This is a genomic window from Lacisediminihabitans sp., assembly GCF_036404185.1.
Taxonomy (GTDB): domain Bacteria; phylum Actinomycetota; class Actinomycetes; order Actinomycetales; family Microbacteriaceae; genus Lacisediminihabitans.
Genome location: NZ_DASWPB010000189.1, coordinates 1 through 40,796, shown reverse-complemented (window position 1 = coordinate 40,796; position 40,796 = coordinate 1). Strand labels below are relative to the sequence as shown.

At 67.6% G+C, this 40,796-nt stretch carries 37 protein-coding genes and 1 tRNA gene; 15 read left to right on the top strand and 23 right to left on the bottom strand.

Annotated elements, in window-relative coordinates; genetic code table 11:
* Positions 1-406 precede the first annotated feature (406 nt).
* Genes VGC18_RS13600 through VGC18_RS13590 form a run of 3 tightly spaced genes read right to left on the bottom strand, consistent with a single transcriptional unit; the run spans position 407 to position 3,526 of the window.
* On the bottom strand, positions 407-1,252 hold the full coding sequence (locus VGC18_RS13600) for an NAD(P)-dependent oxidoreductase (RefSeq protein ID WP_331098285.1): 846 nt from the start codon (positions 1,250-1,252) through the stop codon (positions 407-409).
* A 58-nt stretch (positions 1,253-1,310) separates the two neighbouring features.
* Complete coding sequence (locus tag VGC18_RS13595; RefSeq protein ID WP_331098283.1) at positions 1,311-2,771, bottom strand: sensor histidine kinase; 1,461 nt, start codon at positions 2,769-2,771, stop codon at positions 1,311-1,313.
* Positions 2,768-3,526 carry a response regulator transcription factor gene (locus VGC18_RS13590; protein WP_331098281.1) on the bottom strand — a complete coding sequence of 253 codons (759 nt, stop codon included), beginning with the start codon at positions 3,524-3,526 and terminating at the stop codon, positions 2,768-2,770. Before VGC18_RS13590 ends, VGC18_RS13595 begins: the two co-directional genes overlap by 4 nt.
* Before the next feature lie 169 nt (positions 3,527-3,695).
* On the opposite strand from VGC18_RS13590, the gene VGC18_RS13585 reads away from it, so the two are divergent.
* The 7 genes from VGC18_RS13585 (at position 3,696) to VGC18_RS13555 (ending at position 10,213) form a co-directional block, all read left to right on the top strand.
* The gene (locus tag VGC18_RS13585; RefSeq protein ID WP_331098279.1) at positions 3,696-4,130 is read left to right on the top strand and encodes a DUF2975 domain-containing protein; all 435 of its coding nucleotides are present in this window, start codon (positions 3,696-3,698) and stop codon (positions 4,128-4,130) included.
* 102 nt (positions 4,131-4,232) lie between these two features.
* Positions 4,233-5,543, top strand: coding sequence for an efflux RND transporter periplasmic adaptor subunit (locus tag VGC18_RS13580; RefSeq protein WP_331098277.1), 1,311 nt, complete (start codon positions 4,233-4,235; stop codon positions 5,541-5,543).
* Positions 5,543-6,286: an ABC transporter ATP-binding protein gene (locus tag VGC18_RS13575; protein WP_331098275.1), complete on the top strand. Its 744-nt coding sequence runs from the start codon at positions 5,543-5,545 to the stop codon at positions 6,284-6,286. The genes VGC18_RS13580 and VGC18_RS13575 overlap by 1 nt, the downstream gene beginning before the upstream one ends.
* Complete coding sequence (locus tag VGC18_RS13570; RefSeq protein WP_331098273.1) at positions 6,283-7,509, top strand: ABC transporter permease; 1,227 nt, start codon at positions 6,283-6,285, stop codon at positions 7,507-7,509. The genes VGC18_RS13575 and VGC18_RS13570 overlap by 4 nt, the downstream gene beginning before the upstream one ends.
* 23 nt (positions 7,510-7,532) lie before the next feature.
* Complete coding sequence (locus VGC18_RS13565) at positions 7,533-8,063, top strand: DUF5666 domain-containing protein (protein ID WP_331098271.1); 531 nt, start codon at positions 7,533-7,535, stop codon at positions 8,061-8,063.
* Positions 8,064-8,160: 97 nt separating this feature from the next.
* Positions 8,161-9,564 carry an efflux RND transporter periplasmic adaptor subunit gene (locus tag VGC18_RS13560; protein ID WP_331098268.1) on the top strand — a complete coding sequence of 468 codons (1,404 nt, stop codon included), beginning with the start codon at positions 8,161-8,163 and terminating at the stop codon, positions 9,562-9,564.
* Positions 9,565-9,625: 61 nt separating this feature from the next.
* Positions 9,626-10,213 (top strand): DUF5666 domain-containing protein, encoded by a 588-nt coding sequence (locus VGC18_RS13555; RefSeq protein WP_331098266.1) that lies wholly within the window; start codon positions 9,626-9,628, stop codon positions 10,211-10,213.
* Between the two features lie 7 nt (positions 10,214-10,220).
* Here VGC18_RS13555 and VGC18_RS13550 read toward each other — a convergent pair whose 3' ends face one another.
* Positions 10,221-11,237 carry a sugar phosphate isomerase/epimerase family protein gene (locus VGC18_RS13550; RefSeq protein WP_331098264.1) on the bottom strand — a complete coding sequence of 339 codons (1,017 nt, stop codon included), beginning with the start codon at positions 11,235-11,237 and terminating at the stop codon, positions 10,221-10,223.
* Entirely contained in the window at positions 11,234-12,346 is a 1,113-nt protein-coding gene (locus tag VGC18_RS13545; protein ID WP_331098262.1) for a Gfo/Idh/MocA family oxidoreductase, read from the bottom strand. Before VGC18_RS13545 ends, VGC18_RS13550 begins: the two co-directional genes overlap by 4 nt.
* A gap of 90 nt (positions 12,347-12,436) precedes the next feature.
* Here VGC18_RS13545 and VGC18_RS13540 point away from each other — a divergent pair, with 90 nt between their 5' ends.
* Positions 12,437-13,621, top strand: coding sequence for an ROK family transcriptional regulator (locus tag VGC18_RS13540; protein ID WP_331098259.1), 1,185 nt, complete (start codon positions 12,437-12,439; stop codon positions 13,619-13,621).
* A 143-nt stretch (positions 13,622-13,764) separates the two neighbouring features.
* Here VGC18_RS13540 and VGC18_RS13535 read toward each other — a convergent pair whose 3' ends face one another.
* Positions 13,765-15,162: a GH1 family beta-glucosidase gene (locus VGC18_RS13535; protein ID WP_331098257.1), complete on the bottom strand. Its 1,398-nt coding sequence runs from the start codon at positions 15,160-15,162 to the stop codon at positions 13,765-13,767.
* Between the two features lie 194 nt (positions 15,163-15,356).
* Between VGC18_RS13535 and VGC18_RS13530 the strand changes: the two genes are divergently transcribed.
* Positions 15,357-17,372, top strand: a complete 2,016-nt coding sequence (locus VGC18_RS13530; protein WP_331098255.1) for a beta-galactosidase — start codon at positions 15,357-15,359, stop codon at positions 17,370-17,372.
* A gap of 6 nt (positions 17,373-17,378) precedes the next feature.
* On the opposite strand, the gene VGC18_RS13525 is transcribed toward VGC18_RS13530, so the two are convergent.
* The 6 genes from VGC18_RS13525 to VGC18_RS13500 are packed head-to-tail and all read right to left on the bottom strand — an operon-like array spanning position 17,379 to position 23,997.
* The gene (locus VGC18_RS13525) at positions 17,379-18,518 is read right to left on the bottom strand and encodes an ROK family transcriptional regulator (RefSeq protein WP_331098252.1); all 1,140 of its coding nucleotides are present in this window, start codon (positions 18,516-18,518) and stop codon (positions 17,379-17,381) included.
* 37 nt (positions 18,519-18,555) lie between these two features.
* Entirely contained in the window at positions 18,556-19,437 is an 882-nt protein-coding gene (locus VGC18_RS13520; RefSeq protein ID WP_331098250.1) for an ABC transporter ATP-binding protein, read from the bottom strand.
* Complete coding sequence (locus VGC18_RS13515; RefSeq protein WP_331098248.1) at positions 19,434-20,300, bottom strand: ABC transporter ATP-binding protein; 867 nt, start codon at positions 20,298-20,300, stop codon at positions 19,434-19,436. Before VGC18_RS13515 ends, VGC18_RS13520 begins: the two co-directional genes overlap by 4 nt.
* Positions 20,297-21,271 carry an ABC transporter permease gene (locus tag VGC18_RS13510; protein ID WP_331098246.1) on the bottom strand — a complete coding sequence of 325 codons (975 nt, stop codon included), beginning with the start codon at positions 21,269-21,271 and terminating at the stop codon, positions 20,297-20,299. Before VGC18_RS13510 ends, VGC18_RS13515 begins: the two co-directional genes overlap by 4 nt.
* A 44-nt stretch (positions 21,272-21,315) precedes the next feature.
* Positions 21,316-22,305 carry an ABC transporter permease gene (locus VGC18_RS13505; protein WP_331098290.1) on the bottom strand — a complete coding sequence of 330 codons (990 nt, stop codon included), beginning with the start codon at positions 22,303-22,305 and terminating at the stop codon, positions 21,316-21,318.
* A 45-nt stretch (positions 22,306-22,350) separates the two neighbouring features.
* Complete coding sequence (locus tag VGC18_RS13500; RefSeq protein WP_331098244.1) at positions 22,351-23,997, bottom strand: ABC transporter substrate-binding protein; 1,647 nt, start codon at positions 23,995-23,997, stop codon at positions 22,351-22,353.
* 380 nt (positions 23,998-24,377) lie between these two features.
* On the opposite strand from VGC18_RS13500, the gene VGC18_RS13495 reads away from it, so the two are divergent.
* The gene (locus VGC18_RS13495) at positions 24,378-26,552 is read left to right on the top strand and encodes an alpha-galactosidase (RefSeq protein ID WP_331098242.1); all 2,175 of its coding nucleotides are present in this window, start codon (positions 24,378-24,380) and stop codon (positions 26,550-26,552) included.
* Positions 26,553-26,569: 17 nt separating this feature from the next.
* Here the strand turns inward: VGC18_RS13495 and VGC18_RS13490 are convergent, their stop codons facing one another.
* Positions 26,570-27,409: a LacI family DNA-binding transcriptional regulator gene (locus VGC18_RS13490; protein WP_331098240.1), complete on the bottom strand. Its 840-nt coding sequence runs from the start codon at positions 27,407-27,409 to the stop codon at positions 26,570-26,572.
* A 66-nt stretch (positions 27,410-27,475) separates the two neighbouring features.
* Between VGC18_RS13490 and VGC18_RS13485 the strand changes: the two genes are divergently transcribed.
* Entirely contained in the window at positions 27,476-28,690 is a 1,215-nt protein-coding gene (locus VGC18_RS13485; protein ID WP_331098238.1) for an ROK family transcriptional regulator, read from the top strand.
* 183 nt (positions 28,691-28,873) lie between these two features.
* On the opposite strand, the gene VGC18_RS13480 is transcribed toward VGC18_RS13485, so the two are convergent.
* The gene (locus VGC18_RS13480; protein ID WP_331098236.1) at positions 28,874-29,977 is read right to left on the bottom strand and encodes a Gfo/Idh/MocA family oxidoreductase; all 1,104 of its coding nucleotides are present in this window, start codon (positions 29,975-29,977) and stop codon (positions 28,874-28,876) included.
* Entirely contained in the window at positions 29,974-30,720 is a 747-nt protein-coding gene (locus VGC18_RS13475; RefSeq protein WP_331098234.1) for a sugar phosphate isomerase/epimerase, read from the bottom strand. Before VGC18_RS13475 ends, VGC18_RS13480 begins: the two co-directional genes overlap by 4 nt.
* A gap of 179 nt (positions 30,721-30,899) precedes the next feature.
* Between VGC18_RS13475 and VGC18_RS13470 the strand changes: the two genes are divergently transcribed.
* On the top strand, positions 30,900-31,502 hold the full coding sequence (locus VGC18_RS13470; RefSeq protein ID WP_414672890.1) for a YqaJ viral recombinase family protein: 603 nt from the start codon (positions 30,900-30,902) through the stop codon (positions 31,500-31,502).
* On the opposite strand, the gene VGC18_RS13465 is transcribed toward VGC18_RS13470, so the two are convergent.
* A complete protein-coding gene (locus VGC18_RS13465; protein ID WP_331098230.1) occupies positions 31,499-32,158 on the bottom strand; it encodes a DUF998 domain-containing protein in 660 nt (219 codons plus the stop codon). The genes VGC18_RS13470 and VGC18_RS13465 overlap by 4 nt on opposite strands.
* Before the next feature lie 86 nt (positions 32,159-32,244).
* Here VGC18_RS13465 and VGC18_RS13460 point away from each other — a divergent pair, with 86 nt between their 5' ends.
* Positions 32,245-33,210, top strand: coding sequence for an NADP-dependent oxidoreductase (locus tag VGC18_RS13460; RefSeq protein WP_414672889.1), 966 nt, complete (start codon positions 32,245-32,247; stop codon positions 33,208-33,210).
* 64 nt (positions 33,211-33,274) lie between these two features.
* Here VGC18_RS13460 and rplA read toward each other — a convergent pair whose 3' ends face one another.
* From rplA to VGC18_RS13435, 5 genes are all read right to left on the bottom strand, one after another.
* A complete protein-coding gene (gene rplA, locus VGC18_RS13455; RefSeq protein ID WP_331098227.1) occupies positions 33,275-33,964 on the bottom strand; it encodes a 50S ribosomal protein L1 in 690 nt (229 codons plus the stop codon).
* The gene (gene rplK / locus VGC18_RS13450) at positions 33,964-34,395 is read right to left on the bottom strand and encodes a 50S ribosomal protein L11 (protein ID WP_331098225.1); all 432 of its coding nucleotides are present in this window, start codon (positions 34,393-34,395) and stop codon (positions 33,964-33,966) included. Before rplK ends, rplA begins: the two co-directional genes overlap by 1 nt.
* Before the next feature lie 82 nt (positions 34,396-34,477).
* On the bottom strand, positions 34,478-35,533 hold the full coding sequence (gene nusG / locus VGC18_RS13445; protein WP_331098223.1) for a transcription termination/antitermination protein NusG: 1,056 nt from the start codon (positions 35,531-35,533) through the stop codon (positions 34,478-34,480).
* An 86-nt stretch (positions 35,534-35,619) separates the two neighbouring features.
* Entirely contained in the window at positions 35,620-35,898 is a 279-nt protein-coding gene (gene secE / locus VGC18_RS13440; protein ID WP_331098221.1) for a preprotein translocase subunit SecE, read from the bottom strand.
* Positions 35,899-35,994: 96 nt separating this feature from the next.
* Positions 35,995-36,067, bottom strand: a tRNA-Trp gene (locus VGC18_RS13435).
* Positions 36,068-36,266: 199 nt separating this feature from the next.
* Here VGC18_RS13435 and VGC18_RS13430 point away from each other — a divergent pair.
* Positions 36,267-37,469: a pyridoxal phosphate-dependent aminotransferase gene (locus VGC18_RS13430; RefSeq protein WP_331098219.1), complete on the top strand. Its 1,203-nt coding sequence runs from the start codon at positions 36,267-36,269 to the stop codon at positions 37,467-37,469.
* A 282-nt stretch (positions 37,470-37,751) separates the two neighbouring features.
* Here VGC18_RS13430 and VGC18_RS13425 read toward each other — a convergent pair whose 3' ends face one another.
* Together VGC18_RS13425 and VGC18_RS13420 are read right to left on the bottom strand one after the other, a co-directional pair.
* Positions 37,752-38,408, bottom strand: a complete 657-nt coding sequence (locus VGC18_RS13425; RefSeq protein ID WP_331098217.1) for a response regulator transcription factor — start codon at positions 38,406-38,408, stop codon at positions 37,752-37,754.
* Positions 38,401-39,567: a PspC domain-containing protein gene (locus VGC18_RS13420; RefSeq protein ID WP_331098215.1), complete on the bottom strand. Its 1,167-nt coding sequence runs from the start codon at positions 39,565-39,567 to the stop codon at positions 38,401-38,403. Before VGC18_RS13420 ends, VGC18_RS13425 begins: the two co-directional genes overlap by 8 nt.
* 77 nt (positions 39,568-39,644) lie before the next feature.
* Between VGC18_RS13420 and VGC18_RS13415 the strand changes: the two genes are divergently transcribed.
* A partial coding sequence (locus VGC18_RS13415) for a PspC domain-containing protein (RefSeq protein WP_331098213.1) occupies positions 39,645-40,796 on the top strand: 1,152 nt, incomplete at its 3' end.

The following is a 40,796-nucleotide window of genomic DNA, read 5'->3' as shown; positions in this document are numbered from 1 at the left end:
ATCCTGTCAACGGCTTCGCAAACGAAAAAAGCTCCGGCGCAAGCGCACGGAGCACAACCCAAGGGCGGTTTCTCTGGTACACCTGCGCAGGTCTTCGCACTATGCGAACCTTCGATCGACGGCAACGACTGGTAAAAGTCGCGGCACGCCGATGACCGGCGGTCTTTGGCTCCGCTCAGCCTACGCGATGCCCGGCTCCCGGCGCAACCGGCCCCGGCCATCCCGTCCCGCCTGCCTCGCCCGTCCCGCCCTCAGCCATCCCGTCCCTACCTCCCCACTCAACTGTCACGAACTGCTTGCTTGAGCGGGCCAGGGAGCAGTTCGTGACAGTTGAGTGGATGTGGAAGGGCGCTGGGCGGGATGGGCCGGGCAAGGCGGGCGGGGCTGGGCGGGCCGACCTCAGGCCTCAGACGTGATCGCGCCAGGAGTGCTGCGGCGCGTAACCGAGGTCCCTTCTCGCCTTGTCGATCGAGAGCAGAGTCTCGTTCTCGGCGAGCGGCTTCGTCACGGTGACGGAGGGAAACACCTCGGCGGCGAGCTCGGCGCTCGAGCGGCTCATGACCGTGTCGGCCGCAGCGATGATGTAGGCCTCGAAGCCCGGCTTGCCGAGGGCCAGTGCCTTCTCGACCGCCTGGGCGCCGTCGCGGCCGTCGATGTATCCCCACAGGTTCCACTTGCGCAAGCCCGGATCGGCATCGAAGGCGGGGAAGGCTGCATAGTCGTCCGGGTCCATCACATTGGAGAACCGCAGCGCGGTGATGCTCAACTCCGGATCCCAGCGGACGAGTTTGATCGCGAGCTGCTCCTCGAGGTGCTTGGTCAGCGAATAGACGCTCTCCGGCCGCGTGTCGTATTCCTCGTCGACCGGGATGTACGGCGGCGGGGTCAGGAAGGGCAACCCGAGCACGGTCTCGCTCGAGGCGTAGACGATGCGCTTGATCCCTGCCCTGCGCGCGCCCTGGAAGACGTTGAAGGTCGCCATCATGTTGTTGTGGAAGGTCCGCGAATCGGGCAGGATCCCGCCGGCGGGAGCCGCCGCGAGGTGGACGACGGCATCGAGTCCGTCGTGCCTGTCATTGATGCTGAACAGCGCGTCGGCGGTCTGCCCGTAATCGGTGAAGTCGACCTGGGTGAAGCCTGGCCCACGCTCGCCGACGATGTCGAGAGCGATGACGGAGTTGCCCACGTCCCTGAGGTGGCTCACAACGGAACGCCCCAGTTTTCCCGAGGCTCCTGTGACGGCGATACGCATGTTGTTCTCCTTTGGACACGAGGATTCCAGTCTCCCACCCGGACGGGAACGCGGATGCCTAGTCCACCTGCGTCGACAGGGGAAGGCGGACGCGAAACACCGTGGTGCCGGGCTCGCTCTCCACGTCGACGGTTCCGTGATGTCCCTCGATGACGGCGCTGACGATCGCGAGTCCGAGCCCCGTGCTGCCCGCCGCGCGCGACCGGGAGCTGTCGCCACGGGCGAAGCGCTCGAAGAGCACCGGCAGGAGGTCGGCGGGAATGCCCGGCCCGTCATCCGTCACCGTGACGACGGCGAAACCCTCTTCGACGGCGAGGGCGACGACGACATGCGTCTCGGGCGGCGTGTGCACGCGGGCGTTGGCCAGCAGGTTGGCGATGACCTGATGCAGCCGTGCATCGTCTCCGTCGACGATCACCGGCTCCTCCGGCAGGTCGAGCGACCATTCGTGGTCCGGCCCCGCCGCGTGGGCATCGCTCATCGCGTCGATGAGCAGTCTCGAGAGGTCGAGCGGCGCGCTCCGCAGATCACGCCCCTCGTCGAGACGCGCGAGCAGCAGCAGGTCCTCCACGAGCGACGTCATGCGCGTGGCCTCCGATTCGACCCGGCCGATCGAATGCACCACGTCCGCCGGAAGCTCGTAGTCGCCGCGCCGGGTCAGCTCCGCATAGCCGCGGATGGAGGCGAGCGGGGTCCGCAGCTCGTGACTGGCGTCCGCGACGAACTGGCGAACCTTGTTCTCACTGGCCTGCCGTGCGGTGAGGGCGGATGCCACGTGCCCGAGCATCCGGTTGATGGCGGCTCCCACCTTGCCGACCTCGGTGCGCGGATCCGCGTCGGACTCCGGTACACGGACCGCGAGCGCCACCTCTCCCCGATCGAGGGGGAGCTCGGCGACCCGGGTCGCCGTGGACACCACGCGCTCGAGCGGCCGGAGAGCGACCCGCACGATGAGCGCTCCGACGAAGGCGGCGGCGATGAGGCCGACGCCCGTGATGATCGCGATCACGACGATGAGCTGCACGATGGTCGCCTGCACGTCGCCGAGCGGCAGCCCCGTGACGACCCGGTCGCCGCCCGCCAGGGTGATGGAGATCGCCCGGTAATCGCCGAGGCCGCCGGGGAGGCCGATGCTCACCGCCTGCTTGGAGGAGACGGATGCCAGGATCTTGCTCTGCGCCGCGGTGAGGTATTGCCCGAGGCCGGCCTCCGTCTTGACCACTCCGAGGACCGCACCGTCGGAGACGAGCGCGATGACGGTCCCCGGCGCCTGTCGCTGAACCGTTCCGAGGAAGCGATCCACCGAGTTCTCCGTTCCGCCGCCCTGGGGAGGACCGAGTCCGGTCTGAGATCGCCCGGTCGCCGCATCCAGCTGGCCGTCGAGCCGGTTCATCAGATTGCTCTGGATGGCGAGAACGCTGACCGCGCCGATGACGATCGAGACGATCGCGAGGAGGCCGACGATGGCCAGCACGAGCCGTCGGCGCAGCGACCACGGGCCCCGCGCGGGACGTGTCATCCGGCGGCCTTGATCATGTATCCGACACCGCGCACGGTGTGGATCATGGGTGCGGCCCCGGCATCGATCTTCTTGCGCAGATAGGAGATGTAGATCTCGACGATGCTCGACCGTCCGCCGAAGTCGTAGCTCCAGACCCGGTCGAGGATCTGCGCCTTGCTCATGACCCGACGAGGGTTGCGCATGAGGAAACGCAGCAGTTCGAACTCCGTGGCGGTCAGCTCGATGAGCCGGCCGTCGCGGCGCACCTCGTAGCTCTCCTCGTCGAGCACCAGGTCGCCCACGCGGAGGAGCGGGTCGGCGGAGTCGGCGACGACGATGGAGGAACGACGGATGAGCCCGCGCAGCCTGGCCACGAGTTCCTCGAGGCTGAACGGCTTGGTGACGTAGTCGTCGCCACCCGCGGTGAGGCCGGCGATGCGATCGTCGAGCGCATCCTTCGCGGTAAGGAACAGCACGGGTGTGTCCTGGCCATCCGCCCGCAGCCGCTTGAGCACCTGGAGCCCGTCGATGTCGGGCAGCATGACGTCGAGCACAACGACGTCCGGCTGGAACTCCCTGATGAGGCCGATCGCCGCGCGGCCCTCGGCGGCCGTGCGCACCTCCCAGCCCTCGTAGCGGAGCGCCATGCTGAGCAGATCGCTCAACGTGGCCTCGTCATCGACGACGACGACCCGCACCGCGGAGCCGTCGGCCCTGCGCAGCTTGGGGCCGGTCTGCTGGGTGGGGAAACTCTTGGAATCGTCTATGCTCACCGTTCCCACTATGGCCCGTTTCCTATGAGAACCCTATGTTCAACCCAGGTCTTGCCTGGGAGCACGGGAAGGAGGAAGCCGCGCGGGATCGGCGACGACGACGCGGATGTGGCTAACATGTGGATTACCCAGTATTTGCCGCACCGCCCCACCCCGCCAGGAGCCAGAGATGCGTCGCGGAACCTCGACCACACTGATCGTCGTGCTCGTCCTCGCGCTGCTCGGGTGCGTGGCCGTGGAGGCCTGGGTGTTTCCGCACGAGGTGTATCGCGCGGTGGACATCTACCCGCAGATGGAACCGATCGCGATCCCGTCGATCGTCTGGGGTATCGTCGCGACCGCCTGCTGGCAGGCCATCGCCGTCATCGGACTGCGCCTCGTTGTGCTCTCCCGCGATCGCCGGATCGTCGCGACGGACTACGGATGGCTGTGGGCGATCGTCGCCTGCCTCGGCGCCTTCCTCGTGCTGGTGACTGCGGCTTTCGTCGCGCTGATCGTCATGGGATATGCCACCCCGGGGGTGATGCTCGGTCTTCTCGCCGGAGGTCTCGTGGCTTTTGTCGCCGCGTTCTGGCTCGGCCTCTTCCTCGGGACCAGAAGGTAGGCGCGGCCCGCCACCTCACCGCTCGCCTCGGAGCCGGCAACTCAGGGTCCGCCTATAGCCGCTCCTTACCCTTTACATAGCTTCGGCCGCCACGGTCGGACCATGAAGATTTCCCGACCCGTCCTGGTCAACAGCGTGCTGGGCGCCCTCGCGCTCATCGCGCTGGTTGGCGGCTATCTGTTGATCGCCAATCCCTTCGCCTCGGCCAGCACCTCCTCCGCCAGCCAGCTCACCTCCACCGTGCAACAGGGCACGGTCTCGAGCAGCATCACGGCGAGCGGATCGATCGCCCCGGCGAGCGAGGTGAACGTCTCCTTCGCCGTCTCCGGCACGATCGCCACGGTCAACACCTCGCTCGGGGCCACCGTGAACGCCGGCGACGTGCTCGGCACCCTCGACACGACGGACCTCAGCAAGGCGCTGACCAAGGCCAACACCACCCTGGCCACCGCGAAGTCGGCGCTCGCCGACGCGAAGGCCAATCTGGTCACGGCCCAGGCGGCGGATGCGGCGGGAACGACAGGCGGGACCAGCCAGACCAGTTCGGCCAAGCAGCAGGTCACCTCGGCCCAGTCCACCGTGAACGACGCCGCCGACGCCGTGACGACGGCCCAGTCGAACCTCGCCGCGGCGACCCTCACGGCCCCCATCACCGGCCTCGTCGTCGCCGTGAACGGCTCGGTCGGCAGCAGCACCTCCGGCGGCTCGTCCACCTCGACGAGCGGCGCAGAAACGAGCACCAGCGGAACCGCAAGCAGCACGGGCACGAGCAGCAGCACCACCTCCAGCAGCTCCGGCTTCGTCACGATCGCGGATGTCTCGCACATGACGATGACCGCGAGCATCGCCGAGGCGGACATCGCCTCCGTGACGGTCGGCCAGGCGGCATCCGTCACCTTCCCGGCGCTCACCGACGTGACGGCCACCGCGAAGGTGACCGCCGTCTCCCCCGTCGCCACCGCGAGCAACTCGGTCGTCACCTACGCGACGACGATCACGCTGGACTCGATCCCGACCGGCCTGCGTCTCGGCCAGACAGCCAACGTCACCATCACGACGGCCAGCTCGGACGCCGACTCCCTCTACGTGCCCACGGCGGCCATCACGACCGCCAGTGACGGCACCTCGACGGTCAAGGTCGTCTCGTCGTCCGGCACAACCACGACGAAGACGGTCAAGCTCGGCGTCGTCGGCGACACCGGAACGGAGATCACCTCCGGCTTGAAGCTCGGCCAGACCGTGGTCATCGGAACGGTCGCGGCCTCGACGGGAACCTCCTCCACCGGCACGGGAACCTCGGGGACCGGAACCTCAGGCACCGGTCGCGGCGGGTTCGGCGGCACGGGGACCGGCGGCACAGGGACAGGCGGCGGCGGGAACTTCCCGAGCGGCGGATTCGGCGGCGGCAACTGATGACCATCTCGACGGAGACGACGGCGCCCGTCGACCGGACCGCGCCGCTCGTCCTGCGGCTGGCGGGCATCCACCAGGTCTACGGCACCGGTGAGGCCGCGGTGCATGCCCTCCGGGGGATCGACCTCGACGTCGCCGCCGGGGACTACCTGGCGATCATGGGGCCATCCGGCTCCGGCAAGTCGACGCTCATGAACCTGCTCGGCTGCCTGGACATCGCCTCGGCGGGCGTCTACGAGCTGGCCGGCAACAACGTCAACACCCTGACGGAGCGCGAGCTCGCCACGGTGCGCAACCAGGAGATCGGCTTCGTGTTCCAGTCATTCAACCTCGTGCCGCGGATGAGCGCCCTCGCGAACGTCGAGCTCCCGCTCGTCTACGGCGGGGTCAAGCGGGCGGAGCGCAGGCGGCTTGCGCTCGAGGCGCTCGATTCGGTGGGACTGGCCAATCGTGCGGATCACCAGCCGCAACAGCTCTCCGGCGGTCAGCAGCAACGCGTGGCGATCGCGAGAGCGCTTGTCACCTCGCCGACACTCGTGCTCGCCGACGAGCCGACCGGGAACCTGGACAGCGAGTCGACGGAGGAGATCCTGTCGATCCTCGACTCGCTCGCCTCCGTCGGCCGCACGATCGTCATCATCACCCACGAGGAGAACGTGGCCGATCGTGCCCACCGGGTGCTGACCATCAGCGACGGTCTTATCGTCTCGGATCGCACCACCACGGCCGGAGGCATCCGATGAGCTTTCTCGAGATCCTCCGTTCGGCCATGCGGGGCGTCACCGCCAACAAGCTCCGGTCCGTCCTGACCCTGCTCGGCGTCATGATCGGCGTCGGCTCGGTCATCCTCCTGCTCGCGGTCGGCAACGGATCCGCCCAGACCGTGCAGAACGCCATCGCGGGCCTCGGCACCAACACCCTCACGGTCCGCGCCAGCGGTGGCGGAGGAGGCGGAGGCCAGACCGCCACGGCGGCGACCTCGACCAGCGTGAAGACGATCACCACGGCAGTGAGCGACCAGCTCGCCTCCGCCGGCCTCGGGCACGTGAAGGAGGTCGTCCCGCAGGTGAGCACGAGCCTCACCGTCTCCTCGGCGACCGCGTCGGCCGACAGCACCTCCGTGGTCGGGAGCACGGCGGGGTACTTCGATGTGTCGACGGCGAAGATCGCCTCCGGCAGCTCCTTCACCAAGGCCGATGTGACCACCTCGGCCAAGGTCGCGGTGATCGGCTCGGAGCTGGCCACGACCCTCTTTCCGACCGGTTCGGCGCTCAGCCAGCAGATCTCGATCGACGGCAGTCCATTCACCGTCGTCGGGGTGCTCGCGAGTCAGAGCACCACCGGCTTCGACGATCCCAACACGGTCGTGATCGCGCCGATCACCCGCGTCCAGAAGTCCTACACCGGCTACGGGGCGGTCAGCTCGCTCACCGTCCAGGCGACCAGCTCGGATGCCGTTACGGCGGCCCAGGGCGAGGTCACCGTCATGCTCAACCAGCTGCTCGGTGTCACCGACACGACCGACGAGCCGTTCACGGTGACGAACCAGAGCACGCTGCTCGAGACCGCGGCGGCGAGCGCGACGAGCTTCACCGTCCTGCTCGGCGCGGTCGCGGCGATCAGCCTGCTCGTCGGCGGCATCGGCGTCACCAACGTGATGCTCGTCACCGTCACCGAGCGCACGAGGGAGATCGGCATCCGAAAGGCCCTCGGTGCGACCAGGGGAGCCATCCTGGGGCAGTTCCTCGCGGAGGCGGCCACCCTCACCCTGCTCGGCGGCATCCTCGGGATCGTCGCGGCCCTGATCGGCTCGCGATACGAGATCAACGGCACCCAGCCGGTCATCCTCGGCTACTCCATTCCGCTCGCCCTCGGCGTCTCGGTCGCCATCGGGGTCTTCTTCGGTGTCTACCCCGCCGCTCGTGCGGCCGCCATGCGACCCATCCAGGCCCTCAGGGCCATCTGAACCTCCACAAGAAAGCGAAGACAATGCCCACCACGAACCCGGCTCCGGCCGCTCAGACCCCCGAGACCACCGAACCGACGAAGAAGAGAGGGGCGAGGCGCTGGATCACGCCCGTGCTCGGCCTGGTCGCGGCCATCGCCATCGGACTGTTCGGCGGCATCCTCATCGGCCACAATGGCTCGAGCACGAGTCAGACCGCTGCCGGGCGCGGTTTCTCCGGAGGCGCGGAGGGCGGATTCCCCGGCGGTGCGGAGGGCGGCGGGACGGGAGCCGGCGGCGGACTCACCGCGGGAACCGTCCAGTCGGTCGACGGCGACACCATAACGCTCAAGCTCACCGACGGCTCGACGGTCAAGGTCACCACGACCTCCGACACCGCGGTGACCAAGACGGAGGACGGCACGGTCTCCGATCTCGCCAAGGGAGACACCGTCGCCGTGCGGGGCACAACGGGCTCCGACGGCACCGTCGCGGCGACCACCGTGACCGAGGGCGCCCTCACCGGCGGCTTCGGAGGGGGCACCCCGCCGACCGGTTCCGGCTCGAACGAGTAGCCTCGCCTGGCCCCGGGAGACCGGGGCCAGCGCTCTATAGGCCGGTTACCCAGTCCGTCCTTATGGTTTACATAGGTTCGACGGGCACGGTCTCCTCATGAGAATCGCACGGCCCGTTCTGGTGAACACCGTCCTGGCCGTCATCGTCCTCGCGGCGATCGTCGGCGGAGTCCTCGTTCTGACGCATCCGTTCTCCCCGAGCTCTCCCGGAACCACCCAGCTGACGAGCACCGTGCAGAAGGGCGTCGTCAGCGCCACCATCAGCACCACGGGGTCGATCGCCCCCGTTCACGAGGTGTCGTCCTCGTTCGCGGTGGCCGGCACGATCGCGACCGTCGCCGTCGCTCCCGGCACGACCGTGGCCGCCGGAGCGACGCTCGGCACCCTCGATACCACGGCGCTGTCCGCGGCCCTGGCCTCGGCCACCACGAACCTGAGCAGCGCGGAGGATCAGCTCACCGACGCCAAGGCGGCCCTCGTCATCGCGACGGCGGCAGCAGCCACGGCGGCAGCGCAGACCACGACGACGACCGCCCAGACGGCCGGAGACGGCCAGGGAGCTCAGCAGTCACAGGGCGACCAGCAGTCCCCGGACTCCCAACAGTCCCGGAGCGCCTCCGCCGCCTCGACGGTCGCCTCGGCGAGGTCGCAGGTCACCCAGGCGCAGAGCCAGCTGGCGACGGCCCAGGATGCGGTGGACACCGCGAAGACGAACCTCGCGGCGGCCACCCTCGCCGCCCCGATCGCCGGGCTCGTCGTCGCCGTCTCCGGGACGCCGGGCTCCGGCGTCCAGGCCGGCAGCACCGCCGAGACCGTCACCCCGACGGGAACCGTCTCCTCGTCGGCCGGATCGTCTTCGGCCGGATCGTCTTCGGGCGGTTCCGGTTCCTCCGGCTTCGTGACGATCGCCGACGTCTCTCGGCTGGTCGTGACCGCGAACATCGCCGAGACCGACATCGCCTCCGTGAAGGTCGGCCAGGCGGCATCCATGGGTTTCCCTGCGCTGACCGACGAGAAGGCCACCGCCACGGTCACCGCGATCGCGCCCACCGCCACGACGACCAACTCGACGGTCAGCTACGCGACGACCATCACCCTCGACGCCGTACCGAAGGACCTGCGCCTCGGGCAGACGACCACGGTGACGATCACCACCACCACCTCCGGCAAGCAGTCCCTCTACGTTCCCACCGCCGCGATCACCACCACGAACGGCATCTCCACCGTCAAGGTCGTGGCCGCGGACGGCACGACGAACGCCGTGACCGTGACGACCGGCGTGGTCGGCGACGTGGGAACCGAGATCACCTCCGGACTGAAGAAGGGCGAGACCGTCGTCATCGGCACCGTGTCGGATGTCCAGACGTCGACGACGAACACCAACCGCCTGGGCGGAACCAGAGGCGGCTTCGGCGGAACCGGCGCGGGAGCGGGCGGCTTCGGCGGCGGAACGGGCGGAGGCGGTCTCGGCGGCGGCACCCGTTTCGGCGGCAATCGCTGATCGACGCCCGTCCAGCGGGCACCACACACCTCATCGACAGAAGAAGAACGAAGGAGACATCATGACCTCACCGGACGGCTTCCAGCAGGCTCCAACCACCCCCACGCCGGCGGCGGGGGGACCGGCCCCGGTCAAACGGCCATGGACCCGGTGGCTCACCCCGGTCCTCGCGCTCGTGGCCGCGCTGGTCATCGGGCTCTTCGGCGGCATCCTCATCGGCCAGAACACCGCGACGTCCGCCCAGGCGTCCGGGTTCAGCCGCCAGGGCGGTTTCGGCGGCCAGGAGGGCGGCTTCGCCGGACGCGGAGGCACCGGCAACGGGGGCACGGGCGGCCAGAGCGGCGCGCCCGGTCAGGGCGGCGGCGCCGGCGGCTTCGCCGGGCTGACGGCGGGCACCATCGTTTCGATCGACGGCGACACGATCGTGGTCAAGGAGCAGAGCGGCACCCAGGTCACCGTGACGACCACCGACTCGACCACCGTGACGAAGACAGAGAAGGCCGCCGTCAAGGACCTCAAGGCCGGCGAGACGGTGACGGTGCGCGGCCAGGCCGACGGCAGCGGGAAGGTCACGGCCACCTCGGTGTCCGAGGGCGCAGGCCTCTTCGGCGGCGGGCAGCGCCAGGGTCAGCAGGGCTCCGGCAACTGAAGCGCCGTCAGTCCTGGTTGCTGAAGGCGGCGTCGAAGGATGCGGTCGGCAGCTTCCAGAGCAGCGAGCGGATGAAGCCCACCGCCTCCTTCGCGCCGTGCAGGCGATCCATCCCCGCATCCTCCCACTCCACGGAGATGGGACCGGCGTAACCGATCGCCTCGAGTGCGCGGAACGCATCCTCCCACGGCACGTCACCGTGCCCGGTGGAGACAAAGTCCCAGCCCCGGCGGGGGTCGCCCCAGGGCAGGTGCGAGCCGAGAACGCCCGCCCGGCCGTTCTTGGGGCGCAGGCGGGTGTCCTTGCAGTCGACGTGGTAGATCCGGTCCTTGAAGTCGACGATGAAACCGACCGGGTCGATGTCCTGCCACATCATGTGGCTCGGATCCCAGTTGAGCCCGAAGGCCTCGCGGTGCCCGATCGCCTCGAGCGAGCGCACCGTGCTCCAGTAGTCGTAGGCGATCTCGCTCGGGTGCACCTCGTGGGCGAAACGCACCCCCTCGTCGTCGAAGACGTCGAGGATCGGGTTCCAGCGATCCGCGAAGTCCTGGTACCCCTCGTCGATCACCGCGGCGGGAACCGGCGGGAACTGCGCGACGTACGGCCAGATCTTCGACCCGGTGAAGCCGACCACCGTGTCGACCCCGAGCCTGCGGGCCACCTTCGCGGTCAGTTTCAGCTCCTCGGCCGCCCGGCGGCGCACCCCCTCCGCCTCGCCGTCTCCCCAGACCCTGGAGCCGACGATCGCCTGGTGGCGGAAGTCGATCGGGTCGTCGCACACCGCCTGTCCCTTGAGGTGGTTGGAGATCGCGTAGACCTTCAGCCCGTGTCGGTCCAGGATGTCCAGCCGTCCCTGGAGGTAGGCCGGATCCTCCGCGGCGCGCCAGATGTCGAGGTGCTCGCCGGATGCCGCGATCTCGAGCCCGTCGTAGCCCCAGCCGCTCGCGAGCTCGGCCACCTCCTCGAGGGTCAGGTCGGCCCATTGCCCCGTGAACAGGGTCACCGGATGCGTGGATTCGGTCATCGTGCACTCTCCTCTTCTAGGTCGATCCAGCGGCCCTCGTCGGCCGATCGCAGAACCGCCTCGGTGATCCGCGCCGCTCTGGCGCCGTCCTCGAACCGGGGCAGACCATCCGGGACCCCACCGGCGATCGCCGCATAGCTGTCCGCGACGAAGGCGGTGAAGGCGTCCTGGTAGCCGAGCGGATGCCCGGCCGGCAGCACCGACAGGCGCGCCGCATCCGGACTCAGTGTCGCGCCATCCCGCATGACGAGCTGCGAGCCCACGCGGTGTCCGAGCCACAGGCTCTCCGGCTGTTCCTGGTCGAACCCGATGGACTCGTTCGTTCCCGCGATCTCGATGGCGAGCCGGTTCTTGCGGCCGGGGGCGACCTGCGAGACGAGGAGGGTGCCGAGCGCTCCTCCTCGGGTCTCGACGACGACGGCCACGGCGTCCTCCGTCGTGATGGCCGTGCTGGTCGAGCGCGCGGGGAAGAAGGTCCTGGTCGTCGCGGTGAGCCGCCGGATGCGGTCGCCCGTGACGAACTCGACGAGATCGCACAGATGCGACCCGATGTCGGCGAAGGCCCTGGACGGGCCACCGGACTCCGCCCTGACCCGCCAGTTGTCATCGTCCTCGAGCAGCAGCCAGTCCTGGAGGTAGGAGCCGTCGATCGTGAGCAGCCTGCCCAGCTCGCCCGCCGCGACCCTCGCCCTGGCCTCGCGGACCATCGGGTGGAAACGATAGACGAACGGGACGGTCGCGGTGACGCCGGCGACGCTCGCCTCGGCCACGAGCCGCTCCGCGTCGGGCACGGAGGTCGCCAGCGGCTTCTCGCAGACGACGTTTTTGCCCGCCGCGATCGCCGCGCTGGCGTAGCCGGCATGGGAGGTGTTGGGGGTGCATACGTGGATCACGTCGATGTCCGGATCGGCGATGAGCTGCTCCGCCGTCTCGTACGACCGAACGATGCCGAGCCGGTCGGCCGCCCGGGCCGCACCCTCGGCGGTGGAGCTGGCGATCCCGTATGGCAGACCCCGCGCGGCACGCACCGCGCGACTGTGCACCTCCGCCATGAATCCGGCACCGATGAATCCGGCACGGATGGGTGCCCCTGCGGCCTCGCTGCTCATGTCGCCGATTCTGACATAGATCAGTCACCTTATGCCAGTTGTCAGGCAAAAGTGCCGGGCGCGAGGACCGCCCTGTGGTTGAATGTGCCCATGGTCGATGTCAGCCGTGGTTCCGCGCTCGGCGCCAGCGGGGCCAGCGAGCTCTTTCAGCTGCTCCGGGATGGCAGGCCGCGCACCCGTGCCGAGCTGGCCGAGACGACGGGGCTGGCCCGCTCGACCATCGCCCTCCGCGTCGACGCCCTCATGGATCTCGGACTCATCGCCCCCGTCGGCGACGCCGTCTCGACGGGAGGACGGCCATCCTCCCGGTTCGCCCTCAATCCCGGCGCGCGGGTGGTGCTCGCCGCCGACCTCGGCGCATCCCACGCCGTCATCGCGGTGACCGATCTGACCGGCACGGTCCTCGCCGACCACCGCGGGGCGATCGACATCGCCGACGGGCCGGAGGTCGTCCTCGGCTGGATGGTCGAGCAGGGCAGCGCGCTGCTCGCAGGCCTGGGCAGACAGCACGGCGAGCTCATCGCGATCGGGATCGGACTTCCGGGACCCGTGCAGCACAGCACCGGCCGGCCGGTGCATCCGCCGATCATGCCGGGGTGGGACGGCTTCGACGTGCCCGGCTGGGTGCAGCAGCACCTTCAGGTGCCCGTGCTCGTCGACAACGACGTCAACATCTCCGCGCTCGGCGAGCGCGCCGCCGCGTGGCCGGATGCCGAGCATCTGCTCTTCGTGAAGGTCGCGACGGGCATCGGGGCCGGCGTCATCTCCGGCGGCCTGCTGCAGCGCGGAGCCCAGGGCATCGCGGGGGACATCGGCCACGTGCAGATCGCCCGCGGAGCCGGCGTGCCCTGCCACTGCGGCAACAACGGATGCCTCGAGGCGATGGCGTCCGGTCCCGCCATCGCGGCCGCGCTCCGGTCGGCCGGCCTGGAGACGCGCTCCGGCCAGGACGTCATCGATCTCGTCAAGCGAGGCGACGTCCAGGCCATCCAGGCGGTGCGTCAGGCGGGACGGGACCTCGGCGAGGTGCTCACCGCCTGTGTGAGCCTGATGAACCCGTCCGTCATCGTGATCGGCGGGTCCATGGCCCAGGCCGGCGAGCACCTGCTCGCGGGGGTCAGGGAACTCGTCTACTCGCGCTCGATGCCGCTCGCCACCGAACACCTGACGATCGTGCAGTCGACCGTCGGGGCGGATGCCGCGGTGATCGGGGCGGGCATGCTGGCCATCCACCACGCCCTCTCCCCCGAGTCGATCGCCGCGATGACGGCCTAGAGCGTCGCCACCCTCGGCGCCACCGACGTGAAGGAGCTCGGCGGGAGAAACTGCCTCACGGCGGGAGGCGCGTCTCCCGCCGCGAGACGATTTCTCCGCCACGAGGTGCGGTATCCCGCGCCGTGGCGGGACCGCACGGTCCGTCAGGGGATCCGTCGCCCCGCGATGAGGTCCTTGTACCAGAGCGCGCTGTCCTTCGGGGTGCGTTCCAGCGTTTCATAGTCGACCCGCACGATTCCGAACCTCTTCGAGTAGCCGTAGGCCCACTCGAAGTTGTCCATCAACGACCAGACGAAGAAACCGATGAGGTTGACTCCGCTCTCGAGGGCGCGATGGGCGGCCGTGAAGTGGCGGCGCAGGAAGTCGATGCGGTCGTAATCGTGCACGGAAGACCCGTTGTCGCTGACAACATCGGTGTACGCGGCTCCGTTCTCGGTGACCATCAGCGCGAGGCCGGGAAACTCGTCCCGCAGCGATTCGAGCAGTTCCACGAGCCCCGAAGGATCGACGTTCCACCCCATCTCCGTGCGCGGGCCCGCCTGTTCCAGCCATTCGATGTCCCCCGTGCCCGGCCAGGCCGACGCACCGTCGCCGGCCGGCTGCGCCTCCGAGGCGGCGCTCTCGCGGACCAGGCTCGTCGAGTAGTAGTTGACGCCAAGCACGTCGAGCGGCTGGTTGACGATCTCAAGGTCACCGGGACAAACGAATGACCAGTCGGTGACGGTGCGCGTGTCGGCGAGAAGATCGGCCGGGTAGACCCCCTTCAGCAACGGCCAGGTGAATGCACGGTTTCCCATCGCGTCGAGGCGCCGCGCGGCTTCTGCCTCCCCACGGACGACGTGCAGGTTCAGAGTGATCGACATCCGGGCGGAGGCGGGCACCACCTCGCGAAGGGCGAGCACCCCCAGTCCATGCGCCAGGTTGAGGTGGTGCACGGCGGTGAACGCCTCGAGAGCACTCTGCCTGCCCGGTGCATGCTCGCCGGAGCCGTAGCCGAGGTACGCCGAACACCACGGCTCGTTGAGTGTCGTCCAGGTGTGCACTCGGTCTCCGAGCGCCCGGCCGACGATCCGCGCGTAATCGGCAAAGGCGTAGGCGGTTCTCCGATTCCTCCAACCGCCCTCGTCTTCGAGGGCCTGCGGAAGGTCCCAGTGGTAGAGCGTCGCAATCGGTTTGATACCCCGTGCCACGAGCCCGTCGACGAGCCGGCCGTAGAACTCGAGGCCCGCCTCGTTCGCCGGGCCCCGACCCGATGGCTGGATGCGCGGCCACGCGATCGAGAAGCGGTAGGCATCGAGCCCGAGGGACGCGATGAGATCGAGGTCCTCTTCCAGACGATGGAAATGATCGTCGGCCACGTCACCCGTGTCACCGCCCAGGACGTTGCCCGGAGAGTGAGAAAACGTATCCCAGATGGACGGACCGCGACCCGCCTCGTGGACCGCCCCTTCGATCTGATAGGCGGCGGTGGCCGCGCCGAAAATGAAGGTGTCGGGAAAGCGGAGTCCGCTATCGCGAAAATCGGGCGTGCCGGTAGTCATGGGGTGTCATTTCCGTTTCTGGTCGAGAGATGGTCGAGAGATGGTCGAGACGCCAGCAGGGCCGGCCTTCTCGATCAATCGTTTGGTCCGGCGGGGATCGGGTGCATAAACTTTATCAAGTAAACAAAATAAGTCGCAAAGCGAGGAGCTCCACCCGGTGTGGGGCGCCCGACCACCGCCCTCAGGAGAATGCCATGTCACCGAATTCCCGCCCCGTCGCATCCCCCTGGCCGACGACGGGGCTGTCCTTCGGAGGCGACTACAACCCCGAGCAGTGGACGCGCGAGACCGTGCTCGAAGACATGGCGCTGATGCGCGAAGCCGGAGTGAACCTGGTGACGCTCGGCGTATTCTCCTGGGTGAAATACGAGCCGCGCGACGGCGAGTTCACCTTCGACTGGATCGACGAGCTGCTCGACCTGCTCCATGAGAACGGCATCCGGGTCGACCTTGCCACGCCGACGGCTGCGGTTCCGATGTGGCTGCACCGGCTCCACCCCGAGATCCTGCCGCAGGACGAGTTCGGACATCCCCTCGCTCCGGGTGGCCGAAACGGCTGGTGCCCCTCGTCTCCCGTGTTCCGTGAATACTCGCTGAGACTTGTCGAGAAGCTCGCGTCGCACGTCGCGGGCCACCCGGCGATCGCCATGTGGCACGTCGGCAACGAGCTCGGTGGCGGAAACGCCCGGTGTCACTGCCCGGTGTCGAACGATCACTTCCGCCGCTGGGTGAAGGGCCGCTACGGTTCGATCGGGGCGGTGAATGCGGCCTGGGGAATGGCCGTCTGGGGAAACAGCTATTCGTCGTTCGAGGAGATCACCACGCCGAGCGGGAAGACCGCCCACAACCCGGGGCAGCTTCTCGACTACGAGAGGTTCTCCTCCGATGCGCTGCTCGATCAGTATCTCGCCGAGAAGACCGTTCTGAAGCGGTACACCCCTGACCTGCCCGTCACCACCAATTTCATGGTCGGTCTCGGTCCCGATGTGGTCGACTATCCCCGATGGGCGCCCGAGATGGACATCGTCGCGAACGACCACTACACCTTCGGTCCCGACCCGCTGCGTCACCAGGAACTGTCGTTCAGCGGCGATCGGATGCGCGGCATCTCCCACGGCGGCCCCTGGATGCTCATGGAACACGCCACCGGCGCGGCGAGCTGGTACGCCATCAACCAGGCGAAAAGGCCGGGGGAACGCCTCCGCCAGGCGATGAGCTATCTCGCGCACGGATCCGACAGTGTGATGTATTTTCAGTGGCGCGCGTCGAGGTCGGGAACGGAGCAGTTCCATTCCGCCATGCTCCCGCATGCCGGTCGTGACACGCGGATCTTCTCGGACACCGTCCAGTTGGGAGCCCAGCTCTCGAACCTCAGCCGCGTCAAGGGCAGCAGGGTCTCCGGTGTCGAGGTGGCGTTGCTGCACGACAACGAGGCAGGTTGGGCTCTGAAAAGCGGCCTGAAACCGACCAACGATCCCCGGTACGCCGACACGGTCCGCGCCATGCACCGCGCCTTCTTCGAGCGCGCGATCACCGTCGACGTAGTACCTCCTTGGCACAGCCTCGACCACTACAAACTCATCGTCGTTCCCGGCCTCTTTCTCGTGTCGGACGAGAACGCGCGCGCCGTTGCCGACTTCGCCGAAAGGGGCGGCACGGTCGTGGTGACCTGGTTCTCCGGCATCGTCGACGAGCACAACACCGTTCTCACCGGCGGCTATCCCGGCGCGTTCCGCGCCGTCCTCGGCGCGTGGAGTGAGGAGTTCCACCCGCTCACGCCGGAGGAGACGGTCGAGCTCGACAACGGCTGGGTGGGCACGAGATCGAGCGAACTCGTGCATACCGACGACGCCGAGGTCTTCGCCAGCTACCGCACGGGCGACCTGACCGGCTGGCCGGCAGTCACCAGACGCCGCGTCGGTGCCGAGGGATCAGCGTGGTATGTCTCCACAGATCTCAGCACGCCGGACCTCGCCGAATTCATCGATCGTCTGGTCGAGGACAGCGGTGTGGTGCCGACCGCATCGGTGTCCAGAGGTGTGGAAGCGGTGCGACGATCCTCGGCGTCCTCGTCGTTCCTTTTTCTCATCAACCATGGTGCGGAGGAGGGATGGGCACAAGCGGCGGGAGAGGATCTCCTGACGGGCATGCATCACGCGGGCACGGTGCCCCTGCCCGCCGGAGCGGTAGCCGTCATCGAGGAAAGCTGAGCCTGGTCAGCGAAGCATTCCGCGAATCGCACACACGGCAGCGGCCCGCGCCCATTCCGAGAAATCGAAGGGCTGCACGTCGAGATCGATCGGCGCGGCATCCGGGTCCGTTGAAGCGGCCACTGCGGAGTGCACGGCCTCCGACGCAACGTCGTAGAGTCCGAGCCCGTCGCCGGTCAGAACGACCTTACGGGGATCGGTCAGGTTTGCGATGACGGCGATCAGGACGCCGAGGGCATTCGCCGCTCGTTCGAACACCGCCACCGCCGCCGGATCGCCCGCCCGGGCCAGCGCAAGCGCCCCGGAATAGGTCAGTCCCGGCACCTCGAGCGCCGCAACGATCGAGTCGTTGGGCAGGAAGCTCGAGACGCATCCGCGATGCGATCCGCAGACGGGACCCGCTGGATCGATGATCATGTGGCTCAGCATCCCCGGTCGCCCATGGGCGCCCTCGACGAGCTGCCCGTTGATCACCAAACCGATTCCGAGGCCGACCCCGATGGTGACGAGCGCCATCGAATCCAGCCCGGCGCCCGCGCCGAACCAGTGTTCTGATGCGGTGAGAGCCTGCACGTCGTTCTCGATCGTGGTCGGCAGGCCGGTCGCGGCGGCCACGAGCGTGGCCAGGGGCACCCCGTCCCAGCCGAGATATGCCGAGTCGTCGACGACTTCGCCGTCGCGTTCGTGCCTGATGTGCCCGGCCAGCGAGACCCCGACGGCGGTCAGCGTCGGCATCTCCTCCATGAACCGCCTGGCGACGCCGGCGATCTCGCCGACGACGTCGGTCACGCTTCGAGAGCTCAGAGTCACCTCGGTCGACGCGACGATCTTGGCGCCGAGGTCCGTGACCACGGCGTAGAGGACGTCGCCCGTGAGCTTGACCCCCAGGAAATGGTGGGATGCCGGCTGGAGTACCAAGAGCTCAGAAGGGCGGCCCATCGCCGATCGAGCCTCGGTCGCCCCTTCGGCAAGCAGCTTCTTCTCGATGAGGTCGCGGGTGATCCGGGTGAGTCTCCCCCGCGACAACCCGAGGCGCCCGGCAAGATCGGCCCGTGACAGCGCGCCGTGAATGAGGATCTGCAGCAGCGCGGCGCGCTCCGCGGCCCCCATCTTCGGCCAGGAACTGGCGCCTGCACCCGGGATCACATGTCGATCGTAGTCGGCTCGCATTCTCGGACCGGCGTCATCGCCCCGCACCGACCCACGCGTTTAGGTAGTGATCGTACGAAACCGAGTTGTCGATCTGCGTGCGATCGACGGGGGCTTCCGCGGAGAGGTTCTTTCCGCGCCGCTCGGGATCCGGAGCCGCTTGCGCGAGCATCCGAGTGTAGGGGTGTTGCGGGTTCAGGATGACCTCGTCCGCCGGTCCCCGTTCCACGACACGTCCCCGGTACAGGACGAGGATCTCGTCGGAGAAGTGCCGTGCCGTCGCCAGATCGTGAGTGATGTAGAGCACCGCCAGGTTGTCTTCCCGCTGCAGACGGGCCATCAGATTGAGCACGTCCAATCGAATCGACACGTCGAGCATCGAGACCGGCTCATCGGCGATCAGCACCTGGGCGCCGGGCGCCAGGGCGCGGGCGATCGCAACCCGCTGACGCTGGCCACCCGAGAGCTCGTGCGGGCGGCGAACGGCGATCTCCTCCGCCGGTGTGAGCCCGACCCGCTCGAGCATCTGCACGACCCTTTCATGGGTCTCTCTGCCGCCGGAGGTCCGATGGTGGAGGAGAAGCGGGCGAGCGATGTGATGCTCGATCGAGTGAAAGGGGTTCAGCGAGGCGAACGGATCCTGGAAGACCATCTGCACATTCCGACGGTAGAGCGAGCCGACGACGGGTGTTCCATCGTCGAGCTGAACCTCGATGGCGCCGCCGGTCGGCTTCTCCAGACGGGCGAGCATCCTGGCTATGGTCGATTTGCCGGAGCCCGATTCCCCGACAAGAGCGACGGTTCGCCCCGGCACGAGGTCGAAGGACACGCCGTCCACCGCGTGCAGCTTGATCCGTGACATGCCCTTGCGGATCGAGAAGTCCTTCACCAGATTGCTCACTGCGACGTGAGTCATTTCGTCTCCTCCCGCCCGCTGTCCGCTCCCGTGCGGATGAAGTCGCCTCGTTCGCCGGTCAGGCTCGGAAACGACCTGAGCAGCTTCTTCGTATAGGGGTGGTTCGGCGCGTTGTAGATCTGGTCGGCGGCCCCCATCTCGACGATCTCGCCGGCGCGCATGATGGCGATCCGATCGCTGATCTCAAGCAGCAGAGGCAGATCATGAGTGATGAAGATCACCGCGAAATTCAGCTGTTGGCGCAGCCTCAGAATCTCGCGCAGGATGTCGCGCTGCACCAGAACATCGAGTGCGGTCGTCGGTTCGTCCATGATCATCACCTGCGGTTCGAGGATCATGGCCATGGCGATCATCACCCTCTGCCGCATTCCGCCGGACAGCTCATGGGGAAACGAGCTCAGCCTGGAGGGATCCACCCCAACCCGCCTGAGCACATCCGCGCATCGTTCCCGTCGCTCCTTCTTCTGCATATCGGGACGATGGTCGATGAGCACGTCCTCGAGTTGGGCACGAATGTCGATGACCGGATTGAGTGCGTTCATCGCGCCCTGGAACACCATGGACAATTTCGACCAGCGGAACTGTCGCAGTTCCTCCGTACCGAGAGCGAGGAGGTCGATGTCATCACCGGAGCGATCGTGGAAGGTCACCGCCCCGGAGACGATCTCGGCCGGCGGTCGGTGCAACCGGTTGATCGCATAAGCGAGCGTCGTCTTGCCACAGCCCGACTCACCCGCCAGACCGAAGATCTCACCCTCGGAGATGGTGAGGTCCACGTTCTTGACGGCCAGAACCGGCGTCTCCACCTGATAGGAGACCGTCAGATCCTCCACGGTCAGCACCGCACGCCTCGCCTCGGTCATTTGCTGCTCCTTGAGACTGTTCTCTGGCGCGCGGCCTTCTGTCCGAGCTTCAGCTGTTTCTTGTATCGGCGGACGTTCTTCAGCTTGGGGTTGATGACCTCATCGATCGAGAAGTTGATCAGCGAGAGCCCGCACCCGAGGAAGGCGATGATCAGGCCGGGGGGCATGAACCACCACCATGCGCCGAGCTGGAGCGCGAACCCGTTCTGCGCGTAATACAGCATCGTGCCGAGGGTCGACGAATTCGAAGCACCGAGTCCGAGGAACGACAGTCCGGCCTCGGCGAGAATCGCGGCGATGACCCCGAAGACGAACTGCGATGCGATGACCGGGAGCAGGTTGGGGAAGATCTCCACAGCGATGACGCGAAGCGTCCGTTCGCCGGCGACCCGGGAAGCGGCCACGTAGTCGCGATTGCGCAGGGAGAGCGTCTGCGCCCTGAGTACCCGCGAGCCGCCCGCCCAGCCGGTGACCGCCAGAACCACGGCGATCGTCCAGAGCCCCCGCTGTTCCTGCGGCACGAAGGCGGAGATCACGATCACCAACGGGAGACCAGGAATCACCAGGAACACGTTCGAGAACAGCGAGAAGCCCTCGTCGACCAGCCCGCCTGAATACGCCCCGAAGATGCCGATCAACGCAGCGATCAGGGTGGAGAGAACGCCCACGATCAAGCCGATCTCGAGCGATCCTCGCGTGGCGTTGGCCAGTTGGGCCAGTACGTCCTGTCCGGTCTGGGTGGTGCCGAGCAGATGGGCGCCGGAGGGCGGGACCATGCCGATATCGCGAATGGTCGCCGGATCCTGGACGAGGAAGGGACCGATCAGGCCGAACAGCACGATCGCACCGCTCATGATGAGACCGGTCGCGAGCGCGGGAGTCATCGTCGGCAGCAATTGCCGCCATGCGGCGGGTCGGGATTTTTTGTCCTGCGGCGGGGTCGGCTTGGTGGGCTCAAGGGCTTCGGTCACCGACGGTTCCGTACTCGGACCAATGTTCGTCATTCGCGCACTTCCTAGTTTCCCGCTCTGGTGCGCGGGTCGATCACGCCGTAGAACAGATCGACGATGAGGTTCGCGCCGAGGACGGCAAGGGTGATGAAGAGGAAGATCCCCTGCATGAGGGCGTAGTCGTTGTTCTGCACGGCGGCGAGCAGCTTCGAGCCGATCCCCGGATAGGAGAACACCTGTTCGGTCACGATGGAGCCGGAGACGACGAACCCCAGCGAGATGGCGAATCCTGCGATCGACGGCAGCACGGCGTTTCGTGCGGCATACGACGTGAGAATCCGTTTGTCCCGCAGTCCTTTCGCGTATGCGGTGACGATGAAATCCTCGGACAGCGTCGAAACCATCATGTTGCGCATTCCGAGCAGCCAGCCTCCGATGGACGCGATGATGATCGTCAGGGCCGGCAGGATGGCATATCGCATGGCCGAGAGGATGAACCCCCAACTCCAGCCGGGATCGAAAACGACGTCATACCCTCCCTGTGAGGGGAACCATCCGAGCAGGGTCGAGAACAGATAGACCAGGAGCAGCGCAAGCCAGAAGTACGGAACGGCCGCGAGGATCGTGGTGGCCGGAATCAGCGAATCCAGCCAGGTTCCCGGCTTCCACCCGACGACGGCGCCGAGCACGACTCCGAGTATCGTGGCGAGGATCGTGGAGACGCCCACCAGCACGATCGTCCATGGGAGCGCTTGCGCGATGACGGTCGACACCGGGGTGGGGAACACACTGACCGAGATTCCGAGCTTTCCGGTGAACACGTTGCCCAGATAAGCGACGTACTGGTTCCAGATCGGCTCGCCCGAGTTGCCGCCGAGCAGCAATTCGTACGACCGGCGAACCGTCGCGTTGACGGTACCGCCTTGCTGTGCCAGTTTCGCAAGCAAGATGTCCACCGGATTGCCCGGCATCAATCGAGGAATGATGAAGTTCAGGGTCAGCGCCGCCCAGAACGCGATGGCGTAAAACCCGATCTTCCTGAGGAAATACATTATGTGAGGAGAACCAATCGTGGATGACGCACGGCCCGTAGCTGTCTGCTACTTCGCCTTCAGCCGCATGTAGATCTCGGAGACGTCCGGCGACTGATACACCACGGGGGACGCGTAGAGGTTGGACGCGGTCGGCCAGCCGGTGAAGTCCTTCGTGTTGAAGATAGCCACGGTGCCCGCTGTCAGGACGGGGATGTACGGCATGTCCTTCACGATATTCGCCTGGATGATGTCGAACTGCGTCTGGCGCGACGACGTGTCCGTCGGGTTGAGGACGCTCAGCGCCTTGATCGCCGCATCCACCTTCGGATTGCTGTACCTGGCCACGTTGATTCCGGGGGCGACCGTGCCGACGGGCGCGGTGTTGACGCTCGCGAACGCGTTGTCGTACAGGTAGTACGGGTCACCGGAAGGCCCCTGGGCCAGCGAGTCGATCGCCAGCTGATAGTTGCCCTTGCCCTTCTTGTCCGTCCATTCGTTCCACGACGACTGCTGCGTCTGAAGTTCGATGCCGACCTTCTTGAGTTCCTGGGTCATCGCGGACAGTGCGGTGATGTAGTCGCTCCAACCGGTCACCACCTGAACCGTCAACGACAGGCGCTGACCGTCCTTCGCGTAGATGCCATCGGAGCCCTTCGTCCAGCCGTCGGCCTCCAGCAGCTTCTCCGCGGAGGAAGGCTTGGACTTCATGCTCGCGATGGGGTCGGAGATCGACGAGGAGATGATGCTCTTCTGGGTGGTCGTGAGGGCGAACGTGGGCGAGATCCCGCTCGAGGTCCCCTGCCAGGCGAGCTGGTTGATCTGGTTGCGGTCGAGTGCTTCATAGATTGCGTGCCGCACGGCCGGATCCACCTGCGGACCGGCGCATCCGAGGGCCGTGTTCGAGCAGGCCTCCAGCACGGTCTGTGCGGAGGTCACCGTGACGGAGCCATATCCCGGGTAGCTCTTCGCCACCGAGTTCATATTGGGAACCGGACCACCCGCCCAGTCGATCGATCCGCCCTTGAGCCCGTCGACAGTGGCGTTCGCCCCCGAGAGGGAGAGGAATCGGATGTGCTTCAGATCCGGCTCACCGCCCCAATAAGTGGGGTTGGCGTCGAGGGTGAAGGCCTCCGACTTGAAGTTTCCCGCGAGGTAGGGGCCGGTGCCCACCGGGTGCGCCATGACATTGGTAGTGGGGTTGATGCTCTTCCAGATGTGCTCAGGAACGATCCACACGCGGCCGAGGACGTTGGCCTCGTTCGTGAACGAGGGATGCGGGAAGGTCAGCACGACGTGGGTGCTGTCCGTGGCCGAGGCCGTCCCGTCGAATCCGACGCTGTTGATGGCGGGGGTCTTCGCCAGGGTGGTGAAGGTGTAGACGACGTCTTGAGCGGTGAACGCCTTGCCGTCCGACCATTTCACCCCGCTGCGCAAGGTGATCGACAGTTTGGTGCCGTCGGAGTTCCACGTGTACTTGGTGCCCAGGCGCGGCTGCGGCCCCTTGGTGTTCACGTTGGTGACGAAGAAGAGCGGCTCGTAAATCGAGCCCTGGCCCGCGATCTGAGAGGGCGAATAGGGGTTGAAGTTGACCTGGTAGCCGCCCGTCTGACCCGTGTAGGCGACCAGGGTGGTGCCGGACGAGCTGCTGGAACTCGACGCTCCCGCCCCGCATCCGGTGAGGAGCATGGCTGCGGTCGCCACAGTTGCGGCCACGAGAAGACGCCGCGGAGTTCGTTCAGATTGACGGAACATCATTGATCCTTTCTCAACACCGATGCCTCTGATGAACCGGTGCGGTTACGGGGATGCGGAAAAGAGCACCCGATAAAAGACATTGTTACCGTAGTAAATTTAGTTCGTCAAGTATGGTTTCATGGTGGATGGGGATCGGCCTTTTCCGAAACCCTCCGACAGGGAAGGAAACATCCGATGAGCATGGTCGCTCCTGGCCTGTTTCGCCGGCTCGGGTCCCGCGACGGTCTCGAACTCTCTCCGGCAGGAGCAGACGACGGATGGACTCGGTCGTGACCGCACATGAGTCCTCGATCGCGGGTGATGTCATGCCCGTGTCCACCATTGAGAAAAGACAACCCATGACTGCAACCTCGGCGATGCCCGGCTACACGGTGCTTCGAGGGGACGGAATCAGCATCGTTCTCAGTCAGCCAGAAGTCGGTCTTCCGACGATCCTGCACTGGGGTCGCGACCTGGGCCCGTTGACCGATGGCGATCTCGCCGATCTTGCGGCGGCGGTCAGCCGTCAGACTCCTCCGCAGACCCTGGATGCCGCGTGGCAGGTCTCGATCCTTCCCCAGGAGTCGGACGGCTGGGTCGGCAGACCGGGTGGGTTGCTCGTTCGGGACGGCATTCCCGTCTTTCCGCGATTCGTCGTGACCTCCGTCGAATCGACGGAACGGTCGATCACCCTGGTTGCCGCCGACGGTGCCGCCGGTCTGCGATTCACCTTCGCCGCAGCGATCGGCGCGGGTGGAATCGTGACGGTCAAGCACACGATCGAGAACATCGCCCGCTTCGACGGGGACGACAGCGACCTCGAAGTCGGATGGCTGGAAGCGACGATGCCCGCCCCGAAGGCCATCGATCACCTCACGTCGTTCAGCGGTCGATGGACCCGCGAGAAGGTGCCACACACCACCCCCATCCCGCGCGGATCGAATGTGCGGCAGACCCGGCGCGGACGCTCCGGGCACGACTCGCCGACGCTGCTCATCGGCTCCATCGGCTCCCCGACCGACAGGACCGGGGAGTTGTGGGGCGTGCACTTGGGCTGGAGTGCCGACGCGACCTACCGCACCGATCGTCAGCACGACTCCGTCACGATTCTCGGCGCAGGTGAGCTGCTTCGGCCCGGGGAGATCACCATTCCGCCTGGGGGAAGCTACGAGACCCCCGTGGCCTACTTCGCCTGGACGGATGGCGGGTTCGACGGCCTCTCTGCGCGGTTTCATGCCTTCCTCCGAGCCCGTCCGCAGCATCCGGTCACGCCTCGGCCTCTCGTCCTCAACACCTGGGAGGCGGTCTACTTCGATCACGATCCCGATTTTCTTCTGGAACTGGCAGCCCTCGCGGCGCAGGTCGGCGTCGAACGATTTGTGCTCGACGACGGCTGGTTCCCGTCCCGCCGCGACGACACAAAGGGCCTTGGCGACTGGGTCGTCGACACAACGGTATGGCCACAGGGACTCCGGCCGCTCGCCGACCGGGTGCACGGTCTCGGCATGGAGTTCGGGCTGTGGTTCGAGCCCGAGATGGTGAACCTCGATTCGAGGGTCGCGCAGGACCATCCGGAGTGGCTGCTCCACAATCCCGCCCATGTGCCCGCCCCGGCGGAGCTTTCGTGGCGGTCGCAGTACGTGCTCGACATCGCAAACCCCGCCGCATACGCACACGTGTTCGGCCAGATCAGTGCCCTCGTCACCGAACTCGGCATCGACTTCATCAAATGGGACAACAACCGCGATCTGGTCGAATCGATGCACGCGGGCAGACCCGGTACCCACGCCCAGATCACCGCGCTCTACCGGCTTATCGGCGAGCTGAAGGCTGCGCATCCCGGCTTGGAGATCGAATCGTGCTCGAGCGGCGGCGCGCGCACCGATTTCGGAATCCTCGAGGTGACCGACAGGGTCTGGGCGAGCGACTCGAACGACCCCATCGAGCGCCAGGACATTCAGCGATGGACCCAGCTGATGCTCGCGCCGGAGTTGGTCGGCGGTCATGTCGGCCCGACCCGGTCGCACAGCTCGGGGAGAGTAACCGATCTCAGCTTCCGGCTGGCGACCAGCCTGATGGGCTCCGCGGGGTTCGAGTGGAACATCTCGGAGTGCACCCCGGACGAACTCGAGACGATCACACGGTGGGCAGCGCTGTACAAGGAGCTCCGGCCGATCATCCACGGTGGAGTCGCGGTCCATGCCGACCTGAGGGATGCGGCGTTGCGGCTCACCGGCGCGGTCTCCCCCGATCACACGCAGGCTGTGTACACCGTAGCGAGCCTCGCGACCCTCGAGGACTCCCAGCCTGAGCACGTGCGCCTCCACGGATTGGATCCCGACCGCCGGTACCTGGTGCGGCTCCGCGACGAGATCGGGCCCACCCGTCACGGATTCACCACTCCCGAATGGATGTCCCGAAAGACGATCGTGCTGCCCGGCCGGGTGCTGTCGACGGTTGGACTCCAGACCCCGGCGCTCTGGCCGGCCCAGGCGTTCGTACTGCATGTGACGGCGGTCGACGAGGAGGGCTGATCCTCCGGCGAGCCGATTCAGCGCCGCGGGGGCGACCCGGTGGTTCCCCGGACGATGAGGCGGGGAAGGGGTGCGAGTCTGGCGACGGGTGACCGTCCCGCCAGCAACTCGCCGACGATGTCCACGGCCGTCGCGCCGAGGGCATGGATGTCGCGGCGCATCGCCGAGAGCGCAGGCTCGGAAAGCCGGCAGAGGATGGAATCGTCCCAGGCCAGCATGGAGAGCTCATCGGGAACCCGGACACCGTTGCGGATGGCAAAGCCCAGGCCTCCGACCGCCATCGCGTCGTTGTCGAAGATGATCATCGTCGGTCGGTGGGGATCCCGCCACAGCTTCTCGACGGCGAGGGAGCCGCTGACCTCGGAGTAGTCCCCCACCGCGGTCAGGCCGATCACGTCATGCGCGGCGACGGCCTCCTGGAAGGATCGTGAACGCACGCCGGTGTGCAGCAGATGCGCAGGACCGGCGACCCTTCCGATGACCCGATGGCCGAGACCGACGGCGAACTCGACCGCCTGGGTCATCGCTCCGAAGTTGTCGACCTGCAGGGTCGCGATTCCCTCGCCCTCGGTGTAGCCGGGATCGCCGAGCACCAGCACGGGCAGGCCGAGACCGCGGAGAACCTCCGCGCGCACGTCGCCGGCGACGATGTCGCGCACCACGACAGCCGAGACATGTCCCGAAGCGGCCCAACGGCGGTAGCTCTCGAGCTCCTCCTCGAGTCCGGGAACGATGTGCAGCACGACGGAGTCGCCGGAATCCCGCAGCGCATCCTCCATTCCGGCGATGAACTCGGAATAGAACGGCTCGACTCCCGGCAGGTGCGGCGATCGCCGCAGGACCATCCCAATCGACACGGTCCTCCCCCGCAGTTTTTTAGCCCACTTTATTAAGAACCTTACAATTATTCAGAGGAGGATGACATGAGCCATTCCGGCGCGAGCGTGACCCTGAGAACGAGCAAGGGGCTCGTTCTCGATCTCGTGCGGTCGTCGGGACCGATCAGCCGGGTCGAGCTGGCCGAGCGAACCGGCCTGACACCGGCCACGATGACCAACGTCGTGCGCCAGCTGCTCGCCGAGGGTCTTGTGCTCGAGACCGGCCGCGAGCGGTCGACCGGAGGCAAGCCCCGGGTTCTCATCGACGTCAATCCGACGGCGCGGTACGCGATCGGCGTGCAACTGGGAGCCGACTCCCTCACCTATGTCGTCACGAACCTCAGCGGGGCGATCGTCGCTCGATTGCGTACGGTTGGCGCGAGCGACGCACCACCGGCAGAGCAGATCGCGCGGATGGCTCACGACATCGACACGCTCATCGGCGACCTCGCTCTCAGGAGCGACTCGATCATCGGCATCGGGCTCGTGGCCCCCGGTCCCCAGGACCTCGAACGCGGAGTGCTGTTGGCTCCCCCCAGCCTGCCGAGGTGGTCCGATTTTCCGCTTCGCGATGCGCTGGGCGATGCCACAGGGCGGTCCGTCCTGCTCGACAACGACGCCACCGCGGCGGCCGTCGGAGAGTTCTGGGGCGGAGCCGCACCGGATGCCTCGACCATGTGCGTCGTGTACATGGGCGCCGGCATCGGAGCGGGCATCCTCATCGATGGGACGGTCTATCGCGGTGCGAGCTCCAATACCGGCGAGCTGGGGCAGCTGTGGATCGCCTCGCCGAGCAGCGGGGCGCGAGCGGACACACTCGAGCGCATCTCGGGCCCGGCAGGGGTCGTCGCGGCCACCGCGGCCGCGATCGCGAACGGGTCGACAACTTCGCTGACTCTCCGAGGCAAGGACCCGTTCTCCGACTTCACCACGATCTCGACGGCGGCGACCCTCGGGGACGAGCTGGCCGTCGAGTCGATCACGCATTCCGCCGAGGACCTCGCCGAGTCCATCGGCATCGCTGCCACCCTCCTCGACCTCGACTGGGTCATCCTGGCCGGGCCGGCATTCGCCGTGGCAGGATCGCTGTATGTCGGGGTGGTCAAGGAACGACTCGCGAGGACGCTGTTCGCCCGGCCCAGGCACGCCATCGAGGTGAGGCTCTCGACGCATCCGACCGATGCCGCGGCCGTCGGTGCCGCCGCCCTGGTGCTCCAGGATCGGCTCGCCCCGCGAACGTTCGGGGTCGAGCCCCGCTAGAGCGTCCCGGGTCGGGAGGCCATCGACGTGACGGAACTGGGGCCGGCGGCGGGAGAAGCTGTCTCGCGGCGGGAGGCCCGTCTCCCGCCGCGAGACGATTTCGCCGCCGCAGGGTGCGGTACCTCCCGCCGCCACGGCACGTTGGGTGAGGACGAGACGGGCTCTACCGGCGGTGCGGTCCCGCTAGAGCGTCGCCACCCTCGGGTCCCAGTCCGCGGGCAGGGCGGGTGGCAGCACGACCGTGCTGGCCACCGCGACCGGTTCGTCGCGTTCGGCGGATTCGGCGATCGAGACCATGGTGTCGAGGACGTGGTACCCGAGCTCTCCCGAGGCGCGTTCCGGACGTCCCGCCCTGATGGCCTGGGCGAGTTCCACCACCCCGGTCCCCCGCCCCAGACTCGCGCCCTCCGGCGCGAAGGTCTCCGAGGAATCCCTGTCCCGCCAGACGACGGTGTCGCCGTCGAAGACGTTCGGGTCGGGGAGCACCGCCGTGCCGTCCACCCCGGCGATCTCGACGACGCCCCCGCGGGTCAGGCCGGACTGGAAGCTGAACACGCTGACCGCCGACTGGCCGCCCTCGAACTGGATCAACACACTGAAATGGGTGGGCACCTCCACCGGGAACACCGTCCCGGCCCGCGGTCCCGAACCGATGACCCTGGTCGGCCTGGCCGTCGAGGAGGTCGCCGTCACCTTCGCCACCGGGCCGAAGATCTGCACGAGCGTCGTCAGATAGTAGGGCCCGATGTCGAAGAGCGGGCCGCCGCCGACGGCGAAGAGGAACTCCGGGGACGGATGCCACGACTCCGGTCCCGCACTCTGGAACAGGGTCAGGCCGGTCAGCGGCGCCCCGATCTCCCCCGACTCGATGAGGCGGCGGGCCGACTGCAGCCCGGCCCCGAGGATCGTGTCTGGAGCGCAGGCCACCCGCAGACCCGCAGCCTTGGCCGCATCCAGCAACGCCAGCCCGGACGGACGGTCGAGGGAGAACGGCTTCTCCGTCCACACACTCTTACCCGCCGCAACAGCCCTCGTCGCGACCTCGGTGTGGGCGGCCGGGATCGTCAGATTCACCACGATCTCGATCTCCGGATGAGCGAGCAACTCCTCCACCGAGCCCGACCCCGGAATGCCGTACTTCGCCGCCTGAGCCGCGGCACGCCCCAGATCGATATCCGCCACGAACAGCGGCTTCAGATCCGGGAAGGTGACGATGTTACTCAGATACTGATCGCTGATCACCCCGGCACCGATGATCCCGACGCCGACCGGTCCCGTGCCGGTCATTCGAGCCCCCGAGCGGTGAGCCATGCATAGCTGTCGGCCACCGCGGTAAAGACGTCGCCGGCGAAGTCGTCGAGCTCGACGACGAGCAGCGCGTCGTCCGGGGCCGCGGCGATGATGTCCGCGACGGGAACGGCGCCGGATCCGACGGCGACCTGCTCCCTGTCGTCCTTGGTGATCGGCCCGTCCTTGACGTGCAGGAAGCCGACCCGGTCGCCGAGTCGCTGCAGCAGGGCCACCGGGTCCTGGCCGCCGACCGCCGCCCAGTAGGTGTCCACCTCGAGGTGCACGGATGCGTCGAGGTGGTCGGCGAGGATCTCCAGCCCGGGAACGCCGTCGATGACGTTCTCCAGCTCGAAGGCGTGATTGTGGTAGCCGATGGACAGGCCGCGGTCGGCGGCGATGGCGGCGAAGCGGTTGAGATCCGCGGCGACGCCGGCGATCAGCTCGCGGCTGGTCCAGCGTTCCTCGTCGATGTGGGGATCGATCACCGTCGTGATGCCGAGCTTCTCGGCCGCCGCGAAGATCGGCTCCAGCTCCTGGCCGACGAGTCTCGCGTGAGCGGAGGGCGCGACGATGCCGGTCGCCTCGAAGGCGGCTCGGTACTCGTCGGCACGATCGACGAAATTGTAGGGTTCCACCCGGGTGAATCCGATGGACGACAGGCGCGTCACCGCGCCGCCCAGGTCGGCCGCGATCGCATCGCGGACCGTATACAGCTGCACCGAGAGGCGCGATTGGGACACAGTGTCTCCTCGTTGAGTGGGGGTGAGGTGGGCTCCTCGGCGGACGGACGAGCCGGTTCTCACTCTAGGGAGACTTCTGTCGACCTGCAAGAGAAAGTCGCCAGATTTTCGATATATACCCTCGGCTGCCGGGTGTGGTCGTACGGACGGGTGACAATGGACAGGTGTTCGTCCAACCGATGCTCTCGCTGTGGGACGAGCCCACGCCCGACCATCGGGACCGCATCCTCGCGCACTCCGCCGACCGGGTGGCCTGGCTGCGGGCACGCAGCCGTGGGATCACCGCGACGGACGTCGCGCGACTGTCCGGCGCATCCTCCGTCCAGGCGGTCGCCCTCGAGAAGATCCGCGGCAGCGGCTTCGGCGGGAACGTCTACACCGATCACGGCCGCGCCAGGGAGCCGGAGATCGCGCGCTGGGTGCAGGCCAGGTACGGCATCGAGCCGAGCGACGCCCTGTTCCATGCGGCGGGGCGGCCCGCGCACCTGGCGACGCCCGACGGCCTCGCCGTGTCCGCATCCGGTGTCCTCGAGCTGGCGGAGATCAAGACGACCAAGTCGCGCTGGCGCTCGATCCCCCGCTCGTACCTGCGACAGGTGTGGTGGCAGCAGTACGTTCTCGGTGCCGAGCGCACCCTGCTCGTCTGGGAGCAGCACGACGACTTCGTCCCCACCAACCCGGAGCCGGAATGCCGGTGGATCGACAGGGACGAGAACCAGATCTTCCTGCTCGTGCAGCTGGCCGATCGTGTGCTCGACCTCCTCGGGAGCACGCGGGTCTAGTCGCTCCTGACCGGCCGCACCGCGATCGCGAGCCCCAGGACGAGCACCCAGCCGAGGGCGATGGTGGTCGCCACGAGCTCGAGCCTGCTGCCGAAGTCCATGTGGAACCGGAACAGCGAGAGCAGGCCGCCCGCCCCGGCGATGATCGCCACCGAGCCCCCGGCCGCCAGCGACATGACGGCGATGGCGCGGTGTCCCCTGGCGAACGAGACCTGGAGCATGCCCCAGCAGGCGGCGGCGAAGGCGAGCACGGCGACGAGCGTGTGGATCAGATCCTCCCAGGTGAAGCTCGAGCCGACCGGCAGCGGGCATCCCTCCGTGCACGGCACCTGCGAGGCGACCAGGAAGAACCCGCAGCCGATCCAGAGCGAGACGGCGGGCGTCCAGAGGCGAAGCCAGGGAAGGCGGGAGCGGATGTCCCTGCCGGCGTAGGCGATGAGGCTTCCGCCCGCGACGATGAGCAGCAGCGCCGCCTCGAACCATCCGGCGGTCGGCTCGGTGCGCGCCCCGAGCTCGCTGACGTAGAGATCGCGATGGGCGCTCGCGCGGGCGATCCAGATGATGACGAGCGCCGCCAGCACGAACACGGCCCCCAGAAGGGTGCCCGCCAGCTCCAGCCGCGCGCGACCACGACGGGATGCGGCGTCAACGGTCATTCCTGAATGTTAGGACGTCTCACAGTTTGCCTCCAATTGACACCGCCGTAACACCGGCGAATCATTGGCCAGCTTTACTTGAGACCATGACCACGATGCGAGCGATGGTGATCGCGGCCACCGGCGGCCCGGACGTTCTCACCCTGTCCGATGTGCCGAAACCGACCAGGATCAACGCCGAGGTCCTCGTCAAGGTGATGGCCGCCGGCGTCAATCCGATCGACGCGAAGACCAGGTCAGGCGGCGGCGTATCCGGCCAGATCGTCCGCTTCCCCGCCATCCTCGGCAACGACTTCAGCGGGGTCGTCGTCGAGAGCCCGTACGAGGCGTATCCGCTCAAGCCGGGCGACGAGGTCTTCGGCATGGTCCCCGTCCCCCGGATGAACGGCACCTACGCGGAATACGTGACCGTCTCCACCCTCAGCCTGTGCCGCAAGCCCACCAGGCTCACCCACGTCGAGGCGGCGGGTGTGCCGCTGGCCGCGCTCACGGCGTGGGGGATGGTCGTCGACCTCGCCAAGGCGCACGAGGGCCAGCGGATGCTCATCCACGCGGCAAGCGGCGGTGTCGGTCACTTCGCTGTGCAGTTCGCCGCCTATTTCGGTGCGCACGTCATCGCGACGGCCTCGACCGGGAACACCGGCTGGCTGCGCGAGCTCGGCGCGGCCGAGGTCATCGACTACAGCACGACCCGGTTCGAGGACGTGCTGGCCGATGTCGATGTGGTGATCGACCTCGTCGGGAACGTGCACGACAACACCGGGACCAGATCGATCTCGGTCCTGCGTCCTGGCGGCCTGCTGATCAACGCCCCCAGCGGCAGCTGGCCGACCGTCATGGAGGAGGCCGGGGAGGCGGGCATCCGCGCCACCACCTACAAGGTCGCCCCCGACGCCACAACCCTCGCGATCATCTGCCGGCTGCTCGAATCCGGGGACGTGCGGGTGCACGTCGACCGCGTCTTCGACCTGGGGCAGGCACCGGAGGCGCATGCCGCGATCGAGACGGGTCATACCCGCGGCAAGATCGTGCTCGCCGTCGCCGCCGGCTGAGCGCACCCGCACCGAGACGACGAAGGGCCCGCGTCATGACGACGCGGGCCCTTCGTGCTGGTGCCTAGATGGCGTTGATGTCCAGCGGGATGCCAGGACCGAAGGTGGTCGTGACGGTGCCCTTCTGGATATACCGGCCCTTTGCGGAGCTCGGCTTGGAACGGTTGATCTCGTCGAGAGCGGCCTTGATGTTCTCCTCGAGCTGCTCGGCGCTGAATGCCGCCTTGCCCACGATGAAGTGCACGTTGGAGTGCTTGTCGACGCGGAACTCGATCTTTCCGCCCTTGATCTCGTTGACCGCCTTGGCGACGTCCGGGGTCACGGTCCCGGTCTTCGGGTTCGGCATGAGGCCACGCGGGCCGAGCACCTTACCGAGACGACCGACCTTGCCCATGAGCTCCGGGGTGGAGACGGCGGCGTCGAACGAGGTGTATCCGGCGGCGACCTTCTCGATGAGGTCGTCACCGCCGACCTCGTCGGCACCCGCGGCGATGGCGGCATCGGCTGCCGGACCGGTCGCGAACACGATGACCCGGGCGGTCTTGCCGGTGCCGTGGGGCAGGATGACCGTGCCGCGGACCATCTGGTCGGCCTTACGCGGGTCGACACCCAGCTTCAGCGCGACCTCGACGGTCGAGTTGAAGTTCTTGGAGCCGGTCTCGCGGGCCAGGCCGACGGCCTCGTTCGCGGTGTAGAACTTGCCTTCCTCGAGCTTCTCGAGGGCGGCGCGGTAGTTTTTCGATTTCTTGGCCATTATGCGTCCACCGTAATTCCCATCGAACGGGCGGTGCCCGCGATGATCTTCTCCGCGGCCTCGACGTCGTTCGCGTTGAGGTCGACCATCTTCTGCTCGGCGATCGAGCGGAGCTGGTCCTTCGAGAGCTTGCCGACCTTGGTCGTGTGCGGCGTGCCGGAACCCTTGGCGACGCCGGCGGCCTTCTTGATGAGCTCGGCGGCCGGAGGGGTCTTCAGGATGAAGGTGAACGAGCGGTCCTCGTACACGGTGATCTCCACCGGGATGACATTGCCGCGCTGCGACTCGGTCGCCGCGTTGTACGCCTTGCAGAATTCCATGATGTTCACGCCGTGCTGGCCCAGCGCGGGGCCGATTGGCGGCGCGGGGTTCGCGGCGCCGGCCTGGATCTGAAGCTTGATCAGACCCGTGACCTTCTTTTTCGCTGCCATTGTTTTTCCTTTTCTTGGTCGAACATCCGATTCGGATGCTCTCCCGCTGTCCGGGCGGTTCCCGGATGCGGTGGTCTTTGTGTTAGAGCTTGGTCACCTGGTCGAAGCTGAGCTCGACGGGCGTCTCGCGCTCGAAGAGCGAGACGAGCACGATGAGCTTGCCGCTCTCCGGCTTGATCTCGCTGATCGACCCGGGAAGACCCGCGAACGAGCCTTCCTTGATCGTGATGGTCTCGCCGATCTCGAAATCGACCTCTTGCGGGATCGAACGACCGACGACCTTGCCGCCCTTCGCGCCGGCCTTGACCGGGACCTCGACGATCTGCACGAGGCTCTTCAGCATGTTGAAGGCCTCCTCGAAACGCAGCGGCGTCGGGTTGTGCGAGTTGCCCACGAAGCCGGTCACCCCTGGGGTGTGCCGGACGACGGACCAGCTGTCCTCGTTGAGGTCCATGCGCACGAGCACGTATCCGGGGATGCGCACGCGGTTGACGAGCTTGCGCTGACCGTTCTTGATCTCGACGACGTCCTCCATCGGGACCTCGACCTGGTAGACGTAGTCCTCCATGGCCATGGAGACCTTGCGGTTCTCGATGTTCTGCTTGACGCGCTTCTCGAAACCGGCGTAGGAGTGGATGACGTACCACTTGCCCGGCTTCGCCTTGAGCTCCCGGCGGAACTCCTCGTACGGGTCGACCTCGACGGGTTCGCCGTCTCCCGCCTCGTCGAGGGCGCTCTGCTCGGCCAGCTCGGACGCGACCTCCGCCTCGAGGGCGTCATCGAACGGAACGACCTCCGGCTCTTCTCCCTCGACGAAACCGACCTCGTCGTCGGTCGCCTCCACGGCGGCCTCCGCCTCGTCGACCGAATCGACATCGAGGGCGTCGTCGACCAGGGCGTCCGCCTCGGGATCGGCCGCGACCTCCGTCGCGCTCAGGGCCGCGTCGAGGTCGGCCTCGATGTCGCCTTCGTCGTCCACGTCATCGGCTCCGTCGACGACGTGAAGCGCCGACTCCTCGGAGGATTCAACGGATGCCTCGTCGGCAGCGAGCTCGTAACCCTCCTGGGCCTCGTCCTCCTCTGAGGACTGTTCCGCGGCAGTCGCGAGGTCGATATCGTCGCGCTCTGTTCCAGACACTGAATCTCATTTCCGTTTCTTGGGACTTACGTTCCGGTGCTCGGCACCGGTCACTTCTTCTTGGGCGCTCGCCCGGGGCAGTCGCCTTACTTGCCCGCGCCGTTGCCGAACACGTATTGCACGACGAAGGCAAAGACGAAGTCGAGGCCGTAGACCAGCGCCATCATGATGATCACGAAGACCAGGACGACACCGGTGTAGCTCACCAGCTCCTTGCGGGTCGGGGTGACGACCTTCCTGAGTTCGTTGATCACCTGCCGGATGAACAGGGCGAGTCGACCGAAAGGACCCCGGCTGGTGCCGCGATCTTTTCTGGCGTTCGCGACGATATCCTCGCTGGGCTCGTCGATGACTTTTCGCGCCACTGTCACTACCTTCCGGAAACTGGCCTGGTGTTCACCGCTTGCGCCGTGGTCACCAGCCCGTCGGCCGATGCGTGCTGGGATGCATGCATCGAGCTGCAGGGCGGACAGGACTTGAACCTGCAACCTGCGGTTTTGGAGACCGCTGCTCTACCAATTGAGCCACCGCCCTTTGCAGAGAAAGTAACCACACTTCGTATGCTCAATCAAGGGGTCACCCGGAAGGGTTTGCCTGAAGGGATAGCCCAGAAATGGGCATACAAAAGGATGGCAGATTTCAACTACCTCGACCCAGTGTAGGTCACGTTTCGGCGGCCTGTAAAGCCGGGGAGGCCCGTCCCGCAACGGCCCGTCCCGTTTAGGCTGGAGCGGTGACCCGCCAGCTATCCCGCATCTCCTCCCGCGTCGCCGCCATCGCGGAGTCCGCGACGCTCAAGGTCGATTCGAGGGCGAAGGCCCTCCAGGCGCAGGGCCGGCCCGTCATCAGCTTCGCGGCGGGCGAGCCGGACTTCCCCACACCGGAGCACATCGTCGCGGCCGCCGTCGAGGCCGCCCGCGACCCGAAGAACCACCGCTACACCCCCGCGGCGGGCCTTCCGCAGCTGCGAGAGGCGATCGCGGCCAAGACCCTCAGGGACAGCGGTCTGACGGTCGAGCCGTCGCAGATCGTCGTGACCAACGGCGGCAAGCAGGCCGTCTACCAGTCGTTCGCCGCCCTGCTCGATCCGGGCGACGAGGTGCTCGTCCCGACCCCCTTCTGGACCACCTATCCCGAGGCGATCAAGCTCGCGGGCGGTGTCCCGGTCGAGGTCTTCGCCGGGGCAGACCAGGGCTACCTCGTGACGGTCGAGCAGTTGGAGGCCGCGCGGACGCCGCGCACCAAGGTGCTGCTCTTCGTCTCGCCGTCGAACCCGACCGGGGCGGTGTACCCGCCGGAGCGGGTGGAGGCCGTCGGGCGGTGGGCACTCGAGAACGGCCTGTGGGTGATCAGCGACGAGATCTATCAGAATCTCACCTACGGCGATGTCCGCGCCCGCTCCATCGTCGACGCCGTCCCCGAGCTGGCCGATCGGGCCATCCTCGTCAACGGCGTCGCGAAGACCTATGCGATGACCGGCTGGCGGGTGGGCTGGATGCTCGGCCCCGCGGACGTCATGAAGGCCGCGGCGAACCTGCAGTCCCACCTGTCGTCCAACGTGTCCAACGTCTCCCAGCGCGCGGCGATCGCGGCCCTGACCGGCCCGCAGGACGCGGTCGAGGCCATGCGTCGCGCCTTCGAGCGTCGCCGCACCGTCATCGTGGACGGGCTCAACGGCATCGACGGCATCGACTGCCCCACCCCCGACGGAGCCTTCTACGCCTACCCGGATGTCTCCGGCCTGCTCGGGAGGACCTGGCGCGGTCACACCCCGACGACCTCCCTCGAACTGGCCGAGCTGCTGCTCGACGAGGCGGAGGTCGCGGCCGTGCCGGGGGAGGCGTTCGGGCCGAGCGGATACCTGCGCCTGAGCTACGCGCTCGGCGACGAGGCCCTGGCGGAGGGCATCACCCGCCTGCGGCGGCTGTTCGCCTAGCTGGGGCCTCCCGTTGTGTCGATCTCATCGGCGGGGCGCAAGCCGTGTCATCCGCGGCTCCATCGGCGTGTCGCAGCCCCGATCGATGTTCTCTTTTTCGTCATGTCACTTCACCATGACGTCATGTTCACGTGACAGGACGAAAAAGGGAAGACGGTTCGGGAGACGCCCCCGCCAAGCGCCCGCGGCGCCCCCGTAAGCGGCACAGCAGCGCCCGAACTGGGCCACCGCGGGCACTATCGCAGGCAACCGGCCCGCACCGCGCGGCCGCGCCGATCCCGGCTAGAGCAGTTTGCGGGCGAGGGCCCAGGCGGTCAGCTCGTGGCGCGAGGAGAACTGCAGTTTGCGCAGCACCGCCGAGACGTGGCTCTCCACCGTCTTGACGGAGATGTAGAGCTCCGCCGCGACCTCCTTGTATGCATAGCCGCGGGCGATCAACCGCATCACCTCCAGCTCCCTGGCCGAGAGGCGGTCGAGCTCCTCGTTGGTCTCCGCCTGCTCGCCGGCGACGGCGCCGAAGGCGTCGAGCACGAAGCCGGCCAGGCGGGGAGAGAACACCGCGTCGCCGGCCGCAACGGCGGCGATGGCCCGGCTGACCTCTGCGCCAGAGCTCGTCTTGGTGATGTAGCCGCGGGCACCCGCCCTGATCACCCCCACGACATCCTCGGCGGAGTCCGAGACGCTCAGGGCGAGAAAGCGGGTGGATTCCCGCACCGCGCCTGAGCGCCGGATCACCTCCGCGCCCCCGCCGCCCGCACCACCGGGCAGGTGCACGTCGAGAAGCACCACCTGAGGCGCGAGGTCGGCGATCATCGCGACGGCCGAGTCGACGTCGGCCGCCTCGCCGAGGACCTCGATCGACCCGTCGAGGTCGGCGCGGAGGCCCGAGCGGAAGATGGAATGATCGTCGACGATCACGATGCTGTACCGGTCAGGCATGGCCGTCCTCCGTTTCGAGATGGAGATGGATCTCCGTGCCGATTCCCCCGGCACCCGGCGCGACCGTGGCCCAGCCGCCCGCCCTGGACATCCGGCCGACGATGGATTCTCGCACGCCGAGCCGGTCGGTCGGCAGATCGGCCATGTCGAAACCAGGCCCCCGGTCGCGCACGAAGACGTCGGCGGCTCCGTCGCTCACCTCGAGGTACACGGACACCTCGCCCCCGGCATGACGCGCGGCATTGACCATGGCCTCGCGCGCCGCCGCGACGATGGCGGCGTTCGCGGCCCTCGCCGACTCGCCGACGACCACGACCTCGAGACGGGCCGGATACTCCAGCTCGATGGCGGCGGCAGCATCACGCAGCTCCGAGGCCAGGTCGTTGCCCGTCGGGGTCGTCCCCGCGAACAGCCAGTCGCGCAACTCGCGCTCCTGGGCCCTGGCGAGCCTGGCCACCTCGCTGGAGGCCCCGGCCCGGGTCTGGATGAGCGCGAGCGTCTGCAGCACGGAGTCGTGCAGATGGGCAGCGATCTCGGCCCGTTGCACCTCCCGCACTCGCGCGGTCCGCTCCCCCATCCGCTCGCTCCACGCCCGAACCGATACGGGGACGACGAGAACGGCGATTCCCGCCGCGATCGTGAACACCGAGATCACCGCGGTCATCGCGCCGACCCGGCTCGACGAGAGTAGGAGGGCGAGTCCCATGAGGATCAGGATGCCCGCGCACACTCCCCGGACCACGATCCCGAACCGAGCGCTCCTGCGCGGATCGCGCCGGTCGAAGAAGGCGGACCAGAGCACCGCGAGCACCGAGCAGGCGAGGGTCGAGACCGCCACGGCGTTGATCCGGGACCCGAGGAAGGGGCCGCCCACAGCCGCGACAAGCAGCCCGATCGCCGCGACGACCACGAGCAGCACGGCGACGGGAGCGGCTCGGCGCACGACATCCGGGTCCTCCCGATCGACGGGCTGCAGGGGGGTCAGCGCCCACAACCACAGGTAGAAGAGGATTCCGGCGCCACCGCAGAAGGCCAGGAGGATCATCACCAGCCGGACCCTGCTCACCCGCAGACGCAGATGGTCGGCGAGACCGGCGCAGACCCCGCCGAGCACGACCCGGCGCGGCCGGGTGATGCGGGGGGCGGCTGCGGTGGTCACATAGGCATCCAAGCAGAATCGCGCGGCCGACATCGGATGGCCAGGAAAACCTCAGGGTGCGCTCAGGGTGGTACCCCATGGCAGGCGGCGCGGCGGAGCGGGACGATCGGTTCATGCCAACAACAACACAGGACGACCCCGGCCCCGCGCCGACCCCGCCGACCTCCCCCCACGACAACCGCTTCTTCGACTGGATGCGCCGCCTCGATCTGCCGAGACGCCCCGGCTGGATCGGGGGAGTGTGCGCGGGCATCGCCGAGCGGCTCGGCATCGATCCGCTCATCGTCCGCGGCATCGTCGTCGTGGTCGCCATCCTGGGAGGGCCGGCCTTCCTGCTCTACGCGCTGGCCTGGCTGCTGCTGCCGGACGCCGACGGGCGCATCCACCTCCAGTCCCTGCTCGGCGGGGTCGTCGACCGGGCCATTGCCGGCATCGCGGCGGTGTTCCTGCTCGGGCTGCTGCCCGTCTCGCAGGGCTTCTGGTCGATCGGTGCCGGATACTGGGGCGCCGTCTCGGTGGGAGGCGCCATCACCCGCGGCCTGTGGAGCCTGCTGCTCATCGGCGGCGGGATCTGGCTGGTGGTCTGGCTGATCAGGCGCGCAGGCAACTCCGGCTACCAGCCGCCGACCACGACTCCGGCGACGACGGATGACCGGCCGGACACCATCCCGGACGCCCCGGAGACCACCGTCGTCCGCTCGGTCGGGGTGGACGGACCCGCGGAACCGGCGGTGCCGGCGGAACCGGCCGTCGGCGCACCCGCGGACGAGCTCGCCGCCTGGAAGGAGCGCCAGGCGGCCTGGAAGCTCGAACACGATGCCTGGAAGCGCGAGCAGGCGGCGACGGAACGGGAGCAGCGCCAGCAGAGGACGGCCGAGGCCAGGGCGCGGGCGGCCCAGTCGGCCGCGGCGAGCGCGGAACGACGCCGGTTGCGACGACTCGCCAACCCGCGGATGAGCGGGGGCGCCGTCGCCATCAGCCTCGGTGCCGCCCTCGTGGTCGGCGGTGCCGCCGGAGCGCTGGCGAGCACGACCACTACCTGGCGGGGAGCGGAGGCGACGGCCGGGTTCGCCGCCGCCACGATCGTCCTGGGGATCGTGATGATCGTCGCCGGGGTCTTCCGCCGGCGCAGCGGCTTCATCGGCTTCCTCTCGGTGCTGTTCGTCGTGATCGCCGTCGCGACGGCATTCCTGCCCAGGGACCGGCAGATCGTCGGACCGAGCTACACG

Coding starts and splice junctions, on each gene's coding strand:
- VGC18_RS13425 (WP_331098217.1), bottom strand. CDS start 38,408: ATGCCTGACCGGTACAGCATCGTGATCGTCGACGATCATTCCATCTTC.
- VGC18_RS13470 (WP_414672890.1), top strand. CDS start 30,900: ATGCTCTCGCTGTGGGACGAGCCCACGCCCGACCATCGGGACCGCATC.
- VGC18_RS13560 (WP_331098268.1), top strand. CDS start 8,161: ATGAGAATCGCACGGCCCGTTCTGGTGAACACCGTCCTGGCCGTCATC.
- VGC18_RS13550 (WP_331098264.1), bottom strand. CDS start 11,237: ATGACCGAATCCACGCATCCGGTGACCCTGTTCACGGGGCAATGGGCC.
- VGC18_RS13575 (WP_331098275.1), top strand. CDS start 5,543: ATGACCATCTCGACGGAGACGACGGCGCCCGTCGACCGGACCGCGCCG.
- VGC18_RS13485 (WP_331098238.1), top strand. CDS start 27,476: ATGAGCCATTCCGGCGCGAGCGTGACCCTGAGAACGAGCAAGGGGCTC.
- VGC18_RS13540 (WP_331098259.1), top strand. CDS start 12,437: ATGGTCGATGTCAGCCGTGGTTCCGCGCTCGGCGCCAGCGGGGCCAGC.
- rplA (WP_331098227.1), bottom strand. CDS start 33,964: ATGGCCAAGAAATCGAAAAACTACCGCGCCGCCCTCGAGAAGCTCGAG.
- VGC18_RS13545 (WP_331098262.1), bottom strand. CDS start 12,346: ATGAGCAGCGAGGCCGCAGGGGCACCCATCCGTGCCGGATTCATCGGT.
- VGC18_RS13515 (WP_331098248.1), bottom strand. CDS start 20,300: ATGACCGAGGCGAGGCGTGCGGTGCTGACCGTGGAGGATCTGACGGTC.
- VGC18_RS13585 (WP_331098279.1), top strand. CDS start 3,696: ATGCGTCGCGGAACCTCGACCACACTGATCGTCGTGCTCGTCCTCGCG.
- VGC18_RS13530 (WP_331098255.1), top strand. CDS start 15,357: ATGTCACCGAATTCCCGCCCCGTCGCATCCCCCTGGCCGACGACGGGG.
- VGC18_RS13570 (WP_331098273.1), top strand. CDS start 6,283: ATGAGCTTTCTCGAGATCCTCCGTTCGGCCATGCGGGGCGTCACCGCC.
- VGC18_RS13580 (WP_331098277.1), top strand. CDS start 4,233: ATGAAGATTTCCCGACCCGTCCTGGTCAACAGCGTGCTGGGCGCCCTC.
- VGC18_RS13495 (WP_331098242.1), top strand. CDS start 24,378: ATGACTGCAACCTCGGCGATGCCCGGCTACACGGTGCTTCGAGGGGAC.
- VGC18_RS13600 (WP_331098285.1), bottom strand. CDS start 1,252: ATGCGTATCGCCGTCACAGGAGCCTCGGGAAAACTGGGGCGTTCCGTT.
- VGC18_RS13565 (WP_331098271.1), top strand. CDS start 7,533: ATGCCCACCACGAACCCGGCTCCGGCCGCTCAGACCCCCGAGACCACC.
- VGC18_RS13555 (WP_331098266.1), top strand. CDS start 9,626: ATGACCTCACCGGACGGCTTCCAGCAGGCTCCAACCACCCCCACGCCG.
- VGC18_RS13460 (WP_414672889.1), top strand. CDS start 32,245: ATGACCACGATGCGAGCGATGGTGATCGCGGCCACCGGCGGCCCGGAC.
- VGC18_RS13465 (WP_331098230.1), bottom strand. CDS start 32,158: ATGACCGTTGACGCCGCATCCCGTCGTGGTCGCGCGCGGCTGGAGCTG.
- rplK (WP_331098225.1), bottom strand. CDS start 34,395: ATGGCAGCGAAAAAGAAGGTCACGGGTCTGATCAAGCTTCAGATCCAG.
- VGC18_RS13535 (WP_331098257.1), bottom strand. CDS start 15,162: ATGACTACCGGCACGCCCGATTTTCGCGATAGCGGACTCCGCTTTCCC.
- VGC18_RS13520 (WP_331098250.1), bottom strand. CDS start 19,437: ATGACTCACGTCGCAGTGAGCAATCTGGTGAAGGACTTCTCGATCCGC.
- VGC18_RS13595 (WP_331098283.1), bottom strand. CDS start 2,771: ATGACACGTCCCGCGCGGGGCCCGTGGTCGCTGCGCCGACGGCTCGTG.
- VGC18_RS13480 (WP_331098236.1), bottom strand. CDS start 29,977: ATGACCGGCACGGGACCGGTCGGCGTCGGGATCATCGGTGCCGGGGTG.